This is a genomic window from Paenibacillus sp. VCA1 (assembly GCF_031583795.1).
GTDB classification, from domain to species: domain Bacteria; phylum Bacillota; class Bacilli; order Paenibacillales; family Paenibacillaceae; genus Paenibacillus_AQ; species Paenibacillus_AQ albilobatus.
On the sequence record NZ_JAVLSX010000005.1, the window covers coordinates 459639 to 516484 of the forward strand.

Sequence of the window (56846 nt, forward strand, 5' to 3'; positions counted from 1 at the left end):
GTTTGGTGAATGGAAGGGCGCTGTTCCCGAGGAGCTGTTCAGCATGGCGAGTTCCGGCAGCATCGGGAAAAGCGGATTGAAGGCGTTATCCTCTCTGGATGAGGAAATATTCGTCCATATCTATTCGCCCAAACCGAGATTGATCATTTTCGGGGCGGGGCGGGATGCCAGGCCGCTCGCATCGTTTGCGGCAGCCGCCGGGTTTTCCGTGACCGTTGCCGATTGGAGGCCGGCATTATGCGACCGGAGTTTTTTTCCGGATGCGGAAAAGCTTATGGTTGGATTTCCGGAGGAAACGGCAGACATGCTTCGCATCACATCCAATGATTATGTCGTGGTGATGACCCATCAATTTGGAAGGGACATGGAGCTGATCCGCATCCTTTCCCGGCTTCGGCTTGGGTATCTCGGCATTTTGGGTCCGAAGCGCAGAACGGAACTTTTGTTTGACGGCGTCCCGATCCCTCCGTACGTGCGCTCTCCCGTAGGCATCCCGATCGGGGCGGAAGGCCCGGAGGAAATTGCCGTAAGCGTGCTTGCGGAAGTCATTCAGGTTCATAACGCCAAAAGAAAGCGTCGCAGCGGCTTATGAGGCAAATCCGTATAATCGGTGTATATCTGGCAGCAGGCCGCAGCGAGCGAATGGGTTCCGATAAGCTTCGTTTGCCGCTGGGGCCTGTGTGTCTTGGAAATTACGGGCTGGCTGCGGCACTTGCTTCCGGTTTGAATCATATATGGGTCGTTTCCGGCGATACGCAGGCGGATTGGATCGATCGTTCTTTCTACGAGGACCGGAACCGCCGCCGATGGTCTTTGATCCGCTGCCCGGATGCCCGTCTAGGGCAATCCAACTCTTTGCGATGCGGCATACGTGCCGCCGCGTCGGCGGGAGCGGAAGCGGCGATGGTTCTTCTGGCCGACCAGCCTTTCATCACGGCGGGGATGATCGACGAACTGCTGGATCGTTATCAACGCCAGCGTCACGACGGCATTCTTTACGCAGCCGCAGGGCTGAATGGGCTGGCAAGACCGCCGGTCATTTTTAACCATCGCATGTTTCCGGATCTGCTTGCGCTGCAAGGAGACGTCGGAGCTAGGCGCCTGATCCGCGAGGATCGGCCGGGAATTTGCATCGAATTCGACGACCCCGACTTGTTTTTGGACGTGGATACCGGAACGGATTACGCGTCTTTATTGAAAAAAACGTTTTTCTGGAAATCTTGAACGACTTGTTCCGCGTTCATGTACAAAGCAAGCGGGTACTGATCGTTCGCCAAATGAGAAGGCGCTTTGACGGCCAAAGAGGCCGCAGTCGGTTCGAACGTCGTTTGCTTGGGATCGTTTAGCATAGTATTCCAACTTTTGACGAGCGAGCCTAACGTATTCATGTGATCCGCCCAAATCCGCCGGTCTTCTTCCGTAAAATGGCCGCTTTCGGCCCATTTTTTGAAAATGCGGACCATATCCGACAGATTGGCAAAACTTGATCGGAGCTGGGCCATTTGCCGGGTCAATTCGTCCATGGCGGTGCGTTTTTTGGAGGCAAGCGGGTTGTAACGCAAGCTTTGGTTCGCCTTGTCTGTTTCGACGGTCGCTTGATGCAGTTCCTGAAACATGGTTTGCAGTTCGTCTTCGACTATTTTTACTTGGCTTGCCGGGCAGCCATGTTGTACCCATTCGGCCGTTTGATAAAAATGCCGGGTTAAACGATCCGCAAAACGCGCCATTTTTTGTTTGGCCGTTTGGATGGAATCGGGAGGAAACAACAGCACGTGAATAAGAACCGCAACGACGGCACCCACTACGGTATCGCGCACGCGGTCTAGCGGGTAGCTCGGCATTTTGCTTTGAAAATACAATACCAGCAAAACGCTGAGGGCAACCTGAACCGCCAGGGCATGATCCAAGTTCAGCCTCTTGACGATGACCGCGCCAAGCAGCACTAATAGCCCGATGCTCCATCCGCTTACACCGAGATAAGGCGCTATGCATGCGGTCGCCGCAACCCCGACAATCGTTCCGATGATACGCTGCCAGGCAAAATGCAGGGATTGGCTGACCGTAATTTGAAAACATAAGATGGCCGTCAGCGGGGCCAAGTAAGGATGGTTGGACCCGGCCCATTTGGCGGCTTCCCATGACAGCGCTGCAGCAAACGGCATTTTCCATACCGTGCCATTATTTTTGATGAAATCTGTTAATTTACTATTCACTGGGTCGGACTCCGTTTTATAATTGTTTACGTTATTGTTGCCGCAGATGGAAGCTGTTCATTCGCCGGCATCGTTATTTTGAAGAAATTTTTTCAAGCTGGAGGGTGGAAGGGATGGAAGGTATGCTTGAAACGAGATTGCCAGGGGATCGGATCCTGCTTCGCCCCGTGCGGGAAAACGAATTGGATGCTTATTTCGGGCTTTTGCAGGAGCCGGAGGCGATGAGGCTGACCGGAACACAGGAACGGTTCACCAAAGAAAACGCCGCGGCATGGCTGCAAAAGATCAGCCGCGTTCATGAGGATCGCGTCGATTTGATGATCGCCTTAAACGAAACGGATGAATTGATCGGCGAGGTCGTTCTGAACGAAATCGATCGGGCAAATCGCTGCGCCAACATTCGTATTATGATTTCCGCGCGGCACAGCGATCAAGGGTACGGTTCGGAAGCGATGCGTTTGATGCTAAGGCACGGTTTCGAGGATTTGAAGCTGCACCGGATCGAGCTCGGAGTTTATGCGTTTAACCCCAGAGCCGTTCACGTGTATGAGAAGCTTGGTTTTTGCCGGGAAGGCGTGAAGCGGGACGCGCTTTATCTCGAAGGGCGGTTTCATGACATGATTTTGATGGCGCTTTTGGAAGAAGAGTTTCGGGCGCGTTCCTAAAGATATGTAAGAGGGCTTCTGGAATACCGGAATGCGCGGCTTAAGGCAATGATCGAAGATTCGAATATCGAATGAAGGGCGGTGGCGATATGAAAGGAATCGAGAAAGTGCATCAGTTAATCGAAGGCTGGGTGGCGGAGAAAAAAATACCCGGCGCGGTCATTGACATTCAGGTCAAAGACAAGCTACAATGGCAAGCCGCTTACGGAACTGCCTCGCGGGATACGATTTTTGACGTCGCTTCGCTAACGAAAGTCGTAGCGACGCTGCCGGCGATCATGACGTTGGTTCAGTCGGAGCGGGTTTCGCTTCAGGACCCGATCCAAACATATCTCCCGGAGTTTCGCCATCCGGATGTGACCGTCGAGCACTGTTTAAAACACGTTTCCGGTTTGCCTTCCGGCGTTCCGGATTTCAAAGATCGTTTCAAAACGTTGGACATTCGGCGAATTTTTGAGCTGGGACTTGAATCCCGCCCCGGCGAGCGCGTGAATTACAGCGATATCGGCCTCATTTTGATCGGCTGGATCGTTTCCCGGTTGACGCAGCAGCCGCTGGATGAATGGGCCAGGGAGCATGTTTTTGAGCCGCTTGGCATGAAAGACAGTTATTTTAACCCGCCGCAAACCTTAAAGGGACGAATCGCCCCAACCGAGTGGGACGGTCAAAAATACATCCACGGGGAAGTCCATGACGAAACATGCTATCGCCTCGGAGGCGTCGCAGGCAGCGCGGGTTTGTTTTCGACGGCGGAGGATTTGGCCCGGTATGCGAAAATATGGCTTTACCCCGAACGTTATTCGCTGCTGTCCAGGGAGACGGTGGATGCGTGTTTGAAGTCTGTTTTTCAGGGGCGCGGGCTGGGATGGCAGGTACAGGGAGCCTCGGATGAAGGGCTGTCATGCGGCCCGAATTGGCCGGAAGGCAGCTTTGGGCATACCGGATTTACGGGAACCAGCATGTGGGTGGACCCGGTGGACGAGATGACCGTCGTATTTTTGACGAACGCGGTGCATTTGGGAAGGGAACATAACGAATTGAGGCATTTACGGCCGATTTTGCATGAGGCGGCGTTGTCCATTATAAGATAATGAACGATGATGGGGAACGATCCGGTCCTTGATTTACCGCAATTTTCTGGAGTGAGAAGGGGCGTGCTCCGTCTAATATGAGGCGAGGCTGACCCTGTCCAGGATAAGACAAGCTGACCCATGGCAACCGACAGGAGCTGAAAAGAGTGGAAAAGGAACTAAAGGCGCTGATGAACGATCGACTGCTAACGGACGGTGCATCGTTTTTCGATGCGGCTCTGGGGGAAGTGAAATATATTGGCGGATTCCAAAACTTTATATACGAATATGAGCGAAGCGGAACTTCATATATTCTCAGGTTCACCCACAGCTCCCATCACGAGATTCATCAAGTTCAGGCCGAATTGGACTGGATTGATTATCTTTCCGGCAGTGGCGTCTCTGTAAGCAAACCGGTCGCTTCCGTGCATGGCCGCATGCTTGAAGTGCTCCAACTGAAGGATTCCTGTTTTATTGTTTCTTCTTTCGAAAAAGCGCCGGGAAAAAAGATATTTTATCCCGAGTGCATGAACAACGATCTCCTCACTGAAGCATGCGGCGAATTGACGGGACGGATCCATGCTTTATCCCAAACGTATGAACCGGTGGGCAGGCTTGCGAGACGGCATCATTGGAATGAAAACTACTATATCAAGCATGCGCGAAAATACATACCTGCGGATCAGCACAAAGTTTGGGCAAACATCGAGCGGTTAATGAAGGAAATGCAAGACTTGGAGCAAGGGGAGCATTACGGTCTGATCCACGGCGACATCAACGTCGGAAACTTTTTCGTGGACGGCGGCCGAATCACCCTTTTTGATTTCGACGAATGCCAATACAGCTGGTTTGTGGAGGACATTGCGATCCAGCTGTTTTATATGATTTACGTTGTGCTGGACGATTCCACACCTGAGCGGCATGAGCAGGCACGAAGATTTATGAGGTTCTTTTTACAAGGTTATGAAAAGCATCATTCGCTGGGCCTTGCATCGCTCAAGCAAATGGAACGGTTTCTACGGCTGCGTGAGTTTATCGTTTACGTCGGCATGCATCGCAGCTTCGACATGACGAAATTGGATGACTGGACGGCCGCATATTTGCGTGAAAGCCGCAGACGTCTGGAGGAAGGGATTCCGATCGTTAGCGATCTTTTTTGACGGGTACTGTCGAGGGAGCGGATTTCATCTTAATCGAAAAGAGGCGGTTATCCATGTTCAAAGCGGTCACTCTCATCGTACGGTTTGTGTTAGAGCTTATCCTCCTTTTTTCTTTAGGTTATTGGGGATTCCATTTGAAGGGGAGCTTCTTCCTGCAGTTTGTGGTCGGCCTTGGACTGCCTGTCGGGGCAGCGATCGTATGGGGGCTGTTTATTTCACCAAAAGCCTCGGGCCGTGTTCCGCTGTTTGCGGTGCTTATCATGGAGGCGGTTTTGTTTGCGGCGGCGGTATTTTGTCTCATCCAATCGGGTTTTACTGTATTTGCGGTCATTTTTGCCGCATTTGCGGTCATCAACCGCTTTATTGTTTTGAAATGGAACATGCAGGAGTTTTGAATCCAAAATGCTGAAAGAAAACGCGGCCTTAAAGGCTGCGTTTTCTATTTAGGGGAATGTTCAATGATATAAATAATTGACGAGCATTTTCGCAAGTTCGTTTTTTATAAGATCGTCGTCGACTTTTTGCGGTGAGAACACGAGCATGTCGACAACGCTGTTGATGGCTTCAAACATAACGATGGACGCTGCCTCGACGTGATCTACCTTTAATTCCTCAGAGTTCATCAGAAGATATTCCAGCGTTTTACGGCGGCCCAGGTCGAACTGCTCGTCCATAAGTAACTGAACTTCCGGATCGGAATGATACATCACCTGCAGTTCTTTGTGAAACCCGGTAAAGACTTGATGGGAGTAAATCAGGCTGTCGATGACCTCGCGAATCATCTCGTGCTTGTTCATGGTACTGAAATTGATTCCGGCAAGATATGCTTCGATCCGTTCCAGAAGCGTGTTGAAGTAGATGGAGAGTGAATCCAGGAATACGGCACGTTTATCCTTGTAATACGAATAAAAGCTCCCGGTGGATACGCCTGCCGCGGCGGCAATTTCCTTGGTATTGGTTCCATGGTAGCCTTTTTCGGAAAAGAGCTTCATGGCAGCCTGCAAAATGGCTTCCTTCGTTTTGATGCCCCGCTCCTGCCGCGGTATTCGGATTTTGGTCGTCTCATTTTCGGTCTCTGTCACTTCAATTTGCCCCCTTCATAATAACGATTGTAGAGGAGAACAAATGGGCTGTCAACGAAAGTTGAACTTTATTTCATGTTTTGTGTTGACAAATATGAACTAGAGTTCATATACTCAAAACATGAATTTAGGTTCACATTTTGTTGAGGAGCGTGAAAGATGAACGGACGAGTAAAAGGAATGATGGCCTTTACGGCCATTTTGCTGGGTTATTTTATGGCGCTGCTGGATACGACGATCGTGAATATCGCCCTTCCGGAGATGATGCGGCATTTCGCCGGCACGGTTTCGGAAATCTCTTGGATCATGAACGGGTACAATCTGGCGTTTGCAGCGTTGATTCTTACGGCATCGCGGCTTGCCGATCAATTCGGGCGGAAGAAAGTTTTTTTATTGGGAGTTGCATTGTTTACGTTGTCCTCCCTGTTTGCCGGATTATCAACATCGCTTGGCATGCTGATCCTGTTCAGAACCATTCAAGGACTGGCAGGCGCGATTATTGTACCGGTCACCATTCCGCTAACCACGACGTCCTTCCCCAAGGAAAAACACGGCATCATCATCGGTTTATGGGGAGCGATCGCCGGGCTTGCCGCTGCCAGCGGGCCTTCGCTCGGGGGAGTGATTACGGAGAAATTGAATTGGCAGTGGATTTTTTATGTGAATGTTCCGCTCGGAGTGCTCAGCATGGTGTTGATCCTGCTGTTTATTCAAGAATCCCGGGATGAATCCGCAGGAAAATCGGTGGATTACGGCGGCATGTTGTCGATTACCGCAGGCATGCTATTGATTACCTATGCATTTATTAAGGCCAATGATTTTGGTTGGGATTCGGGTGAATTTTATGCGTTGATCGGTGCTGGATTGTTATGTATCGTATTATTCTTTTTTGTGCAGCAGCGCGTGAAAGAGCCGATGCTCCCTTTGGCGCTCCTGAAGATTAAAGCGTTTAACGGAACTTCGCTGGCGTTGTTTATCGTTGGAGCGGCATTATCCAATCTGGCATTACTGACCTCTTTTTTCCTAACCCGGGTCATGGGAATGACGGAGCTTAAGGCAGGGCTGGTGTTATCCACCGTAGCTGCAGGATCCATTGTCAGTTCGGCGGTTTCGGGAGGATTGTCGAATAAATGCGGCAGCCGCTGGTTTGGAGCGGTCGGGGCCTTGACGATATGCGGTTCCCTCTATTCCATGAGTTTTCTACATGCGGATTCCCCGCTTGCCGATATTATTCTTCGCTTATTCATAGCCGGAATCGGCGTTGGCATGACGATGGCGCCTGTAATGTCGGCCGGTATACGCCACGTGCCTCAAGAGAAGGTTGGCATTGCGTCAGGAATCATCAATATGGCGAAGTCGATCGGCAGCGTATTAGGAGTGGCCATTATCGTCACCTTGCTGCAGCAAAACCTCAGCGGAGAAATGCAGACCGCCCAGACCCGTGTTCTGGAGCGGGTGAAGGGCGATGTGCTGCTGATGCCATTTGTCAAAGAGGTTCTTGTTGGCGTGATCAACGAACAAGGGAGCCAATTGAGGAATGGATCCGGTAGCGGGATTCAAGAGGAAATGCTGGCCGCAAAGATCATAAAGGATTTGGAGACGGCTGCAGCCACACTGGGGCCGGAGCAGCAAAAGGCATTTGTCTCAGCGCGCGAAAGTCAAACGGAGGAAATAAAGGTGCTGCTCTCAGGTGTGGATGCGGAGCTGAAAAATGCTTCCGTCAAAGGGTTCGGCCAAACATTCATTTACGCGAGTTTCATGTCTCTGCCGGGGATTATTTTTGCATGGATGAGCGATAAGCGCAGGAAGAGAAAAATTCAGAACACATCCGCCGGTTATCGGACGGATTTGGCTTAATTTCATCACCGCGTTCCCGTTTGGAGGTTCAGGTAGCATACTTGAACAGTGACCCGCATGGAAGCATCTTGTGAAAGTGTCTTTATCACCCAGTGTAATCCAAGTATAATGTTATGTAAGGAATTTGCGAAAATCCAAGGCACGACTTTCAATCAGCAATATATTGAGCGAAACGGTTTCGTTCGTCTATATTTAGTTCGTCTATATATTGTACCCGGGAACTGCCGGAATCGAATTTTGCAAAATACTGATGTATGAAAGGGGGCGGTCTTCCTGCCGATAAAACATGAACATAAAGGTTCGGATGTTGATCCAAACCGGAAGATGGACGAAAAATCGAAAGCCCAGCTGGAAATTTTGCGCGAAATCGCCGCCATATTTTGTGCTTTGGACCGGCCGTTTTGGCTTCGCGGAGGTTGGGCCATCGATTTTTTGCTCGGCAGCGTTACGCGTCCCCATGAGGATCTTGATCTTGTGGATTTCGTCGAATGCCGGGATCTGCTGGAGCAGAAGCTTGCCGATGCCGGTTATGAAAGGTTTCCGATCAGCGGGAGACAGACGGATTTTCGAAAAAATGAAACCGATATCCAAGTTTGTTACGTGACCTATACGGAGGACGGCCAAATCATCTTGAACGGACTCCCCGAATGGGTATGGAGGACGGATGCTCTGCAGACCGAGACGCTCAGCCTTTACGGCATCTCGGCACGCGTCCTTAACCCCCGTCAGCTTCTCGAAGAAAAAGAAGTGTATCGGGAGATCGGCAGAATGCCGCGCCCGAAAGATGAGGAAAGCAAAAAGGTGTTGCGCGAGTTGATTGGCAGCATGAAGTGACAACGTGACCCGGTCGGAGGGAGATGGATCCAGGCCGGGCCGTTTTATTTCTGACATCGATGACCGATGCAAGCGGAAGCATTCAAGAAAGAGGTGCCGCATGGCAGTTTCTCAAATCCGAATCATCCCGATCGCAAATCTACCTAAAGGCCAGCAATGCCACCCATTTTCTGAAACTATAGCGCGCAAAAAGAGAAGGAGAAACACAGCGATGCCAACCGTAACCGTTCGAACGGAAACGCAAGCGGATGCCAAGCAAGTCGAGAAGGTGTTGTTTCAAGCTTTCGGCAACCGCGAAGACGAATCCGAATTAGTGAAAAGAATCAGGCAGTCCGAAGGGTTTATCCCCGAACTGTCGCTCGTGGCCGAGCAAAACGGTGAGATCGTCGGCCATATTTTGTTAAGCAAGGCGAAGGTTGTTAACGGGGACCAACAGACCGGCGTGATTGCGCTTGCCCCGCTCGCCGTCGACCCGAAACATCAGAAACAAGGAATCGGCGGGCTTTTGATCCAGGAAGGCGTGGACCGCTGCCGGAAGCTGGGGTATGAGCTTGTGCTGTTAATCGGCCATCCGGCGTATTATCCGAAATTCGGGTTTAAGCCGGCTCGCCCCTACGGCCTCGAATTAAAACAGTTCGACGTTCCCGATGACGTCTTTATGGTTTGTGAGCTACAGGAGGGCGCGCTCGGCCGGATCAAGGGAGAACTCGTGTATCCCGAGGTGTTTTTATGATCGCTTACAATATCTGTTTCATTAGGCAGGAAGACCGGGTGCTGCTGCTGAACCGGAACAAGCCGAGCTGGATGGGGGCATGGAACGGCATCGGAGGCAAAGTAGAGCCCGGCGAAACCCCGAGGGAGTCGATGTTGAGGGAAATGCGGGAAGAGACGGGACTTGTGCCCGTACGGCTCGATTTCAAAGGTTTGGTGACATGGGTCGTGGATGACAAAAAGGTAGGCGGCATGTATGTCTATGCTGCAGAATTGTCCGAGGAGACGAGCTACCCGACCCCGATCGGCACGGAAGAAGGGATTTTGGACTGGAAGGAGCTCGCATGGATATTGCATCCGGAAAACCGCGGCGTGGCTTACAATATTCCAAAAAGCATCGAAAAAATTTTGTACGATGACCGCTGCTACGAGCATATCTGCGTGTATCAAAACGGCGAACTGCTGCAACATGAATCCGTTCCGATCGAGCCGGACATTGAATGGGTCACCGACCCGGCAGAGCTTGCGGCGTTTTTAATGAACAGGAAGAAGGAGCTTTCCTGCTCATTTATCAAAGAAAATGCGACCTAGTACCGCTTTGAGAGGCGTTTGACCGGAATTTGCGTGCGGGGTGATTCTATGAAGAAAACGATACATTGTTCCTTGCTGTTCATGCTGCTGCTCGTTGGATGCAACGACAAGGAAGGCCCGCCCCTCAAGGACGAAGCCACCGTTCCCGATATTCCCGCGGTCGATATGAAGGACGGATTTATCATCTATGATCATCGTTATGATAACATGGACCGCGGCGACCATGATTTCGAGGGAAGGACCGTCATCGATCCGAATTATTACGAACGTCACCCACTCCAGAGGGGAGAAATCATATACTTTCAAAATCCGGACTTCGACCATAAAAAATACCCGAGGATTACCCTTGAAAAAATGAGCATTTCAAGGATTGTGGCCTTGCCGGGAGAAACGATAGAAATTAAAAAAGGGCAAATTTACGTCGATCGCCGCAGGCTCGATTCGTTTTACGGGAAGGCCCACCGGACCGGATCCGATATTGAAGGGTTGAAGAAAGGGCTGGAACAGAAGCCGGATGATCGCATGCGGCAAAATCTCGAACATGCGATTAAGGATCTGGAATCGAATCAGCTGGACGCCTTGCGCGTTCCGGATGGGCATGTATTCGTGATTGGCGACGATTGGTTCCGAAGCTTCGACAGCCGGAATTTCGGCCCTTTACCGATCGATTCGATCCAAGGGAAGGTACTGGGATATCCGGCTCCTCCACCGGCAAAATAACGCTCTTGTCCTTCGCATGCCCTTCGATAAGGCGAATAAGCAGTCCTTATAAAACAAGGGCTGCTTATCCACATCGGTTCGAAGCTATGTATGTTCCGGTTTCATCGTTTTTGGCAGCTTGACCGTAAAAGCCGTTCCTTGTCCGGGTTCGCTTTCGATCTGAATGGAGCCGCCGTGGTTATGTATAATGTTCTGCGTGATCATAAAGCCAAGTCCCGTTCCCGTTTCCTTTGTCGTAAAAAAAGGCTGTCCAAGCTTCTGAACCTGCTCCGGCGTCATGCCGCTGCCTTCGTCCTGCACGCGGATGAGCACTTCTTGCTCCGTGGAATCGACGGACACGCGAATGGTTCCGCTGGCGTCCATGGCGTCCATGCCGTTTTTGAGCAGGTTGATGAACACCTGTTTGAGCTGATTGGTTTCCCCGACGACCCACTGCGAAACATCGGGACTTTCAAACGTAATTTCGATATTTTTTAATGCCGCTTGAACATTCATGAGCGTGATGACCTGATCCAAAACAGGCAGGACGTTGATTGCTTTGTTGACATGGTTTCCTTGAGGTTTGGATAAAACGAGCAGTTCATTCACGATCAGCTCGATCCGCTTCAGCTCCGACTCGATGATCTCAAAATAGGTTTCGGAGCTGCGTTTGGAGGATCTCATCAGCTTCATGAAGCCGTTGATCGACGTCAGCGGATTCCGGATTTCATGCGCGATTCCCGCGGCCAGCTGACCGGCCATCGTCAATTTTTCGGACTGCATCATATGCTCTTCACGTTGTTTTTGATCCGTAATATCCTTAAATACGCCGACGGCGGCATGTTCCCCTTCGTAGGTGATAATAAGGGTAAAACCTTCGACATATTTTTGACGTCCATCCATGCAGTTGATCATATAAATAATGGGATTCAGCGCTTTCCTTACATCATATACTCTCCGGCGTTCTTCGAGCGCCATGTGATAAGATGCATCAACGATCGTATTGGTCGATAAGCCGACAGCTTCGCTTCGATCTTTGGCATGGACCAGTTGAAGCGCGGCGGGATTGGCGTATTGGATGACCCCTTTTTTGGTAATCAAAACGGCAAGCGGCATTTTCTCCAGCAGTTCGTGGTAAGAGTTTTGTATATCAATCAGTGCGAGTTCCGTGGAATGTAGTTTTGTTTCGATTTCCAGCAGCGAGGTGCGGTTTTCGAACTGAACCAGGTAGTGGGGCAAAGGTTCGTTACGGATGAGCGATACATGGACGATGACCGCAAGCTCCCGGCCGGAGAGGTGATTGAGCCTGCATTCGAATTTGCCTGAAGTCATTCGTTCGTTTGGAAGCGATTCGCCGAACCGTTGAATATCTGACAAAAGATCCTTGTATATATGGTCCAGGGGAGCGGTGGAATCGATTTCGTGCTGTGGATGTCCCAAAAGGTCGCATAATGCGGGATTAATCATGATGAAAGTTCCATGGAGCGATATGAGAGCCATTCCAAGCGCAGCGTGCTGAAAGATGGGATCATAATTCCAGACATGATCACGTAGCACTACAAAACTCCTCTCTTTTTTTCCAATTTTTTGTCGGATTGTATCCATATTATAAGCATGACCGGGACGGTCTTCAATGGAAGATTCAAAACTTGTTCGGAATTGAAAAAAATGCTGAAAATAACGGGTTAAATTAGTTCCTTTATCGCAGCGAATCATACGCAAAAAGCATGGTGGAGATCCATTTTCACCTGTATATCAAAGGGTTTTCTCGCTAATTGTCGAATTCAACAAGACATCTATCTTTCCTGAAACGGAGTGAAAAGAGATGGCTTTTGAAAGCATGGAGTCGAGGCTTGCTTCGCTTGGCATCGTTCTTCCGGAGGCAGGCCAGCCGGCGGCCAAATACGTCAATTTTATCCTGCTCAACGGGCTTTTGTTCGTTTCGGGAAAAGGCCCGTCCGGGAACCCGAAAGGAAAGCTGGGGAGCGATTTTTCCACCGAGGAAGGTTACCGGTTCGCCCGGAGCACGGGGCTGGAAATTCTGGCCGTCGTCCAGTCGGCGCTTGGAACGCTGGATAAGGTGAAGCGGGTGGTGAAAATACTAGGTTTCGTCAACGCGGAGCCTCATTTCGCGGAGCATCATCTCGTGCTGAACGGCTGTTCGGACCTGATGATGGACGTGTTTGGCGATTTAGGGAAACATGCGCGCTCCGTCTTCGGAGCGGTGTCGGTACGGGATCATTTACCGATCATTATCGACTCGATCTTTGAAGTCGAGGAATAGAGACAAAAAAAGGTTTATCGAAACAAACGGCAGCCGGAAGACCGAAAGTCTTGTTTTAATATGATCGAAAAAAAGGGGGGGGCTAACTTGGTAGACGAGACGGTAGAGCTTCGTGCGCGAGTCGAACGGATCCCGCTGCTTGCAGGCTGCGGCGAACCGAGACTCATTGCCAAAGGTTTTTCCGAAGATCGAAAATATGTCGTAACGAAAGGACATGAGCGTTTCCTGCTACGGGTTTTCGATCTTCATCAATATCCGCGCAAGGAAATGGAATACAAAGCGCTGGAGCGAATGCGGCAGGAGAACGTTCTTTGTTCAAGGGCTTTGGAGCTGGGGCGCTGGGAAGAAGCAAATTTGGGATACATCGTATTTACGTATATTGACGGGGATGAAGGGGCGGACGTCGTTTGCTCCTATCCGGAGGAAACCCAATATGAAATCGGCTTGGAGGCCGGAGCGGAACTGCTCAAAATCCACCGATATGAGGCGCCGGATTCGGTTGGATCGTGGCATGAGCGGCAAAGGAAAAAACACGAACGGAATAAGGAGCAATATTGGGGCTGCGGCATACGGTTTCCGGGAGACGCCCGATTGCTTGCTTTTATCGAAGAACATCTGGACGCGATGACGGACCGGCCGAACCGGTTTCAGCATGACGATTTTCATTTGGCAAACCTGGTCGTCAAGGATGGGCATTTATCGGGCGTCATTGATTTTAACCGCTGCGATTGGGGAGATCCGATCCATGATTTTTTGAAAATCGGTTTTTTCTCCGCGGACATCAGCACTGCGTTTGCCGTCGGCCAAATCCATGGGTACCATCAGGGCCGGGAGCCGGATGCCGAATTTTGGCGGCTTTATTCCCTGTATTTGGCGATGAACCTGGTGGGTTCGGTTGCCTGGACGCTGAAGGCCCACCCGGATGGATTAAATGATATGTTGGCCAGAATCGGCCGCGTCTTGGAGGAACATCGCAATTTTGAAACGTTGATTCCCGCTTGGTACACAAACCACACAAGAAAGAAGGCATCCACGTGATTACGGTTCATGAAGCGGCGTATGCCGACAAATCGACGCTCCGGAACTTGCTGGAGCTGTACAAATACGATTTCAGCGAATTCGACCCGGAGGATGATCTGAACGAAAACGGCTTATATGAGTATAAGTATCTGGACCATTACTGGACCGAAGAAGGGAGGTTTCCTTATTTGTTCCGGGTTGGCGGCAAGCTGGCGGGTTTTGCGCTGGTACGGCGGACCGGCATGCAGGAAGGCGTTCCCGTGTACGAAATGGCCGAATTTTTTGTTTTGAAAAAATACCGTCGTTCAGGCGCAGGGCAACAGGGGGCGTTCGACGTGTTCGACCGTTTGCCCGGGAAATGGAAGGTTGCCGAAATGGAGACAAACGTGCCTGCGCAGCGATTCTGGCGGAAAGTTATCGAAAGGTATACCGGCGGACGGTACGATGAAATCAGGGAAGACGGCTGGGAAGGTCCGATCCAAGTGTTCGATTCGGGCAGGTCATGATATTTTACGGGGGTGAGATCCATTCAAACGGTCGTTTATATGGTCAGGCATGCGGAGTCGCAATACGTGCCGGGCGAGGAAAAAACAAGAGGGATTTCCGAAAAAGGCAGGTCGGATGCGTTAAAAGTAAAAGAGCTGCTGCAGCGGGAAGAGATCGATGCGTTTTTTTCGAGCCCCTACGTGCGCGCGATCCAAACGCTGGAGCCTGCCGCCCGGGCGGCAGGAAAAGAAATCGCCGTCATCGATGGGCTAAGGGAACGCGCGCTTGCGTCGGATGATATCCACATTCCCGGCGAGCGGTTCGTCGATTTCAAAAAGCGGCTGTACGACGATTTCCGGCATGCCTACCCCGGAGGGGAATCCAACGAAGAAGCGCAGCGCAGAGGCGCGGAAGCTTTCATACAGCTTCTTCGGCTGTATCCGGGCAAGAAACTCGCAATCGGTACGCATGGGGATATCATGACGCTGATTTTGAACTTTTTTGATTCCAAATACGGCTTTGCCTTTTGGAGATCGACATCGATGCCGGATGTGTATAAACTGGTGTTTGAAGATCTTAAACTGACGGAAGTGACAAGATGCTGGGCGGATTGACCGCACGCGTCCGGCATAAGGAGGACTTCCAATGAGCATCTTGATCGTTTTGCTGCTGATCTGCAATCTGGCGGTTTTGCTGAATATCAATCATAAGCTCCCCAAGCGGGATTACGCCCGGGAAGCGCTGGATCGGGATCGGCAGCGGAAGGCGGAAAAGGAGGATCAACATCGATACCCGGAGTAGTCAATCTTTTACGGACGTTTCATACCTGAAAACAGGGAATGCCAAGCAGCGGGAAGCCTTCGAGGCGCTCGGCCGGCTCGGCATTTTCGAAAAGCTGGCCGCCTACGGCCCGGTACTCGCCGGAACGTTTCCGATCGATATCGATGTCGAAGGCAGCGATTTGGATATTATCTGCGAGATGCGGGAACCGGAACCGCTGGAGCGGACGTTGATCACGGCATACGGCACGCTGGAACGGTTTGCGTTAGAACGGGAGCGGCTGCATGGGAGCATCGTCGTCGTGTGCAATTTTAGGTTCGAATCTTGGCCCGTCGAGATATTTGCCCAAAACCGCCCGGTAACGCAGCAAAACGCCTACAAGCACATGGTCGTTGAACAGCGGATTCTGGAGCGGCTTGGTCCGGACTTCCGTGAACACGTCAGGTCATTAAAACGGAGCGGCGTCAAAACGGAGCCGGCATTTGCCAAGCTGCTTGGTCTTAGGGGGGATCCGTATGCGGCGCTGCTTGACATGCATGATTGGAGCGAAGCAGAGTTAGAGCGGTTTCTTGTACATAAAGGATTTGAGAACGCATAGGGGAAGCTGTGCCGGGAAACTTTCAGCCCGGTCGGCTTCTTTTTTTTTCGTTCAGGATTATGCAAAATTGGATTCCGGCCGCTCCCGGGTACAATATATAGACGAACTAAATATAGACGAACGAAACCGTTTCGCTCTTAATATTGCTGTTTGAATGTCGCTCCTTGGATTTTTTTCAAATCCTCCATTGTATACGTTTTCAAATAGCCTGCGGCATCTTATAATCGTTAAGTACAATGGCCCCGCTTGCGGCCGGAACGACATGATAAACAGAGACAAAGGTGGGATGATGTGTGAATGCTTCAAGTGAACGCGCGACGTTGGTGCTTCGGTTTTTCGTGCCGTATGTGCTCATATTGCTCGGGGCTTTGCTATCCGGGTGGTTTGCCTATCATAAAACGTCGTCGCTCTTGGAAACGGAAACGATGAAAAGCAATACGGCGGCGCTCGGACAAATCCGCGAAGCGCTGGACGGGCGTTTTGCCGAAGTGGAGACGATCGCGCAGCAGATGGCCAGCGAATCCAAAATCCAGTCCTTTCAATTCGTCAAAGCCCCGTTCGAGCAAACGAATCCGTTTCGATTATGGGACCTTGAAAAAAGCTTGTTCGATTACCGGATGACCAACCATTTTATCGTCGATTATTTTATCGCTTATAAAAACAGCGGCATGTTCATTTCGCCCCGCAAAGTGTATAACGGCAGTCAGTTTTACGGCCTGCAGCTTCGGTACGAGGGCAAGTCCTATGAGCAGTGGTACAAAGAGCTGTTCAGCCGCTATTATTATAAAACCTATCAGCCCGGCATGCCGGTTCTATATGAAGGAAAACCGTATTCGGTCGTCAGTTACATGCAGTCCTTCGGGGCCAAAGACGGCGGAGGCGTCATTTCGGTGTTGATCGACAACAAGCAAATCCAAGAGATGCTGCGCCATATCGATTCCGAGCAGGGAGGTTTTGCTTATGTCGCGGACCAAAACGGAAACCTGATCAGTTACGTGGGCATGGACCCGACAACCGCAAACATGAAAGCGCTTCCTGTCAAGGAGGGTTTTTCGCAATTTCGCTGGAACGGGAAAAAGATGCTGATTACCCAAACCACTTCCCGGTATAACGGCTGGACCTATGTATCCGCGCAGCCGGAGGCGGTCGTGCTGGCAAAGGCCAATTATATCAAAGAGCTGACGTTGACCGTGTTCATGCTGGCGATGGGCGCAGGGCTCGTATTTGCCGCATTGCTGGCATACCGGAGCAGCAGGCCCGTGTTTAAAATGCTCCAGCTGCTGCCGCTGAAGCCCGCGGGCAGCAAAAAACGCCCGCTTGGCAACGTGATGGACGACATCCGCAGCTCCGTTTCCGCACTGGTGGAAAGCCATGGCGAACTGAGCAGCAGGCTGGAGGCGCAGGTGCCGATGCTGCGCAACGTGTTTTTCGAGCGGCTGCTGCAAGGCGGCTTTACATCAATGGATGAGGTTGAAGCGGCTATGGAGCATGCCCGGATAGAGCTAAAGGGGCATTATTTTGCTGCGGCGGCCATTCAAATCCGGGGTTACCATGCCCCGTACAACGAGGAAATGCTGACGGAGCTGGACATCGTGAAGCTGAACGTCCGCGATAGGATCGGAACGATCGGAGCGGATCAGCAGGCGCTCGCACAGGTTCATGATTTGGGGGAAAACAAGCTGGCTTTGCTTTTTCACGGGGAAGGGGCTGCGCCGGATGCTTTTATGAATGGCCTTCAACGGCAGATCTCGCAATTAGGCGATCATTGGAAGCAGGCCAGCCATTCGGGGCTTTGGATCGCCGTCGGCACCTGCCAAACGAGATTGACGGAGGTGTACCGTTCCTACGGCGAAGCGGAATTTCTTCTCGTGCATGCGGCTTGGAGCGAACGCCAGCCGGTGCTGTTTTACGACGAAGCCGAGGTGCCGCCGCCCGTCTATTTTTACCCGTCCGACGTGGAACAGCGGCTGATCCAGCTCGTGAGGTCAGGCAACAAGCCGGAAACGGCCCGGCTGATCGCGCAAATCCGGGAGGAAAACGACGGCGGACGTCCGCTTCCGGTCGTCGCCCAAAAGCTGCTGGCCCAGGAGCTGTGCGGAACGCTGATGAAATGCTGCGAGCTTTCACCGGCAAGCGAGGACATGCTGTCCGAAGAGATGAAGGTGGTGCTGGAGGTATCCGATTCCGAATTGCCGCCGGACGAAGCGGTGCACAAGCTTTTTCAAGCATTGATGCAGCTGTGCCGCAAGCATGAGGAACGGAAACGCAGCCATAACGATTCGCTGACAAGCAAGCTGATGTCGTATATCGACAACCATTTTTCGGACCCGGACATAAGCCTGGCTATGCTCGCCAAGGAAGCCCGGAATTCGGAAGCGTACGTTTCTTATTTTTTCAAGGAGCAGACCGGAATGAACTTTTCCGATTATTTGGAGCATGTCCGCATGGAAGAGGCCAAACGGCTGCTCATCGGCAGCGCCCTTCCCGTCAGCGACATCGCGGTCCGGACCGGTTATTTGTCGCTCAATTCGTTCAGCCGGGCCTTTAAACGGGCGAACGGCGTCAGCGCGACCGAATACCGGAAGGTACATCAGCCGCGCGAGGCATAATGGAAGAAACGGCGGCCGGCAGCGGACTTTTCTTAATAAAAGAATACTTCCGAAAAACGGAATAATGCCTTTTCTAAAGCACGGAATAACCGCCAAAACATGCAGATTTACGGACTTAAGCGCTTTCAATTAAGCTGTGGTCACCGGCCGGATTTTCCATCCAAAACGAAGGGGGTGACCAAGCTGAATCTTTGGAAAGACATCGCACGCAAATGGCAGCTGTACGCTTTGTTTGCGTTGCCGCTGATTTACATCATCGTATTTAAATACGTGCCGATGTACGGAGCGCAAATTGCATTTAAGGATTTTAACGTGACCAAAGGCATCGCCGGCAGCCCGTGGGTCGGATTCGCGCAGTTTGAGCGTTTTTTCCACTCGCATGAATTTTGGAGGCTGCTGCGGAACACGCTCGTGGTCAGCTTTTATGCGCTGCTCGCAAGTTTTCCGTTCCCGATCATACTGGCGCTCGGTCTCAATTACGTCAAAAACGAACGCTTCAAAAAGTCGGTCCAAATGATCACGTACGCGCCGTATTTTATATCGTTGGTCGTTCTGGTGGGCCTTCTGCTGCAGTTCCTCGATCCGCGGACGGGGCTCATCAATACGCTGCTCGGTTGGTTCGGGCTCGGTCCGTACCATTTTATGGCGCAGGCGTCGTGGTTCAAATCGATTTACGTTTGGTCGCATGTATGGCAAAACACGGGGTTTGCCTGCATCATTTATTTGGCGGCGCTGTCCGGCATCGACCCGGCGCTGCATGAAGCGGCCGTCATGGACGGCGCGACCAAGGTTCAGCGGATGCGTCATATCGATTTGCCCGGCATTCTCCCGATCGCGGTCATTTTGCTCATTTTGAACACGGGACAAATGCTGGAGACGGGCTTCGAGAAAATTTTGCTCATGCAAAACCCGCTCAATCTGCGCACCTCGGAAGTGATCGACACATACGTCTATAAGGTGGGGCTTGTCTCGCAGGCGATGAATTTCTCTTATGCGACGGCCATCGGCCTGTTTAAAGCGGTGATCGGATTCATCCTGCTGATCATCGTCAATCAGACGGCGAAGCAATTGAAGCAGGAAAGCTTATGGTAGAAAGGCGGCGGAACTATGCATGCAATGAAAATAAAAGAAGCCGGCGCTGACCGTCTGTTTACGATCGTGAATTATTGCGTGTTGACGCTTGTCATGCTAATCGTGCTGTACCCGCTTGTGTATGTTGTAAGCGCTTCATTCAGCTCGAGCAGCGCCGTTTTGTCGGGACGCGTGTGGTTGTGGCCGGTCGAACCGACGCTGGACGGGTACCGGGCCGTGTTCAAAAACACGATGGTCGTGCGCAGTTTCATGAACACCATTTTTTATACGGTGGCCGGAACGGGCATCAATTTGTTATTCACGGTTTTGGCGGCCTATCCGCTGTCCAGGGGCGATTTTCGCGGACGGAATCTGTTCATGCTGCTGTTCGTGTTTACGATGATGTTCAGCGGGGGGCTGATCCCGACATACCTGCTTGTCAAAGATTTGGGCATGATCGACACCGTCTGGTCCATGTTGATTCCGGGGGCGCTTTCCGTATGGAACGTCATCATCATGCGCACCTATTTCCAGACGACGATACCCGGCGAATTGCTGGAGGCCTCCCAGCTGGACGGCTGTTCGGACTTTCGTTTTTTGCTCCGGATCGTGCTGCCGCTATCGGGGCCGATTCTGGCGGTGATCGCTTTGTTTTATGCCGTGGGGCATTGGAACCAGTATTTTAACGCGATGATTTTCCTCAAAAGGGCGGAATTGTATCCGCTGCAGTTGATCCTTCGCGACATTCTCGTCCAAAACGAGATCAATATCGACATGCTCGGGGACGCCAAAACGGCCGCTGCGCGCCAGGGACTCCGGGAGCTGCTCAAATATTCGCTGATCGTCGTCACATCCGTGCCGCTTCTGGTGGTGTACCCGTTCGTGCAGAAGTTTTTCGTCAAAGGCGTCATGATCGGTTCATTAAAAGGATAGACGCAAAGCCAACTTTGAAATCGATGGAGGGGTGTTATGTATAAAAAGCTGAACAAAATCATGGGGCTTCTCATCGCTGCCGGTATGCTGCTCGCAGGCTGCTCCGGAGGCGCGAAAGAGGGGAGCGCGGATACGAAGGGAAGCAACCAGCCCGCTGCAGATACTGTGGAGCTGACGCCGCCGGGGACCTACCCGCTCGTCAAAGAAAAAACGACGCTCAAAATCATGGTGCGCGGCAACCCGCTGGTGGAAAATTTCGAGACCAACGAGTTTACCAAATGGTATGAGGAAAAGACGAACGTCCATATCGAATGGGAGGTCGTTCCGGAGCAAAGCATGCAGGAGAAGCTTAACCTGGTGCTGGCAAGCGAGGATTACCCCGACGTGATCATGGGCCTGAACGTCTCGCCGACCCAGCAGATGATCTACGGCTCCCAAGGCGCTTTTGTTCCATTAAACGATTTGATCGAGAAGCAGGGCGTCCAAACGAAAAAAATGTTCGCGGATAACCCGGAAATCAAAGAGACGATTACGGCGACCGACGGCAACATATACGCGCTGCCTGAAGTCAATGACTGCTACCACTGCTCCATGAGCCAAAAAATGTGGATTTACGAGCCGTGGCTGAAAAAACTGGGGCTTGAAATGCCAAAAACGACCGACGACCTCTATAACGTGCTGAAGGCGTTCAAGGAAAAAGACCCGAACGGCAACGGGAAAAAGGACGAAATCCCGCTGTCCATTACGCAAAAATCATGGCGTTCGACCATCGACGCGTTCCTGATGAACTCTTTTATTTATAATCCGGTGTATGGATCAAGCAGCAAGCATATGTTCATAAAGGACGGCAAACTGGACGTGGCCTTCAACAAGCCGGAATGGCGCGAGGGTTTGCGGTACCTGAACAAGCTGTACAAGGAAGGGCTCATTGCTCCGGAATCCTTCACCCAGGACGAAAACCAGCTGATTCAACAGGGGGAGAATCCGGGTACGGTCATCTTGGGGGCATCCACGGGCGGACATGAAGGCGTATTCACGCAGCTTATGGGAGACAGCGGACGCTGGAAGGAATACAAAGCGGTTCCGCCGTTAAAAGGACCGGGAGGCGTGCAGTATGCCGCCGTCGACACGACGGCTTTGACGCCGGGCGCATTCATCATCACCAAAAAAGCCAAAAATCCGGAGCTGGCGCTTCGCTGGGCCGACGGGCTGTACGAGAAAGAGATGACGCTGCGCAGCGTGTACGGACGTCCGGATCAGGAATGGCGCGACGCCAAGGAAGGCGAGATCGGCATCAACGGCAAGCCGGCGGTATGGTCGGAGCTCAAGTCCTACGGTACGGTGCAAAACGTAAACTGGGCGCAAACGGGCCCGGCGCTGCGTACGAACGATTTTCGTTTGTCGGCCGTCGCAAAAGGTGACGACGATTTAGAGGTAATTCTATACAACGAGACGAAGAATAAATATGAGCCGTATCAGCCGAAGGATGTCAGCACGGTGCCGCCGCTGTTCCTGACGAACGAACAGGCGTCCGAGATCGCCGATTTGGCGAAAACGATCAATGACTACGTGGATGAAATGATCGCCCGCTTCGTCATCGGCGATGCCAGCCTGGATTCGGATTGGGACAGCTATGTCAGCCAGCTTGACGCGATGAACCTGAAGCGCTACCTGGAAATTTACCAGACGGCTTACGACGAAAAGAACAAAAAATAAACCTATATAAGTTGAACTAAAGAAACGTGACAAGGAATAGGCAAAAGGGGGAAATGATTCTGAAGAAGCGAAGCGTTCGCCTTTGTGAGCGGATTTCGACCATGAATGAGTTAAATCAAAGAAATCTGGGAGCAACAGCGATCGAAAGAACATTTCACCCGGCTGCCTTCATCCGCACAAAATATTGGTTCAACTTATATAACAAACGGAGGTAATACGACATGAATCCGCGTTTCGAACGAACGCTTCCGCTGATGAACGACCGTTTCGGCCTTTTCATCCACTGGGGGTTGTATGCGATTCCAGCCAGAGGGGAATGGGTGCGAAGCCAGGAGCGGATCACCAACGAGCAATACCAGCCGTATTTCGAAGAGTTTAACCCGGTGCTTTACGATCCGAAGAGCTGGGCCAAAGCGGCCAAAGCCGCCGGACAGCGATATGCGGTGCTGACCACGAAACATCATGACGGTTTTTGCCTGTTCGACAGCCAGCTGACCGAATACAAAGCGACGAATACGCCGGCGGGGCGGGACCTCGTACGCGAATATGTGGACGCATTCCGTGAAGAGGGGCTGAAGGTCGGTTTCTATTATTCCTTGATCGATTGGTATCATGACGATTATCCGGCTTATGGCGACCGTCAGCATCCGATGCGCGACAACGAAGCTTACAAGGACAAAAAGATCGATTTCGACCGTTACCTCGACTATATGCACGGCCAGGTGCGGGAGCTGCTGACCAACTACGGCAAAATCGATATCATGTGGTTCGATTTTTCTTACGACGACATGACGGGAGAGAAATGGCGCGCGACCGAGCTTATCCAGATGATCCGTTCCTTGCAGCCGGATATCGTGATCGATAACCGGCTCGGCGGCAACATCATGGCGTCGGAGCCTGAAGTGTACGCCGGGGATTTCTTCTCGCCGGAGCAGATCATTCCGCCGCAGGGCATCGTCAATTCGGCCGGCGAGCCGATTCCGTGGGAAGCGTGCATTACGCTGAACGACCATTGGGGATACCATGCGACCGACCGGAATTACAAATCCCCGCGCCAGGTTATCCGTGCGCTCGTCGAATGCGTCAGCAAAAACGGCAACCTGCTTCTGAACGTCGGCCCGGATGCCAAAGGCGAAATCCCGAAGGAATCGCTTGAAATTTTGGATACGGTCGGCGAGTGGCTGCGCCGCAACGGCGACAGCATCTACGGCTGCGGCATCGCCAAGCTGCCGAAACCGGAGTGGGGCCGCTACACCCAACGCGGCAACAAGCTGTATGCGCATGTGTTCGACCGGGGCATCGGGCCGATCTATTTCCAGGGCTTAAAAGGAAAGATCAAAAAAGCCCGCCTGCTTGCGGACGGCAGCGAGCTGCATGTGCATACGCCATGGATGGCGGACCAATATTCGGATACGGAAAGCGGCGCGTTCATCCACATTACCGGAGGAGATTTGCCGGATGAGCTCGATACGGTCATTGAGCTTGAACTGACGGAGGAAATATAAACCGTTGAACCGTCTTCTGAGCTATTGATATCTTTACCGAAAGGGTGGATGAACGGAATGAAACCTGGAGTAAGCACCTATAGCCTGCTTCATGCGATCAAAGCGGGAGAGATGACCGTGCTGGACGTGATCGACTGGATCGCGGAACACGGCGGGGAACATATGGAAATCGTTCCTTACGGATTCACCCTCGAGGACCAGCCGGATCTTGCGGATGCCGTCCGCGAGCGGGCGGCCGAAAAAGGCATCGCCTTGTCCAATTATTCGATGCCCGCGAATTTCGTGCAGGAAACCCCGGAAGAGTTCGAAGGCGAGATTGATAGAATAAAGCGGCATGTCGATACGGTGCATCGCCTTGGCATGAAACATATGCGCCATGACGTGACCGCCTTCACGCTCCCGCCTGAAAAATGGGGCATCGACTACCTGGAGGACAACCTGGCGCAGATCGTGGAGGGCTGCCGGCGCATCGCGGATTATGCGGCGCAATACGGCATCACGACGACGATCGAAAACCATGGCGTCAGCGTGCAGGCCAGCGACCGGGTGCAGCGGGTGCTTCGGGCCGTGGATCGTCCGAACTTCAAAACGACGCTCGATATCGGCAATTTCCTCTGCGTCGACGAGCAGCCGCTGGTTGGCGTGAAACGCAACCTGCCGTTTGCTTCGCTGATTCACGTCAAGGATTTCTACATCCGTCCGGCCGATCAAAACCCGGGAGGCGGCGCCTGGTTCCGGACGTCCCATGGGAATTACCTGCGGGGATCGATCTTCGGGCAAGGAGACGTCGACGTGCGGCGGGTGCTGCGGATGATCAAGGAGTCCGGTTACGACGGATACGTCACGCTGGAATTTGAAGGCATGGAGGAGTGTCGCGAAGGCACGAAGCTGGGCCTTGAAAATTTAAGACGCATTTGGGATGAGGTATAATCCGTAACTCAGATGAAAGCGCTGCCGGCGGTTGTTTCCGCCGGCAGCGTTTTTTTAGATATAAGAAATACGCGCGTTTCTTCAATTCACGCTAATTTATTCCTCGACGGCAATGCCGGCGGCTTTCGAATGCCCGTGCGTAACGATGCTGCTAAACTGCGAGGAAACTTCGCCCGCCGGAAGCGGCCGATCGTTTTTGACCCACCAAATGACAATCCCCATAAAAGACGATACGAGGTATTCGAGCAGCAACTCCTTCGATATCGCTAAAGGGGAATTTCCCCGATTGGGATTCCACCCCTCATTAAGTTTATCTCTAATAATATGCTCCATTTTCGCCCGAAACGGGTAGATTCGGTTCTCATCGATCAGCATGGCGTAATAAAAAGAGATATTGCCTGAAATATGATCCAATATCGCTTGCATCACGGTTTCGAGCCTGGAAATGCTGAAAGGGTTCATGTGGATCGGACATAAAACAACGGCCTTCTTTAATTCGCTCAACAACTCATCCATACAAGTATCCAATAAATCGGGTTTATTTTGGTGGTGAAGATAAAACGTGTTTCGATTGATCATGGCCCGATCGGCAATATCCTGGATCGTAATCGCTTCATATCCTTTTTCCTGAATAAGCTCAAAAAACGCTTTTCGAATCGATTGTCTCGTGCGCAATACTCTTAAATCGGTTTTTTTGTTCATTGTTTTCGCTCTCCTAAAAAAATTTCATGCGTTAAGCGACAAAGCGATATGAATTTGTATTTTATCCTTCATAAACAAAAATATTGAATATTGAGCGTCATATTCACCTTCATTATAATGAGCAGAAGATAAATAAACAACATAACGTTCATTATTTATCTTGATGTCTATAAAATCGAATGGAAAGGGGGGATTAAAATTGCAATCCGTAGGGTTGTTCAAAGATTAGACCTGTTTATCGCCAACGGAAATTTTAACTTTAATTCATATCAGGAGGATATTCAAATGACATTAAACAATCAAAATGAGCTTGTCCATAAGGCCATCGCCGTGCTGGAAAGTTTGGAGAGCGGCAACCCCGAAGCGATTACGGCTTACGTTCATCCGGAAAAATACATCCAGCACAACCAGGCCTTGTCCGATGGTCGTGAAGCCATGCTTGGCGCACTGGGTCATTTAAAGGAAGCCGGTACAAAGGTAAGCGTAAAGCGCGCTTTTGTCGACGGTGATTATGTGGTGCTTCATTCCGTATATGATTTTTTCGGCCCCAAGATCGCCATTGATATTTTCCGTTTTGAAAATGGACTGATCGTCGAACATTGGGACAATTTGCAAGAGATGGTGGAGAAGACCCCAAGCAATCATACGATGATTGACGGACCGGTCACGATTCAGGATATCGACAAGACGGACGCGAACAAAACGCTTGTCAAAAGCTATGTCGAGAACATTTTATTTGGGAAAAACCCGGACCTGCTGAACACTTATTTTGATGGGGACCGCTACATTCAGCATAGTCCGCATATTGCGGACGGCCTTTCAGGTCTTCATGCCGCATTAAAGTCACTGGCGGAGAGAAATATTGAATTTCAATATACTCGCCTCCATCGGGTCATTGGACAAGGCAATTTTGTTCTTGCGGTGAGCGAAGGTTTATTAGATGGTCAACCTACCGCTTTCTACGATTTGTTCCGCGTCGAGGCTGGAAAGATCGCCGAGCATTGGGACGTCATCGAGGCCATACTGCCCCCGGAAAAACGAAAAAATTCGAACAGCAGATTTTGAAGTTTGTACAGCTAAAACAAGAAAGGCCATCGCAGAATATCATTGCGGTGAGGAGTAGAGGATCATGAACATGCTGAAACAAAAAATGACGTGGCTGGGAGTGGCGATCGTCCTGGTCGCGTTGGTCGTATTCGGGGCGGCGATGATGGGATCGGTGCTTGGATCAAAGCCCAAGGAGCTCCCGGTGGCCCTTGTTGTCCTTGACCGGCCTGCGGGGCTGCCGAATGGAGAAACGTTGGCGGTCGGGGAGAAGATCCGGGATCAAATGTTGTCGAACCGGGCGCTGCCTTTCGCCTGGCATGTCGTGGATTCCGAGGAAAAAGCCCGGGAAGGACTGGATAAACGCGAATATTACGGAGCATTAGTGCTTCCGTCGGATCTGAGCAGCGGAATGCTCTCGTTAGCCACTTCCTCGCCGATTCACCCTAAGGTGAAGATCATCGTCAACGAGGGGATGAACACTCAAGCCTCGACGGTCGTAAGACAGGTTTTGGGGCAAGCGATGAACATGATCAGCGGGGAGCTGGCGCAGCAGTTGCTTGGGCCGATCGGGCAGCAAACGGTACAAATTCCGGTGGAGACGGCTAAAGCTTTTATAGCACCGGTGAGCGTTCAGGAGGAAGTCGTGCATCCGCCGGGGGCGAACCAAGCGTCGGGGAACGCGCCGGGGTTATTGATTCAGATCATGTGGATCGGCAGCCTGGTGACCGGAGTCGTCATGTTCCTGGCCAGCCGGAAAGCGGTCGCGGCGGGTTCCGGAAAATGGACGGTCAGCGCGCTGCAAGCGATCGCTGGACTTGTGATCGCCGGCGTAGCGTCGGGTTTCACCCTATGGATGGCTTCGTCGTGGTACGGCATGGAGCTGGCGAACGCGGGAGAAATTTGGTTGTTCCTGTGGTTGGCCGGATCGGCGTTTTTCTTTCTGCAATCTTCCTTGCTGAATTGGATCGGGTTCCCGGCGATGCCGCTGCTCGTACTGCTGATGTTTTTCTCCTTACCGCTGCTGAACATGGTTCCCGAGTTTTTGTCGCAGGCGACGCGGGATTGGATCTATTCGTGGACGCCGCTGCGGTTCGCGGCAGGAGGGTTGCGGGAAGCGATGTATTTCGGCGGGCTGGATGCGGCCTCTTCGAACGCTTCCGTCTTGTGGGGCATCGCCGGGGGATTTCTAGTGCTGCTGCTCGCTTCCGGATTTAAAGCCGGTCGAGCGGCAGATGCGGTGCCGACTTCTGCGACAGACGGTTAAAAATGAAGGAAGGCTTATCGGCGTTTCGTTCCCGGCATACTGGTGGAGAAGAACTCTCCGACTTGGAAAAAGTAAGGTTAGCCGGCCTTTTAGTCGTCAAGCGGCACGCCCTTGGGATCAAACGGGGTCGAAAGCACGGTCATCGTCTGCGTAAATCCGTATTCGCTGCATTCCTGCCGGAATCGTTCCAGCGACTGCATCGATTCGGTGACAACCTTGATCAGGAAATTGAATTGGCCGCTAATCTGGTGGATCTCCGTGACATCCGGCGACCGTCTGCAAAAATCCGTGAACAGGTCGCAGCGGTTCGCCTGAATGATCACAAACGCCGTAATGGCTTTGCCCAGCTTTTCGGGAGACAGGACGGCTCGATAGGAACGAATCACTTCTTTTTCTTCCAGCTTCCGTATCCGTTCCGTCACGGCCGGACCGGTCATATTGATCATCCGGCCCAGTTCGCTAATGGAGATTCGGGCGTTGTCCTGCAGTATATTTAAAATTTTTAAATCGGTTTGATCCATAGAAGCATACTCCTTTTATGGCAAATGATATTTCGGGATATAATTCCATCCTATCGCTTTAAACTTGTGCGATTTTCCGAATCGCACCGCGACATACGGCTGCTTTCATTTTTTAAGTATAACGGGAGATTCCCCTTTAAATCCATAGTAAAACGGTACGGGAAACTTGCTTTTTGTATGGTTCGCCGGCCCTCCGTTCGATAAACTGTAATTACAAAAACAGCAGTACAAACAGTTTATCGATCAGGAGGGTTTATTTTATGAAAAAGGCCATATTAAGCGAAAAAAATATAGGAGGACTGACGTTGAAAAACCGGTTGATCGTATCCCCGATGCAGCAGTGGCAGGGAACGCCGGAAGCTTTTGCAACCGACTACCATGTACGGCATTACGGTAAATTGGCAAGCGGGGCGGGGCTGCTGATCATCGAATCAACTGGCGTTTCACCGAATGGGCGGCTCTTTCACAATGACATCGGGATTTTTACCGACGACCATACCGCCTATTTGAAAATGATCGTCGACGCCGTTCACGCCAAGGATACGCCGGTGTTCATTCAGCTGACGCATGGCGGGAGAAAATCGTGGAAAAGCGGCTCATCGCGGCTGCTTGCCCCAAGTGCCATCGCCTACGATGATGAATACGGCGTTCCGGAGCAAATGAGCGTCTCGGACATCCGCGCCGAAGTCGAAAATTTCCGCCTGGCGGCCCGAAGAAGCCTGCAAGCCGGGTTCGACGGCATCGAGGTGCATGCGGCGCACGGGCATCTGGTGCATCAGTTCCTGTCCCCGCTGTCCAACCGGCGTACCGACGAATACGGCGGATCGCCCGAAAACCGCAGTCGCTTTTTGAAAGAAATCCTTGAAGCCGTCCGTTCCGAGGTAGGGGAAGGTTATCCTGTCATCGTCCGGGTATCCGCATCCGATTTTGCCGAAGGAGGACTGACTCCCGTCGAGGTCGGAAAGATGCTTCGTCAGCTGGAAGCCTACGTCGATGCAGTGGATGTGTCTTCCGGCGGTCTGCTGCCGGTCAATCCGCTTGCAACACCCGAAGGATACCAGGTACCGTATGCCTCTATTATAAAACAATTTGTGGGCATGCCGGTGATCGCCGTCGGAAAAATCTATGACCCGTCGCTTGCGGAATTCATCCTGTCGGAAAACCTGGCCGATTTTATCGCGGTCGGCAGACCGCTGCTTCAGGATCCGGATTATATCCGGAATGCCTTTTTGGCGCCGGAGATGGCTTCGCAGCATTAAGCGTCTAAACGTTGATTTGCGGGAGCGCCGCGAACCCTTTTTACGATAATCCTTTCAGCAGTCCTTGACCGCGCCGCATTCGGATGACTTGAGATCAAAATGTAAGCCGAATAAAAGCTTCTCTATCCAATTTTGCAAAATCTTTATATAGTTGGAGTTAGAGAAGTTGGTCCCTAATCGGCAGGATAGGTGCTGTGGGATATTTAAAGGAGGGGGAAGCCATGCAATATATGAATGTTCTGTTTGACCTGGACGGCACGCTGACGGATCCGAAGGTCGGAATCACGAAATCGGTGCAATACGCGCTATCCCATTGGGGAATTCAGGTGAATGATCCGGATACGCTGATTCCGTATATCGGACCGCCGCTTGCAAACTCATTTCGGGAAATCCACTCTTTTTCGGAGCGGGATTCGGTGCTGGCGGTCGGGAAATACCGCGAATATTTCCAGGATCGGGGTATCTACGAAAACGAGTTGTATGGCGGCATCAAAGAACTGCTTGAAGCTTTAAAGGAACAGGGCCGGAGGTTAATCGTCGCCACCTCGAAACCTACCGTGTTTGCGGTGGAGGTGCTGAAGCATTTTGGCATCGATTCTTATTTCGAATACGTGTGCGGCAGCCATTTGGATGGAACGTTATCCGACAAAGCGGAAATTATCGCTGAAGTCATGAAGAAATGTGAATTAAGCAAGGACGAGTCGATCATGATCGGGGACCGCAAGCATGACATCATCGGCGCGCAAAAAAACGGCATCGATTCGATTGCGGCCGTTTACGGATACGGAAGCGAGGAGGAACTGACCGCGATTCGGCCGACGTATCATGTGCAAACCGTGCAGGAGTTGAGGGCGTTTTTTGAAGGAGATCTGGAGTTTTTTTAAAACATTCCCCATATTTACCTCGTCAATTACTTGAGGTGAGAAATGGTTATGAATAAACTGACAATATTGATCTTCGTTGTAATATTGATAACGTTCTGTAACTCCTGTGATACCTTGAAAACAAGGGACCTTCCAAGTGGGAATTATGTCAAAAATGAAGGAGATTTAGAAACTCAAACCAAGAAAAGAATGGAGCCTATAAGTAAGGTAATGAAAACTTCCATAGAGACCATCAAAGAGGAAGACCGCATAACCATTCTTTTTAATCTTCGAAACATTTCAGGGAAAGATCAACTAATTCACTACGGATCTCAAAATTATGAGATGCTTATAAATAATGAGGATAATGAAGAAGTTTACAGGTGGTCTACAAATAGAGTATTTCCCATGAAATCAATACAACGGGAATTTAAGAACGAGGAGGTGCTAAGTTACAAAGAAACATGGGATTTTAAAGATGTAAAGGGCCGTCATGTTTCCAAAGGCCGTTATAAAATAAAGGTTGTTATGTTGATTAGCATCGATTCCGAAAATAGAAGCTTATCTACGGAAGATCTGACCGCTACTACAGTGGTTGAAGTTTTATAAAGGGTCGATGCTCCTAGCAGAGTTTGATCTTCTAAACTATATGATGAGATAACGACAATATATTGTTACAACTATCAAATTTTAATTAAAACAGCCAACGGTCAGAAAATTTGCCATTAGCTCTTCTTTTCTTCTATAGTAATGGCGGAAGGCATCGCCTTCCGCCTGACAGAAACAACTTTGTAAATAAGAAGATAGGAATAGAAGTTACATCGTGGCCGCAGCTTTGGAAGCTGCGGTTTTACGTTCCTTGAACATAAAATAATACATCGCCGATGCGCTGATGTACAAAACGCCGGTCATGCTGAAGGTAATCGCATATCCCCAATAAGTTCCGTAAGCGGTCAGCAGGAACGACTGCACCGGCCCCATCGTCGCCCAGCCGAGCATAAATGCGGTTTGCGTCATGGAATTGGCGATGCCCCGGCGCGCGTCGGATACCCGGTCCACCATAATCGAGGACTGAATCGGATTGGCTGCATTCATGAGCGCCTGCCGGAACAGAAACGTGATCGAAGCGATAACGAACAAGTTCGTGAACCCCGTCAGCAGCAGGAAAGGCAGGGACATCATTTGAAACAGCACGACCGCTTTTACGGGGCCAACCCGGTTCGCCAGCGTCGGCCCGATCAGCATCGACACGATCGTCATTACCTGGCCGAGCGAAATCAAGATCCCGACGGCCGACAACGACACGGCAAAACGGTTGGTAAAATAAAGATTCAAATAAGGTACGACAAGCCCCGAACCGGTTCCGACGATCAGTTGGGCGAGCGTGAATTTGCAGATGGCTTTCCAGTCGTTCTTGGCAGGTACGGCAGGTTTGGCTGCCGCCTCGGACACGACGGTTTCGACCAGCACTTTTTCCTTCGCCGTTTTTTTGACGAACAATAAAGGAACAAACGCCAGCAAGCTTGCCGCGCCCCCGGCGAACAGCACCGTTTGCAAGCTATGTATTTTCTCCATCCCTGCCTGCTGCAGCACATCCGCCAAAACGCCGCCCCCGCTGCTGCCCAGCACCTGCGCCGCAAGCACGAGGGAGAAGTGGTAGCTGAATATTTTCAGCCGCTGCTGTTTATCCGTATTTTCCGCGAGGAAAGGGACGGCGATGACCTGGAAAAAGGCGGCAAACAAGCCGGCAGCCACCGCCAGCAGCACCAGTCCCGATTCCCCGCTTGCAAAAGCCCTCCCCATAAAGCTTAGTCCCGTAAGCATGGCGCCAAGCGAAAGCAGCAGCTTGTGGCTGGCTCTGTCTGCGATAAGCCCGATCGGTATAAATACGAGCGCGGTCGCCAAAGACTGCACGCTGACGATCGTCCCGGTCATCGTATCCTCATATCCCAACGCTTGAACGTACAAATTGTAAAGCACCGAAAACATGCCCGTCCCGATTTGGTACAGCACATTGGCCAGAAAAAAGAGCCGGATATTGCGGCCAAGCTGTTTCCATCTTGATGTAACCGCATGCAATACATGCATTTTGCTGATCCCCCGTCACTGTCATCGTTGTATGGTCATCCCTATTGTAGCAGGAGGCTCTCCCCGTGGGAAGCAGAAAATGGAAGATGTCCGTGGGGAAGAGACAGGGAGTTGTAAGGGGGAAGATCAGGTATTTGGTTCCAATGAAAAAAATTCGAAAGTAGGACGTACATTAATTGCTGGTTCGTTCCTATTGGTAGCCCTACCAGTTGCTGCGTTTGCTGATTCATCATCGGCAGAAAATTCTATCCCCCAAGTTCCAACTGCTGAAAAGCTCTTATTTGAGCAAATTCTTGAGAAAGTGAACTCGAAAGAATTAATTTATTCGATATAATAAAAGAAAAATATCCAATTGAACTTAAAGAATCAATTAGTTCATTTAGAAGAGATGATGGGGGATATAGCTTTTTTGCGGCCGATTCCCACACGTTCAACCTTGATTCAACTTTTATGGGATATTATTCTGAATATTATCTAAAAGGGAAAACTATATAGTAATCAGATGTAAAGCAACAAAAAAAGTGTATTTCTGCTGCCAATTCAAGACTTTTGAAGAAGGAGTGATAACAATTCAAGTATATTTTTATTCTTGGTTTACGTTAGCTCTCATTAATGCAGGTCTAGCTCAAACGAAAAATAGAAGTGGTTTGAATTGGTTCTTTATTTCGATGATCTTAGGACCTGTTGCTACTTTTTTAATAGTTATTATTAGTAATAGAAGCTAACTTAGTTCAGTAGTGCCATTAAGAGCTTCCCCATAAGAGTCTCTCTGAATTGAATTTGACCCATAACATGGACAGGATAAAAAAGCACTACTCAGTCAGAAGATGATTCCTATATTCGTTAGGGGTCATCTTCTTTAGTATCCATTGAATACGAGATCCCCGCGGGAACGGTAGAAACGCCTGTTTCACAAGGGTCGGTCTCCATGTAAACCATCAAGATCATAAGGAGAACGCAACATGGAAAAAACGATCATTTGGAAGCGCTTGGACGATACGGGCATGGAATTTTGCACCACTACGTTGGGAGAACGGACGGAGATCGACGGGAAGGTGATTCGCTCGGAGCCCGGAGAACGTTCTTTCGTGGACTATCATGTCGCGTGCGATGCCTTGGGAAACACCCGGGAAGCCGTCATCCGGTACGTCCGCCAAGACAACGTTCAAACGATGCGGCTGCAAAAAGACGATGCCCATCGCTGGACACTTGACGGCTTCCATCTGCCCGAATTCGACGGATTCACGGATATCGATATCGGCGCAACGCCTGCCACCAATCTGCTTCCCATTCGCAGGCTTCGGCTTCAAAACGGGGAGTCGCGCGAGCTGACGGCGGTCTGGGTCCGGTTTCCGGAGTTTGACGTGATGCCGCTAAGGCAAATGTATACGCGCTTGGGAGAATGCGAATACGAATACCGCTCCATGAGCGGCTACACCGCACGGCTGCGGACCGATCGTGAAGGCATCATCCGCGAATATGAAGGGGAATGGGTCGAGAAAAGCGGGTAGATCCGTACGGGAAACCCGATTTTTATCGGCTTCACGTCTCAGTGGGTGTACCTGAAACGGGAAGGGATTCGCGTAATGAGATTGAATTTTCCGCATTACGAATGCTAATCTCAATAAAAGGCTATTTTATGCATGCCAGCGCAGCACCGTTGGCAAAAAAAGAGAGGGGAAACAAAACATGATGATTCCATTGGGACAGTTTGAGTTGACATCCGGCAGCATGGTCGTGTCCGATCCGTGTTACGACCTGAACCCGGACACGATTATTATGGGGGTGTTGGACCGTGCATTAAACGGCACCTGGGACGCCTATGTCCATAAAGCAGAGGTGAGGGATTGGGGAGAGGCCTGCACCAAGCTGGTCGCTTGCCACAGTGCGTTTAGGGATAAGCAGGATCTGCTCGAATGGGTGAAATGTAATTTCATCGTCGGCGTCGACAGCGGGCAGGCGGGCATATTTGATGCAAGCCAATACCGCATTCCCGATCCGGAAGCGCCGGAGCCGGATACGACCGACAGCGAATGGTATCTTGCCTGCTGCGATATAACGGGAAGCGAAACAGAGGCTGGCGTGCTGGACGGAGGCGTAGTCTCGCATTCCGGCTTGGGAGACGGGGGATACGCGGCGTACGCAGCCGCCGATGGCGAAGGGCGTATTATAGGAGTGAAAATCGTATTTATTAAAGAAGCGGACCTGTAGGGGGATCCGGCCATTTCGCCGGTGTGCCTTCAGCTCAGGCCTGCGAAAGGAGACCCGGTTCCCATGAATGAAAAAAGTGCCTATGGGTCCATCGACGAGATTTCGACATTTACGCCCGAAATTCAGGAAAAGCTGCAAACGATCAGACGGGTCATCAGAGAGGCTGCGCCGGCAGCGAAGGAAAAGATCAGCTACCAAATGCCGACGTTCGAACTTCATGGCAATCTGGTGCATTTCGCCGCCTTCAAGCATCATATCGGCTTTTATCCGGCGCCGAAAGGCATCGAAGCGTTCGAGGAGGAACTGGCGCCATACCGCACATCAAAAGGAACGCTGCAGTTTCCTTCTATAAAATTTTTCCTTGAATGTAACTTTTTACGCTTATAGGTGTTATTAATACCAGACAACTGAACTAGATGTCCACAGCAAAAAAATGGAGGAATAGTCGTATGAAGAAAAAACCGGCTTTTTCTGCGATTTTGTCTGTAGCTTTAACAGCAACAATGGTAATTTCTTTACCTGTTTTAGCATCTGCCTCAGAATCTTCTTCAGTTTCAGGTGGTCCCAAAAGTTCAAGCCTTATAGTTGCAAGTGATACTACAAGCATCGAAACAGAACATCCGCAAATTTCAACAGGTACTTCAATAGAACCTTTTTCCAATTACGTTGTATTAGATCAAGCAGTAAGCACTTATGGACATAGCTGGAACCAACCTGTAGGCTATCCTGCTTATCGTATTTATGCAACAAATACAAGAAGTGAAACAATGGTAATTACGGTTAAATATGGTAGTCAGTCTTACTCATATGATATTTCGGGTAATTCATCTACAACAATCGTAGTCAACAATGCGACAAGTGGAACTCACAGCATAGATTTCACCACAAAAAGTGGAGCTGTTTCAGGCAATGTACAAGTAAGGGTCTAATAAATTTTAATGTGTCACGTTGCTTCTAAAATCATCATAACTGTTGGATAGATCACAGCATGTACGACGATGTTCAGAATTTAAAAGTGAAATAAGCTGCAGAACGGGTCCGAAAAGGCCCCGTTTCCTTAGTTCCCGGATCAGCTCCGGATTAGTTCCTAATTAGTTCTCGATCAGTTCCCGGGGTTAATCGGGGTATATAAAAATCTATAATCCCTTGTGTATCAAGGCTTTTCAGGTTTCTCGGATAAACAGAGAAGATCTGGGGAGCTGATCCCGGAACTGATAATTCTGACTGCCGGCGTATTTGGCCGTCTGGATCGGGCTGGATCATTAACTTTTGGCCAATTTTTTTGATGCTTTTTTAGCCAGTTTAGCGATTATTATTTTTTGAGTAGGCATATTTGTTCCTCCATTTCTTATTTCTTTTCACTTCCTGCCTAACCCAACCAAACAGCCCACGTCGTTTTCCGTTTGTTTCGATTCGGGAAAGTCTCTCACTGATTTGTCTGAGCTGGACACTTGTTTCCTGCTGGCCCTTTCGGATCTCATCTTGGAGATTACTAGACAGGTTCTCTATCCTTCCAGACAATTGCTCTGTCGTGCTTGCGACTTCTCGGCGTACCTCAGTAAGCTCCCGTCGTGTTCCGTCATTATCCGTCATTAGAGTTTGGATCTGATCCGCCAGCATAATGATTGCCTGTTTGATTTGATCGACTTCGCCGGCAAGTTGCATAAGATACGGTTTCCCGTCGTCATCCATCGTCATTGGAACGATGATCTCATGTACAACGCCGCGTAGCTGCTCTTTTATGTATTCTGGAGGCTCATTGGCGTCCTTCATTTTGGATATCAGGCCAAATATTTCGATGGCCTCTTCCGTATATCGCATTGTTCATCCGGATCCCACCGTGGGCAAAAACTCTTTGAACTGCCGCGACCAGTCTGCAAGCGTAGTCCGGGGTTTTCCCAATCGATCCGATACATCTACGAGTGAATAGATTCTAACGCCCGATCCAGATGATCCGGATTGTTGATCATAAATACTATTGATTAAAGAGATCCGAATGGAGAACTCTCGATCGGCCGATCCCCTATGATCTAATCTGCAAGATCGCAATGTTCAGGGCGGCCGGAAATGTGGAGAAGGCTGCGGGAAAATCAAAAAGGAGAAACAAAACCTAGCACTGGTGGAGAACGGTTTGCAGGCAGAAACCCTGTTTTGGCAAAGGATGTCTTACCAAAGCGAAGCAGTATTGTATCTTGAAAAGAAAAGCAATATCAACGCGAAAATCATGAAATCAATCAGGGGGACAAACGGTTTTATTTTTCAAAAAAAGCAAAAAAAAGCTGGAAACGTCCGCTTCTTAAAGGTATGATATAGGAAATTCTTATATATCCTATGAATATACTATGAATTATGTTGATGGAGACTCTTGCGATGAACAAGAAGAACATAAAGAAGCTGGTCATTCCGCTTTTGCTGCTAATTATATTGCTGGTACCTTTCGGGTTCAGTTACATTTCGTTTCAGTCGAAGCATGTCGACAATCAGGGGGCGAAGGAGTTTGTCCGCAAGCTGCAGGCAGCCATGGACGGCCGCACGGCTTTTAAACTATCGGATTTGACCCCGGTGGCGTGGGATCACGTATACATTTTTCATCCCTATACGACGAAAAGCGAAATGGAACGGATCATTGGAACTTCATGGACCACAAGCCGCTCTTACGTCGGGTATTTGCTCGACAACACGTTCCTTGGGGCTTATCCGCTGGATGACGATTCGCTGAACAAGCTCGTGTTCATGGACAACGGAAAGGTCGTCCTGGACGTCACGCTAAACCGTTCCACGGCTGATTTCACCGGCTTCAAAGAGATTCGGGCAGACAAGGAGCTTCTACTCGGATCCGGCGAAGACGGCGCGAACGTCGTCGTATCGAAGCCGTGATCGAATGCCGTTTTCTCCGCTGGCCAGATGAAGAATGTGCTAGAATAGGAGATATACATTCGATCATGCAAACGAACCGGAGGAAACAAAGATGACACAGACGACATCCGCGCCCGCGGTCGAGGTGGCTTTATACACCATGTGCCTCGTCCAGGACGGAGACAAAGTATTGCTGCTGAACCGCCCCAGCAAACGCGGCTTTCCGGGCTATATCGGCCCCGGAGGCAAAGTGGAATTTCCCGAAAGCCTGACGGAAGGCGCCATCCGCGAAGTGAGGGAGGAGACGGGACTGATCGTCAAGGACCTGGTCTATAAAGGGCTGGACGAATTCGTCGATCCTTCCACGAACTACCGATATATGGTTTTCAACTATTTAGCGACTTCGTTCGAAGGGGAACTGCTGGAAAATCCGCCGGAAGGCGAATTGCTGTGGGTTCCGATTCAAGAGGCGACCTCCCTGCCGATGCAGGACTGGTTTAAGCGGCGTTTTCCGCTTTTTTTCGAGGAAGGCACCTTCGAAATTTATGAAGTCTATGACATGGATAACAAAAAAACCTTGAAGGAAAGCGTGAAAAAGCTCTAAGAAAAGTAACAACTTTGTTTTTGTTTTCATATACTTTTTACACGATTTTACGGCTGCTCTCACATGATTGGTAAGTAGTATAAAGACATACCCAATCGAGAGGAGTTAAACGACATGAACAACACATGGTCCAAAAAATTGCTGATTTCCGGGATGACTTCCGTCCTGCTGCTTGCCGGCGCGGGTACCGCGGCGTTTGCCGATGACGCCAAGCCTGCCGCCGCGAGCGCGAAAACGACTGCTGCAGCGGAGAAGAAAGCAGAGACTAAAACGGTAAAGCCTGCGTCCAAAATTTCTGAAAAAGCGCCTGCCAAAACCGGCAAACAAACGTCCGCTTCGGCCACTGCAGCAAAAACGGCGCCAAAAACCAAAAAAGCTCCCGCCGCAAGCAAATCCGTAAAAAAGGCCAAACCGGCAAAACACGCGAAAGCAACGAAAAAAGCCGTTAAAGCCGGCCATACCAAACATAAAGCGAAAAAACATCATGCCAAAACGCATCTTGTAAAAGCGCATCATGCCAAAACACATACGACGGCCGCAAAGAAGGTCGTTAAAAAACCGGCAGCCAAAAAGAGCAAATAAACGGCACTGGGAAAGGCGGGAGACGACAGTCTACCCGTCTTTTTTTTCTGAAAATCTGTTGATGCGGGTTGCCTTTTTCGGAAAAACCGGGCAGATAGACGATTTCCGATCAAGGAGAGTACAATAGTAGCATCAGACGGGAGGGAAACGGGATGGCGCATATATTTGTCGTCGATGACGATGCCAATATCCTGCAGTTGATTACGGAATATTTGCGGAAGGACGGGTTTACCGTTTCGGCTTTTCCCGACGGGAGCAATCTGGTGGAAAACGTACGGTCTGAAAAACCGGATTGCCTCATCTTGGATATTATGATGCCCGGCGTCAACGGGCTTGCCTTACTGACATCGATCCGCACCTTTACGGAAATGCCCATCATCATGATTTCGGCCCGCGGCGAGGAAATGGACCGGATCATCGGTTTAGAGCTCGGCTGCAACGATTTTTTGCGTAAGCCGTTCCATCCGAGGGAACTGATCGCCCGCGTGAAAGGTATGCTGCGTCTTGTTCAGACTTACCGCTTGACGGGGGAAACCGAGTCGGGAAAAGGGATTGTGATCGGCAACATGACGCTGAACGAGGAATTCAGGCTGGTTACCGTCGGAGATCAGGAGGTGTCTTTCACTTCCCGGGAGTATGAGCTGCTTGTTTTTTTAGCCAAACATGTGGAGCGGCCCTTCAGTAGAGAGCAGCTGATCCAGCAGGTATGGAAATACGATTTTATGGGCGAGCCCCGGGTCGTAGACGATCTGGTGAAAAGACTCCGCAAAAAGCTGAACGAAGCCGGCGCCTCACTGCAGATCGAAACGTTGTGGGGATTTGGATACAAAGCGGCGGTCCGGGGATGATGCGGACGATTCGGGGCAGAATTTTCACTTCCCTCATCATTGTCATGGTGTTTTCGGTTCTGACGACCGTTTTTTTGTTCAACCAACTGATCGACGGTATGCTGATGGACCAAGCGCGGAACCAACTGCGGCTGCAGATGACCAAAGCGATCGACATCATTGAAGGCGGCGACGTGGGGGACCTGAGCACGGAGGATTTGGAGCTTCGATTCCGGGACCGGATGTTTTACGCCGATTTTTTCGTCTTGAATCCTTCGGACCAAATCATCGCGGCCGGGGACGGAGACATGGAAGGTCAGTCCATTCATATTTCGATGAGTCCGCGTGATCATTTTTTCACGCTTCATGGACAAAAAATGATGTATACCCACCAAAAGCTGGAGAACGGCCTCCGCATCGTCGTGTATACCCCCATGGACATTCTTAAGCAGATTTCGGGGCGGGTGCTGCGCGTTTCGCTATTGGCGATCGGCATCAGCTTCGGCGTCATTTTCATCGTCGGCCTGTGGTTTGTCTGGAAAACGACGCGGCCCTTGCAGCAGCTAAAGGAAGCGGTCAGCAAATATCATCCGAGCTACCGGGGCTTAGGCATTCCTCAAGGGGATACGTCGGAGATCGGGCAGTTGATGGATACGTTTTCCAATATGTCCGGGCGCATTCAACGGCATCATCAGCAGCAAATCGAGTTTTTGCAAAACGTATCCCATGAACTTCGGACACCGTTAATGTCCATCCAGGGATACGCGTCCGCCGTGAAGGATCAAGTCGTGTCCGTTGAGCACGGCTTAAGCGTAGTGATGGCCGAGTCGGAGCGCCTCATTCGGATGGTGGACCGGCTGTTGCAGCTGACGAGAATGGAAACGGTGCAGGAGGAATGGAAACTGACGGAGGTCGACTTGCAGGAGATGATGGAGCAAGTTCATCAGCTGATCGCTCCCGCAGCGGCGGACCGGGGCGTAGCTGTTCTCGTCAAGACGGTCCCGCTTGAAATGGCTATTCCTGCGGAGCAAATTTTTCAGGTCGCCATGAATTTCACGCAAAATGCGGTGCGGTATGCTTCAAACGAAGTGAGATTGGAGCTTTCGCCGATTGCGGGAGGATTCAGGATCCATGTGGAAGATGACGGCCCCGGCGTCCCCGAACATGAACGCTTGTCGGTATTTGACAGGTTTTATACGGGGAAGGCAGGTATTACAGGCATCGGGCTGGCTATTTGCAAGCAGACGGCGGACAGGCTCGGGGCGGCGATCGGCTGCGAGGGATCGGATTTGGGCGGGGCCCGATTTTGGTTTGAATACAGGCAGGACCGGCCATAATCTATTAGACGAGTCTGCAGATGCTTCTTCATCTATGATTCTAGGGTAGCATGGCCCTGCCTTGAATTACGGTGAATCCTGAACAGCGGCGGTTTCCTCAAATCTGCCTTTCTAGCATGAAATGCGCAGATGGCTATAACAAATGCTAGATTCACTTCATAACATATATCAATTCTACGTGGAGGAGTTGAAAATATGTTTGAAGATCTTTTAGGAGATTTAACCCGAGAAAACTGTACCCCAGGAGAAGGCTCAAGAGGAGACCTCACTCGCGGCGACCGTACAGGCGGCTCTCGTGGCGACCGTACGCATGGCACTCGCGGCGACCGTACAGGCGGCTCTCGTGGCGACCGTACGCATGGCACTCGCGGCGACCGTACTGGCGGCTCTCGTGGCGACCGTACGCATGGCACTCGCGGCGACCGTACAGGCGGCTCTCGTGGCGACCGTACGCCCGGCGCTCGCGGCGACCGTACGCATGGCACTCGCGGCGATCGTACAGGCGGTTCTCGTGGCGGCCGCACAGGTGGATCTCGTGGCCGTACAGGCGGTTCTCGCGGAGGCCGTACCGGTGGATCGCGTGGCCGTACAGGCGGCTCCCGTGGTCGTTAAGATGCAAGCATCACCGCAGTTTCCATAGACTCGGGGTTCAAGTAGATCCCGGATTTTTGTAACGAAAGCGATGCATCAACTGCCGATTCATTCCGAATCGGCAGTTTTCTTTTCTCAGGATTTTGCAAAATTCGATTCCTGCCGCTCCAGGGTACAAGATATAGACGAGTCAAAACTTTTCGCGCTATATCTTGCTGATTGGAAGTCGCTTTTTGGATTTTTGCAAAATCCTCTTTTAACAAAGCGAGCGAAAACCCTTGATTTTCCGGCCCCCGCAAACTATATTCGAACATAATATCTTTCAAATCCCCATGGAGAGGAAGGCGGAAACATGAAATCATGGATCATCCGGGAGGCAGAGCCCAAGGACATTCCCGGGCTGGCAAAGGTTCACTTGAACAGCTGGCTCACGACTTACCGCGGGATCGTGTCCGATGACTATCTGGACAGCCTGAAGCTCGAAACGCGAATGGAATTGTGGACGCGGGTGTTAGCCCCAGCCAATGAGTCGGTCACGTTCGTGCTGGAAGCCCCGTCCGGCGAAGTCGCCGGATTCATTAACGGGGGAAAAAGCCGGGAAAAGGAACTGAACATCGAAGCAGAGGTTTATTCACTGTATCTGCTGCAAGAAGCGCAAGGACGCGGATGCGGCCGCGAGCTGATGAAACGTTTGATCGGTTATTTTCGTGAACAAGGGTATCGTTCCATGCTGGTTTGGGTGCTGGAAGAAAATCCGGCCGTCGGGTTTTACAAAAAAATGGGCGGCGAGTATCTGATGAGGGATCGTTTGCAAATCGGCGGTGAAGAGGTGCAGAATCTATGCTTTCAATGGAAAGATCTCAATTCTGCCGAATAATAAAAATCGCGCTATGATTCGGTACATAAACAAGAAGGCGCAAGGCCATAAACTACTGAAAAACAAATAGCGGTCGAGCACGGCCAACAAAGATTTACCACGTGAAATATGGAATTTTATAAAAAAATTTACTTTAAATACTAAAATAATGGTTGAAGATGGCACAAAATGGGATTAGAATAAAAGCACATCGGTAATCGATCTGGTTACAGGAGAAAAGGACAACTTTACGGCTGTCCTTTTTGCAGGCATAAAAATGAAAGCGCATTAACTTTCGTTTCTCCATCATAAAGCAGTGCCAAAAGCTCATCCGTGAAAGGAGGTGAACCAGCGTTTCGGCTTCAGGCGAGCGCGTCAATTCCGGCCGCATGTCCAAATCTTCATGGCTTGGGGAGCGGAAATTGAACCGAAAGAAGGATGAGTGATGGCAAAAAGACCATGGGTAAAAGGCATGCTTGCCGTTTTGTTCAGCCTGCTGCTTGCGATTGGCTGGCGGGGACCGGGTGCGGGACAAGCGGATGCCGCCGCCCCCTCTTACAAGGTTGTCGGGTATTTCACGAACTGGGGCATTTACGACGCCAACTATCAGGTAGAACAGATCGACGCGACGAAACTCACCCACCTGAATTACGCATTTGCGGACCTTTGCTGGAACGGCAAACACGGCAACCCGTCAAATGATCCCGGAAATCCGAACAAAGCGACCTGGAACTGCAAGGATGCCGGCGTTCCGACCCAAACGGGAAACGTCCCGAACGGGGCCATCGTGCTTGGCGATCCGTGGGCGGACGTCAACAACAACGACGGCGTGCCTTTGGAATGGGAAGACTGCGAAAAAGGGAAATGCGGCAACTTTTACAAGCTCAACAAGCTGAAACAGTCGAATCCGAACTTGAAAACGCTGTTATCCGTCGGCGGATGGACCTGGTCCAATCATTTTTCGGATGTGGCGGCCGATCCTGCTGCCCGCACCAATTTCGCGAATTCGGCGGTCAATGTGATCCGGACATACGGTTTCGACGGGATCGACATTGACTGGGAATATCCTGTAGAGGGCGGATTGCCGGATAACAGCCAGCGACCGGAGGACAAGCATAACTTCACGCTGCTGCTGCAGGAAACACGCAATAAACTGAATGCCGCGGGAGCGCAGGACGGGCGCAGCTATCTGCTGACGATCGCAGGACGGGCCAATCCTTCTTACGCGACGACGACCGAGCTTGGCGCCATCGCAGGCATTCTGGATTGGATCAACATCATGACCTACGACTTCCACGGCGACTGGGAACAAACCACGAACCACAACGCAAACCTCTATTCCGACCCGAACGATCCGGATACCGTCAATAAATTCAGCGCAGATTCGGCCATAAACGCTTATTTGAATGCGGGAGTGCCTGCTTCCAAGATCGTGATGGGCATTCCGTTTTACGGCCGGGGATGGAAAAACTGCGCGCCCGGACCCCGCGGCGACGGACTTTATCAAGCCTGCACTCCGGATTTTAACGGCAGCGTCGTTCCAAACGGAACTTGGGACAACTACGAGTCCGGGCCTACGGGAATGTTTGATTACGGCGATCTGGCAGCGAATTACGTGAACAAAAACGGCTTTGCCCGTTATTGGAGCCAGACCGGCCAAGTACCTTATCTGTACAACCCTTCCTCCAAGATTTTTATCAGCTACGAAGACCCGCAGTCAATCACCGCAAAAGCGACCTATATCAAAAACCGTTCTCTGGGCGGCGCGATGATTTGGGATCTCAGCGAAGACTGCCGGACCAGCCCCAAATTCGCCTGCACAGGCACGAAACTTCTGAATCAACTCGCCTCGGACCTGCAATCGGATCCGGCTCCGCCGGATACAACCGCACCAACCGCTCCAACGCATTTGACTTCTCCTTCGCAAACGGCCAACACCATCACGCTGACATGGGACCCGTCCTACGATCAGGTCGGCGTTGCCGGTTATGACGTATACCGGGACCAAACCCTGTTAACCCGCGTACCCGGCACGACCTATACCGTTGCGGGCCTCAAGCCGCAAACCTCCTATACATTTACGGTAAAAGCCGTCGATGCCGCAGGGAACGTGTCGGATCCCAGCGCTCCGCTTACCGTATCCACGCTTGCCTTGGGAACGGATACCGAAGCCCCTACAGCCCCCGCCAATCTATCGGTAACGGCACATACGGACACGACCGTGTCGCTGAAGTGGAATCCGTCGACGGATAACGTTGCCGTCACCGGATATGACATTTTCCAAGGGGATACGCTTGCCGGTACAGCGGACGGGACAAAGACCGGCTACACGGTTACCGGGCTTAAGCCGCAAACGGCTTATACTTTTTCAGTGAAGGCAAAAGATGCCGCCGGGAACGTTTCTCCCGCGAGCAATGCGGTCACCGTAACGACCGATGCTTCCGGCCCGGCAACAACTCCGGCGTGGGCCCCAAATACGGCTTATGCCGTCGGCGCCGAGGTCAGTTACGGCGGAGCGGTCTATCAATGCCGGCTTGCGCATACCTCGCTTCCGGGATGGGAGCCGCCGAACGTGCCTGCTTTATGGTTGAAAAAATAACGCCAAACCATTTTGATGTGATGAAAGAGAGGCGTCGCCATGAACAAGAAAAAGGAATTCCGCGGGGTGCTGCTCGTGCTGCTGAGCCTGCTTATGTTGCTGCTGCCTTTGGCTCCGCGCTCCGCTGGCGCTGCGGCGGCAGGCAGTGATGCCAGCGCCGCGGCGGCGGGCAGCGGATACAAAATCGTAGGGTATTTTCCTTCATGGGGAATTTACGGAAGAAGCTACAACGTCACCGACATCGACGCATCCAAGGTTACGCATATCAATTACGCGTTCGCGGACATTTGCTGGGATGGAAAACACGGCAATCCTTCCACCGACCCCGGCAATCCGAATAAGCAAACCTGGCCTTGCCAGGTCACCGGAGTTCCCCTCCAGCAGGGCAATGTGCCTAACGGCAGCATCGTGCTTGGAGACCCGGATGCGGACGCCCTCCGGCCGACGCCGGGCGGACCGACGACCGGATGCTGGGCCGACGCCGCTTGCGGCAATTTTGGAGCCCTTCGTAATTTGAAAGCGGCCAATCCGCACCTGAAAACGATATTATCCGTCGGCGGCTGGACCTGGTCGAATCGGTTTTCGGATACGGCGGCGTCGGATGCGACGCGCAAAAACTTCGCCAAATCCGCGGTCGATGCGCTCCGGGCCTACGGCTTTGACGGCGTCGATCTCGACTGGGAATATCCGAACGTGGAAGCGATTCCCGGGAACAGCCATCGTCCCGAAGACAAACAAAATTACACCCTGCTGCTGCAGGAGGTCCGCAATCAGCTGGACGCGGCAGGAGCGCAGGACGGGAAGCGTTATCTGCTGACCATCGCCTCCGGCGCTAGCCAGACGTTCGTCGACAATACGGAGCTGGCCAAAATCGCGCAAATCGTCGATTGGATCAACATCATGACGTATGATTTCCACGGCGGTTCATGGGAAGGGACGACAAGCCACAACACCGGATTGTACGGCGATCCGAACGACCCCTATCTGGCCAACAACTTTTTTGTCGATGGGGCCATCCAAGCGTATCAAAAAGCCGGAGTCCCCATGAACAAGCTGGTGCTCGGCCTCGAATTTATGGCGCGCAGCTGGAAAAACTGCCCCCCGGGACCCAATAACGACGGCCAGTTCCAAACCTGCACGCCGGACCAAGGCGCAGTTTACAAATGGTCTCCGGTCGGAACATGGGACGATTCCACTTCAGGGAACACAGGCGTTTTCGATTACGGCGACATCGCAGCCAACTATGTGAACAAAAACGGATACACCCGCTATTGGAACAGCGCGGCCAAAGTGCCTTATCTGTACAATCCGAGCACCAAAATTTTCATCTCTTACGATGACACCGAATCGTTGGGATACAAAACCGACTATATCAAAAGCAAATATTTGGGCGGGGCGATGTTTTGGGAGTTCAGCTCCGACTGCCGGACCAGCCCAAAGTACCGGTGCACCGGTCCAAAGCTGCTGGATAAAGTGTATAACGACCTGAACACGGGAACGTCTCCGGTAGACAACATCGCACCGACGGCTCCATCCAATCTGGCATCCTCGGCTGTCGGCGACAAAAAGGTTACGCTTAGCTGGACGGCCTCCACGGATAACGTGGGCGTCATGTTTTACGATATTTATCAAGACGGCAGGCTGGTGCAAACCGTCAACGGCGCAACGACGTCGGCCGTGATCAAAGGGCTGGCCGGAAGCACGGCCTATACCTTTACGGTCAAAGCCAGGGATGCCGCGGGCAACGCTTCTCCCGCGAGCAGTCAGCTAACCGTGACGACCGCGCCGCCGGTTATCGACCATGAGCCGCCAACGGCTCCGGCCAATCTGGTTGCCGCGGCCAAGACCAAAACAAGCGTCACGCTGAAGTGGGACGCTGCAACGGACAATGACGATATTGCGGGGTACGACATCTACCAAAACGGCACGCTTGCCAAACAGACCGCCAACCTGACGGAAACGGTGTCAGGCTTGACGGCAGGCACAACCTACAGCTTCTTCGTCAAAGCGAAGGATCTTTCGGGGAATGAATCCGCGGCGAGCAACACCATCAGCGTCACAACGCCAACGGACCCGAACTACCCGGCCTGGCAGGCGAATACGGCCTATACTGTGGGCAGCTTCGTAACGTATAGCGGCAACCTGTATAAATGCACGTATGCCCATACCTCGATCGTAGGCTGGGAACCGCCTTCCGCTCCGACATTATGGCAGCTGCAATCCGCTCCTCCCCAGGACAGCCAGGCACCGACGGCTCCATCCAATCTGAAAATAACGGGTCAAACATCCACTTCGGTCACCTTGACCTGGACGGCCTCCACGGATAACATCGGAGTAACCGGATACGATGTATACCAAGGAAATTCGCTTGCGGGAAGCGCAACGTCTACGACGTATACGGTATCGGGATTGACTCCTTCGACGTCTTATACGTTTACCGTCAAAGCGAAGGATGCGGCAGGCAACGTTTCGGACGCAAGCAATGCCGTTACGGTCAAGCTTGGCGCTGCCGATACGGTGCCGCCCACCGCTCCGGGAAACCTGTCCGTAACGGCGAAAACATCCATCTCGGTCACGCTGTCCTGGACGGCTTCGACGGATAATGTAGGCGTTGCGGGCTATGATGTTTACCAGGGGAATGCGCCGGCGGCGTCGGTTGACGGCTCCACGCTGACAGCCGTCATAAACGGTCTAACGCCGAATTCCGCTTATACCTTTACGGTGAAGGCCAAAGATGCCGCAGGCAATGTCTCGCCGGCCAGCAACGCGGTCACCGTAACAACGGACGCGCCTTCCGCCGACACGGTACCGCCGACCGCTCCCGGCAACTTGAGCGCATCGGCGAAAACGTCCACGTCGGTCACGTTGTCCTGGACGGCTTCCACGGATAACGTGGGCGTTGCGGGCTATGATGTTTACCAGGGGAATGCGCCGGCAGCGTCGGTTGACGGCTCTACGCTAACGGCCGTCATAAACGGTCTAACGCCGAATACAGCTTATACCTTTACGGTGAAAGCCAAAGATGCCGCAGGCAACGTGTCGGCAGCCAGCAATGCATTGACGGTCACGACGGACCCCGATGCTTCGGCTCCGGCAGCCTGGGCTGCCGGCAAAGCATACGTCAAGGACGATCTGGCGACTTACAATGGAAAAACATATAAATGCCTGCAGCCCCACACCTCTTTGGCAGGCTGGGAGCCGCCGAACGTGCCGGCTTTATGGGCTTTGCAAGGTTAAAGCAAGGCCGACTGCCGACGTTTTTTCCGTTAGAAAGGTTTGACTGGGCGAAAAAAAGCGAACAGCCGGTCCGATCGGGATCTTTTCCGTCGGACCGGCTTTCCGGCATTCCATGGATCGGGGCAAAAAAGATGCAAGCCAAAAACGCCGGAACACCAATGCTTTTATTCGAAAAAGGCATTATACTGTATGTAAATTCCGTATTTTGATTGAAAGTCGCGAAAGGAGCAAGCTTTGGCTTTGGAGGAATCATTGCGCGAAGAACGCGAAATTATGAAGGTTTGCCTGCTGGCCGGGCAGATTATGCTGCAAAGCGGGGCGGAAACGTACCGGGTGGAGGACACGATGATGCGGATCGCCTCGTCTTACGGGATCGACCATACGCACAGCTATATGACGCCGACCGGCATCATTTTCTCGCTGGAGGATCCGCAGCCGATGACCCGGCTGAACCGGATCACGGAGCGGACGACCAACTTGTATAAAATCGACCGGGTGAACACCCTCTCCCGCAAAATCAGCCAAGGGGGCATGTCCATCGCCGATGCCTACCGTGAATTGCAGGAAATCGACCGGACGCGCGCCATATACCCGTTATGGCTGAACGTGCTTATGGCGGCGGTGGCCAGCGGATGTTTCCTGATCATGTTCCGCGGCACCTGGCCGGACTTCATTCCGGCGATGCTTGCGGGCGGGATCGGCTACTACTGCTCGGTTCTGCTTCACCGGTTTATCCCGGTCAAGTTTTTTGCGGAGTTTTCGGGGGCGCTCATGATCGGGTTATGCGCGATTCTGTTCGTGAAATACGGGTTCGGGCAAGCCCGCGACACGATCATCATCAGCTCCGTTATGCCGCTCGTTCCCGGCCTTTTAATCACGAACGCGATTCGGGATTTGATGGCGGGCCACCTCGTGTCAGGCTTGTCCAAAGGAGCGGAAGCCTTCATTACATCCTTCGCCATCGGCGCGGGAATCGCGTTTATGCTGTCTTTGCAGTAGGAGGTCAAGATGTATTATATCGAACAAATCGTTACGAGCTTCATCGCATCCGCCGCATTCGGCATGATCTTCAACGCCCCGAAAAAAACGCTCTGGCAGTGCGGGCTCGCGGGCATGGTGGGCTGGGTGCTATACATATGGCTGCAGGATATCGGCGTCCAAAAGCTTGCGGCTACGGTCGTTGCCGCATACTGCGTTACGATGATCAGCTATTTTTTCGCCAAAATGTACCGCAAACCGATCATCGTGTTCAGCGTGTCCGGGATCATTCCGCTCGTTCCGGGCGGTTTGGCTTATGACGCGATGCGCAACGCGGTGGAAAACCATTACGACCAGGCGGTGCAATCCGGCGCGGTGGCGTTTATGATGTCCGGAGCAATCGCGCTGGGACTGCTGCTGTCCGAAGTAACCAACCAATTGATCCGGAAAATTCGCGCTGCCAAGACGCCTTGAGCCGGGATGCCGGGTTCATGGCTGCATTGAAGCCGGACCATCGTAGCGAAAAATCTGGAGGGGAGGACTTGCAAATGATCGATGTAAAGACGATTGTGCTGGCCCCGGACTCGTTCAAGGAAAGCATGACGGCCAAACAGGTGTGCGAAGCGATGGAGCGGGGCATCCGGCGCGCCAACCCGGAAATTCGCTGCCTGCATGCGCCCATGGCCGACGGCGGGGAAGGAACGGCGCAATCGATCGTCGACGCGACCGGCGGCAGGTTGTACCCGCTTCGGGTGAGGGGACCGCTAGGAAGCGAGGTGCAGGCTTATTACGGGATTACCGGGGACGGAAAGACGGCCGTGCTGGAAATGGCGAGCGCCAGCGGCATCGGCCTCGTTCCCGAAACGGAGCGGAATCCGCTGCTGACGACGACCTACGGCACGGGACAGCTCATTAAAGCCGCCTTGGATCATGGGATACATCGCCTGCTGATCGGAATCGGCGGCAGCGCTACGAATGACGGCGGCGCAGGGATGCTTCAGGCGCTGGGCGGCAAGCTGCTGGACGAAAGCGGGCAGGAGCTGGGGCCCGGCGGAGGGGCGCTGCGCAAATTGAGCCGAATCGACCTTGGCGGACTTGATCCGAGAATCCGGCAGGTCAAGGTCGAAGCGGCTTGCGATGTGACAAATCCGCTATGCGGGCCGGAAGGGGCATCGCATGTCTTTGGGCCGCAAAAAGGAGCCACCCCGGATATGGCGGCCGTTCTGGATGCGAATTTGCGGCATTTTGCCGATGTCATCCGCCGCCAGCTTGGCATCGACATCGCCGACGTTCCCGGAGCGGGAGCTGCCGGCGGTTTGGGCGCCGGGATCATGGTGTTTTTGAACGGGACGTTACACAAGGGGATGGAGCTTGTCGCACGAATGACGGGACTGGAGGAAAAAATAAAACGGGCGGACATGGTCTGGACGGGCGAGGGGAGCATCGACGCCCAAACCCGGTTCGGCAAAACGCCCTACGGCGTAGCCCGGGCGGCCAAGAAACATCGAAAGCCCGTCATTGCGTTTGCCGGAAGGATCGGCGACGGCATTGACGAGCTTTACGAACAAGGAATCGCCGCGGTATTCGGCATTCTTCCCGGCGCCTGCGACCTGCAGGATGCGCTTCGGCAGGGGGAGGCCAACATGGAGCGTGCCGCGGAAAATGCGATGCGGCTGTTGATGCTCCGGAGATGACGGTTGCTTGGACGGATTGACCATGGCGCGCGTTTTGGTGCGGGTACATAAAAAGGCGGAGGCAAGATGTAACGAACTTGCTTCCGCCTTTTGCAGTTACCGGATGAACGAAACGAGAGCGTATTCGAACCGTTATTTGACACCGATTCTCATTCTGTAGCTGAACAGCACCTCGAGCGTGCGGTCCAGAAAATAATCCTTCACCAACGCCTTGAAACGCTCTATTTCCCCGTCCAGATCGGTGAATCCAAGCTTGAGACAGGTTTGAAGGCCCCCCTGGGAAAGCGCGAGACCGATGTACCGTTCGCTGTCGCAGGTTTCTTCGTTGTGGAATACGATTTCCCGCGCGTATCGGAAGTGGCCGCTTTCCTTGATGCGGGCCAGATGCGATTCCTTGTCCCGTTTGACGGCTTGATCCTTTTCGCTTTGGCGTTCCTTCAGCAGCTGGTCGGCATGATCCAGAAGATCGACGTACGCTTTTTCCGCCTCCCAGGAAGCGGTCGGCGGCCAATCGCAGTCGTATGCCGCAAAGATGCCGCCCGGCTTCAAAACCCTTGCAGCTTCGGCAAGCGTGCTGGCAGGCTCCATCCAATGAAAGGATTGGGAGCAGGTGATCAGATCCGCTGCGCCGTCCGGAAACTCCAGTTTGTTCGAATAGCCGCTCATAAACCGGATGCTGCCTGCGGCAGGGTCTTCGGCCTGCAGCAAGCGCAGCTTTTCTTCCGCTTTGCTGCGCATATCGTCGTTCGGTTCGATCCCGACGATCGTTTCCGCGTCGCTTTTCCAAACAAAGGTGGACAGTCCGGTGCCGCAGCCAACGTCCAGAACGAGCTGGGGCTTGCGCTGCAAATATCCCGTTAATATCCGGATGACTTCGCTCGGGGCGCCGGGCCGATATCGGTCATATAAATCCTTGTAACCGGAGAAACGGTCGACGTTGCTTCGGCGGTTGCCTTCGGGAAGGTGGCTCATGCGCCGCGCCGCTCAAATCGTTGAACGATTTCCACGATCACTTGAACCGCCTTCAGCATGTTGTCCACCGAAATGTATTCGAATTTGCCGTGGTAGTTTTCGCCGCCCGTAAAGATGTTTGGCGTCGGCAGTCCCATGTAGGAGAGCTGGGAACCGTCGGTGCCGCCGCGGATCGGTTTGACGATCGGTTTGATGCCCAGGCTTTCCATCGCATCATACGCGATGTCCACGATTTCTTTGACGGGTTCGATTTTTTCCTTCATGTTATAGTACTGGTCGCGCATGTCGAGCACGATCCGTTCTTCCCCGTATTTGGCCTGCAGTTCTTTGACGATCCGCTTCAGGTTTTCCTTTTTGTTTTCGAATTCCTTCCGGTCGAAGTCGCGGATGATGTACTCCATTTTCGTGCGTTCGGTATCGCCGTTTTGGCTCAGCAGATGGTAGAAGCCCTCATACCCCTCCGTATGTTCCGGGGCTTGTTCGGCCGGAAGTTTGCCGTTCAGCTCCATGGCGATTTTGATCGAGTTGACCATTTTGTTTTTGGCCGTGCCGGGATGCACGTTGGTGCCGTTGATCGTGATGCTCGCTTTGGCCGCGTTGAAGCTTTCGTATTCGAGCTCCCCGAGCGGTCCGCCGTCAATCGTATACGCAAAGTCCGCGTTAAACGCTTTGACGTCGAATTTTTGCGGGCCTCTGCCGATTTCCTCGTCAGGCGTAAACGCCACCCGGATTTTTCCGTGTTTGATTTCGGGATGCCGGATCAGATAGGCCATGGCGGTCATAATTTCGGCGATGCCTGCTTTGTCGTCCGCCCCGAGCAAGGTGGTTCCGTCCGTCGTGATCAACGTATGGCCTTTATAGCCGGACAGCTCCGGAAACTGTTTGGGTGAAAGCACGACATTCAGCCCGGAATTCAGGACGATGTCGCCGCCGTCGTAGTTTTCGATCGTTTGCGGGTTTACGCTGGCTCCCGTGAAATCGGTAGCGGTATCCACATGGGCCAAAAATCCGATCGTCGGCACGTCGCGATCGCTGTTGGAAGGCAGCGTAGCCATGACATAGCCGTTGTCGTCCATGGTCACCTCCTGCATGCCGATGTTATTCAGTTCGTCGACGAGCATGCGGGCAAGGTTCAGCTGACCCGGCGTGGAAGGGCAGGTCGGGCTGTCCTCGTTCGATTGCGTTTCAACTTTGGCATAGGAAATAAAGCGTTCCATGATTTCCTGTTTCACAATTGTCAGCTCCTTTTCTATTGTAGAGGACGCCCGGAGGCTCCCCTGTCGATAAAAACACAGTATGTATTTGCAGTTTCCTTTCTATGATATCACGGACGGGCTATAAAATCACAGGGAGCGGAGATGCTCGGAAAGATCCGGATTTAAAAGTTAAAGGTAACTACGGCAGTGCGGAACGCGTTAAGGATATAGGTGCTTTTTAAGAACGCGACAGGAGGGAGTTCGGATGAACAGGCGAGGAGCAGGCGTCGCATTCCTTGCGATCGGGGCATTTTTGTTTGCGGTAAGATATGTGACGGATGCGATGTTGTTGACGCAAAACGGAGGTATGGGATCATACGATTTTCGCATGGCGCTTTATGAGTCGGGTGTTTTTTTGCTGCTGTTAAGCATCCTCTTTTTTATATTGGGGGTGGTTTATTTCATTCTCGGGGATTTCCCGGCCGCGGTTCAGCGTTATAAGGAAAAAGCAAAAGAGAACTGGGCGGAGCGCCAAGAAGCGAACAGGGCATGGGAGGAGAGCCTGAATTCCGATTCGGATCAGGACGAAAAACCTTCGACATAGCCCGAAGTCGGCGTTCGCCCGTAGATCCGCGCTTCTCAATGGATCGGGTTTGAATTACAATGCATGTATCGTTTCAAAAAAGGTTTGGCGTAAACGGGAGAGGAAGAGTCGGATGAAAGAAAATGAGCGGATGGTGGCCGCCGGGCGAACTGCCGAGCTTTATGCTTTGGAATCGGGCAGGGTGCTGAAGCTTTTTCGCAAAGGTTTGCCGAGAACGATGGCGGAAGAAGAGTTTCGAATCGCGCAGAATGTGTTCCGGTCAGGGCTGCATGTTCCGGAGCCGTTCGAGTATGTGGAGAGCGAAGGACGAGTGGGCGTCGTCTACGAAAAGGCGGAAGGACACACAATGCTTGCGATGATTTTTCAAAATCCGGGAATCGTCGAAACGGAAGCCCGGCGGATGGCTCGTATCCACGCGGAAATACATGAGCGGAAGGCGGAGGGGCTGCCGCGATTGAAAGCGGCTTTGGAACGCCGGATTTCGGATGCCCCGCTCCTGTCGGCCGAGGAGAAGGCCGAGATCGTCCTAAAGCTGGAAGATCTGGAAGACGATGGCTCGTTATGCCATGGAGATTTTCATCCGGACAATATCATCCTCGGGCAAAAGGAATGGGTCATCGACTGGATGACGGCTACGGCCGGCAATCCTGCCGCGGATGTGGCAAGAACGCTGCTCATGCTGGAGCACGGCGCGCTGCCGGATGAACTGCCTCTTTCGGCCGTCGAGTTCTTTACCGGCATCCGGCAGGCGTTAGCCGCGGCGTATATGAACGAATATACCAGGCTGACCCGGATCCCCCGCGAAGAGATCGTAAAGTGGTTGGTTCCGGTCGCTTCGGCGCGCCTAACCGAATGGATTCCGGATTCTGAAAAAGAGAAGCTGCTGGAGCTGATCCGAAAGCAGTAAAATCCTTTGAGTCCGAAAAAAATGAAAATGCCTGTTGACTCTCACGTTACGTGATTCTTTATAGTGAAAAAGGAAAGGAGAGAACATCCATGATGGTGAAAGAAGTCGCCGAGCTGGCGGGAATCAGCGTGCGCACCCTTCATCACTATGACGAAATCGGCCTGCTGCATCCGAGCCGCACGACGGAAGCCGGTTACCGGGTATATACCGATGAAGATTTGGCGAAGCTTCAGCAAATTTTGTTTTTCCGGGAGCTCGGGTTCCCGTTGAAGCAAATCCGCGAGATCGTAAGCCGCCCGGATTTCGACCGGATGGAGGCGATGGAGCTTCACCACAAGCTTCTGCTGGAAAAGCGAATCCGGCTGGAGCGGATGATCGAAACCTTGGAGAAGACGATGAAACACGAAAAAGGAGAGATCAACATGTCGAATCAGGAAAAATTTGCGGGCTTTGATTTCAGCAGCAATCCGTATGAACAGGAAGCGCGAGAGCGCTGGGGCGATCAAGCGGTGGACGAATCCAACGCCAAACTCGGCAGCTTGTCCAATAGCGAGCAAACGAAGCTGGAAGAAGAAATGAACGCCATCTACCGGAAGCTGGCGGATTTGCGGCAATTGTCCCCGGAATCGGATGAGGCGCAGGAGGCGATCGGCGAATGGTACCGGTTCCTGAACCGGTTGGGCAGCTATTCGCTGGAGGCGTTCAAAGGACTCGGCCAAATGTACGTGGACGATGAACGATTTACCCGGAACATCGACAAGTTTGGCGAGGGGCTTGCCGTTTTTATGAGGGATGCCATGGCCGAATATGCGGATCGCCGAAACTAGCGTTACAAAAAAGCACAAAAAAACCGGAGCTCGCTCTCCGGTTTTTTTGCTTGCCAAACCCTTGGTGCTTCAGGTAAAAGTTTCGCTGCCTCTTCCTTCTTTTGACATCAAACGGTCGCGCTGCTTTATAATAAATCCGGAGGTGTTTATAATGAAGAAATTTCAGCAAATCATTCGCTCCGAAGAGGAGCTTGAGCAGCTTGCGGGCAAACCCCGGGAACTCGTCAACCAGAAAGTCATCACCTCGCTCGATCATCACTGCCGGCATTTCATATCGTTGTCTCCGCTCGTTTTTGTCGCCACCAGCGGCGCGGACGGCACATGCGACTGTTCTCCGCGCGGCGATGCCCCAGGTTTTGCATACATACTCGACGATCATCATTTGATCCTGCCGGAGCGTCCCGGCAACCGGAGATACGACTCGCTCCGCAACCTTTTGGAAAATCCGCGCGTCGGCCTTATTTTCGTCATACCGGGATTGGAGGAAACGCTGCGCATCAACGGCAAAGCCTGCATCATCCGCGACCCGGATTTGATGGAGCGCATGGCCGCGCAAGGAAAAATCCCCGCCGTTGGCATCGCGGTCGAGGTGGAGGAGTGCTACATCCACTGCGCGAAAGCGTTCAAAAGATCCCGGCTGTGGCAGCCTGAACATTGGCCCGAGGCAGCGTCCCTTCCCGATCCGGCGGCGATCATCGCCACGCATGCGGGGAAATTGCGCCTGACGGTGGACGAAGTGCGGGCGTCGCTCGCCGAAAGCTACGAAAAACGGCTTTATTAATCGATGTTAACGCTATTTAATGAGCTTAACTATCGCTTTACCCTGCAATAATATCCAGCTAACACAACCTTCATACAATGGATTTGCATGGTCAAATACCTTTGTGAAGGAGATGTAAGCTGCATTGAACAGGACTAGGAAACTTAGACGGAGCGTTTCGATCGCCATGCTGAGCGGCGTGATGCTGACGACCGGAACGCCCGCCGCTTTGATGAACGCGGCCCATGCCGAGCCGTTATCGGTGATGGACAGCGCACAGCAAACACAGCTTAACCAGCCTAGCGGCATCCGATTGGATCATACGCCGCCGGCATGGATTCCGGAAAAGCAAAATTATACGGTTACGGCTGTCGTATACGGCGTGGATCAACCATGGAGCGGGCAAATCCGTTTTTCGGTAGACGGGAAAGATTTCGGCCCGGTCGAGTTGAAACCATCGGGGCAACAGCCGGATACATACACGGGAGACATTCCGGGCGAAACGCTGATCGGGCGGGAGTTGAAGTATTCGATCGATGTGTTGGACTCCGGAGGGAACGTCATTCGCACTGGCGCTTACTCCACTGCCATCCGGTCTTCGCAGGCGGAAGCACTTGCGGCACAGGTTGACGCACCGGCGCTGCTTATTA

Annotated in this window: 60 protein-coding genes (2 of these 60 cut by a window edge); 51 read left to right on the forward strand and 9 right to left on the reverse strand. The window is 52.0% G+C overall.

The genetic code is table 11. The annotated features are described in order from the left end of the window. Together RJP21_RS14045 and RJP21_RS14050 are read left to right on the forward strand one after the other, a co-directional pair. Positions 1-592: the 3' portion of an XdhC family protein gene (locus RJP21_RS14045; protein ID WP_310859791.1), read on the forward strand. Its footprint begins 446 nt before the window's first position; 592 of the gene's 1038 nt are visible here — the last part of the coding sequence; its start codon lies beyond the left edge, outside the window; it ends in the stop codon at positions 590-592. Further along, the gene (locus tag RJP21_RS14050; RefSeq protein ID WP_310859792.1) at positions 589-1224 is read left to right on the forward strand and encodes a nucleotidyltransferase family protein; all 636 of its coding nucleotides are present in this window, start codon (positions 589-591) and stop codon (positions 1222-1224) included. The genes RJP21_RS14045 and RJP21_RS14050 overlap by 4 nt, the downstream gene beginning before the upstream one ends. On the opposite strand, the gene RJP21_RS14055 is transcribed toward RJP21_RS14050, so the two are convergent. After that, complete coding sequence (locus RJP21_RS14055) at positions 1182-2213, reverse strand: FUSC family protein (RefSeq protein WP_310859793.1); 1032 nt, start codon at positions 2211-2213, stop codon at positions 1182-1184. The two genes, RJP21_RS14050 and RJP21_RS14055, sit on opposite strands and share 43 nt — an antisense overlap. Before the next feature lie 113 nt (positions 2214-2326). Here RJP21_RS14055 and RJP21_RS14060 point away from each other — a divergent pair, with 113 nt between their 5' ends. The 4 genes from RJP21_RS14060 to RJP21_RS14075 all read left to right on the forward strand — a co-directional run bounded on the left by RJP21_RS14060 (position 2327) and on the right by RJP21_RS14075 (position 5503). After that, positions 2327-2878 carry a GNAT family N-acetyltransferase gene (locus RJP21_RS14060; protein ID WP_310859794.1) on the forward strand — a complete coding sequence of 184 codons (552 nt, stop codon included), beginning with the start codon at positions 2327-2329 and terminating at the stop codon, positions 2876-2878. Positions 2879-2967: 89 nt separating this feature from the next. Next, positions 2968-3969 carry a serine hydrolase domain-containing protein gene (locus RJP21_RS14065; RefSeq protein WP_310859795.1) on the forward strand — a complete coding sequence of 334 codons (1002 nt, stop codon included), beginning with the start codon at positions 2968-2970 and terminating at the stop codon, positions 3967-3969. A gap of 146 nt (positions 3970-4115) precedes the next feature. Continuing rightward, positions 4116-5108 carry a phosphotransferase enzyme family protein gene (locus RJP21_RS14070; RefSeq protein WP_310859796.1) on the forward strand — a complete coding sequence of 331 codons (993 nt, stop codon included), beginning with the start codon at positions 4116-4118 and terminating at the stop codon, positions 5106-5108. A 53-nt stretch (positions 5109-5161) separates the two neighbouring features. Beyond that, positions 5162-5503, forward strand: coding sequence for a YrdB family protein (locus tag RJP21_RS14075; protein WP_310859797.1), 342 nt, complete (start codon positions 5162-5164; stop codon positions 5501-5503). 60 nt (positions 5504-5563) lie between these two features. Here RJP21_RS14075 and RJP21_RS14080 read toward each other — a convergent pair whose 3' ends face one another. Further along, entirely contained in the window at positions 5564-6190 is a 627-nt protein-coding gene (locus RJP21_RS14080) for a TetR/AcrR family transcriptional regulator (RefSeq protein WP_310859798.1), read from the reverse strand. A gap of 159 nt (positions 6191-6349) precedes the next feature. Between RJP21_RS14080 and RJP21_RS14085 the strand changes: the two genes are divergently transcribed. The 5 genes from RJP21_RS14085 to lepB all read left to right on the forward strand — a co-directional run bounded on the left by RJP21_RS14085 (position 6350) and on the right by lepB (position 10903). After that, positions 6350-8047 (forward strand): MFS transporter, encoded by a 1698-nt coding sequence (locus RJP21_RS14085; protein WP_310859799.1) that lies wholly within the window; start codon positions 6350-6352, stop codon positions 8045-8047. Positions 8048-8371: 324 nt separating this feature from the next. Continuing rightward, a complete protein-coding gene (locus tag RJP21_RS14090) occupies positions 8372-8881 on the forward strand; it encodes a nucleotidyltransferase domain-containing protein (protein ID WP_310859800.1) in 510 nt (169 codons plus the stop codon). Between the two features lie 211 nt (positions 8882-9092). Next, positions 9093-9614: a GNAT family N-acetyltransferase gene (locus RJP21_RS14095; RefSeq protein WP_310859801.1), complete on the forward strand. Its 522-nt coding sequence runs from the start codon at positions 9093-9095 to the stop codon at positions 9612-9614. After that, a complete protein-coding gene (locus RJP21_RS14100) occupies positions 9611-10183 on the forward strand; it encodes an NUDIX hydrolase (RefSeq protein WP_310859802.1) in 573 nt (190 codons plus the stop codon). Before RJP21_RS14095 ends, RJP21_RS14100 begins: the two co-directional genes overlap by 4 nt. A 48-nt stretch (positions 10184-10231) precedes the next feature. Continuing rightward, the gene (gene lepB / locus RJP21_RS14105) at positions 10232-10903 is read left to right on the forward strand and encodes a signal peptidase I (protein ID WP_310859803.1); all 672 of its coding nucleotides are present in this window, start codon (positions 10232-10234) and stop codon (positions 10901-10903) included. Between the two features lie 84 nt (positions 10904-10987). On the opposite strand, the gene RJP21_RS14110 is transcribed toward lepB, so the two are convergent. Further along, complete coding sequence (locus RJP21_RS14110; protein ID WP_397386215.1) at positions 10988-12487, reverse strand: ATP-binding protein; 1500 nt, start codon at positions 12485-12487, stop codon at positions 10988-10990. A 220-nt stretch (positions 12488-12707) separates the two neighbouring features. Here RJP21_RS14110 and RJP21_RS14115 point away from each other — a divergent pair, with 220 nt between their 5' ends. The 12 genes from RJP21_RS14115 to RJP21_RS14170 all read left to right on the forward strand — a co-directional run bounded on the left by RJP21_RS14115 (position 12708) and on the right by RJP21_RS14170 (position 24814). Next, the gene (locus RJP21_RS14115) at positions 12708-13166 is read left to right on the forward strand and encodes a RidA family protein (RefSeq protein WP_310859805.1); all 459 of its coding nucleotides are present in this window, start codon (positions 12708-12710) and stop codon (positions 13164-13166) included. Positions 13167-13253: 87 nt separating this feature from the next. Beyond that, positions 13254-14204, forward strand: coding sequence for an aminoglycoside phosphotransferase family protein (locus RJP21_RS14120; RefSeq protein WP_310859806.1), 951 nt, complete (start codon positions 13254-13256; stop codon positions 14202-14204). Next, complete coding sequence (locus RJP21_RS14125; RefSeq protein ID WP_310859807.1) at positions 14201-14692, forward strand: GNAT family N-acetyltransferase; 492 nt, start codon at positions 14201-14203, stop codon at positions 14690-14692. Before RJP21_RS14120 ends, RJP21_RS14125 begins: the two co-directional genes overlap by 4 nt. Positions 14693-14704: 12 nt before the next feature. Then, positions 14705-15286: a histidine phosphatase family protein gene (locus tag RJP21_RS14130; RefSeq protein WP_310859808.1), complete on the forward strand. Its 582-nt coding sequence runs from the start codon at positions 14705-14707 to the stop codon at positions 15284-15286. Positions 15287-15317: 31 nt separating this feature from the next. Beyond that, positions 15318-15473, forward strand: coding sequence for a hypothetical protein (locus RJP21_RS14135; RefSeq protein WP_201452066.1), 156 nt, complete (start codon positions 15318-15320; stop codon positions 15471-15473). Between the two features lie 25 nt (positions 15474-15498). Further along, a complete protein-coding gene (locus tag RJP21_RS14140) occupies positions 15499-16050 on the forward strand; it encodes a DUF4269 domain-containing protein (RefSeq protein WP_310859901.1) in 552 nt (183 codons plus the stop codon). Between the two features lie 293 nt (positions 16051-16343). After that, complete coding sequence (locus RJP21_RS14145; RefSeq protein WP_310859809.1) at positions 16344-18659, forward strand: helix-turn-helix domain-containing protein; 2316 nt, start codon at positions 16344-16346, stop codon at positions 18657-18659. A 219-nt stretch (positions 18660-18878) separates the two neighbouring features. Beyond that, on the forward strand, positions 18879-19751 hold the full coding sequence (locus RJP21_RS14150; protein ID WP_310859902.1) for an ABC transporter permease: 873 nt from the start codon (positions 18879-18881) through the stop codon (positions 19749-19751). A gap of 15 nt (positions 19752-19766) precedes the next feature. Next, positions 19767-20663, forward strand: coding sequence for a carbohydrate ABC transporter permease (locus RJP21_RS14155; protein WP_310859810.1), 897 nt, complete (start codon positions 19767-19769; stop codon positions 20661-20663). 36 nt (positions 20664-20699) lie between these two features. Beyond that, positions 20700-22379, forward strand: a complete 1680-nt coding sequence (locus tag RJP21_RS14160) for an ABC transporter substrate-binding protein (RefSeq protein ID WP_310859811.1) — start codon at positions 20700-20702, stop codon at positions 22377-22379. Between the two features lie 221 nt (positions 22380-22600). After that, a complete protein-coding gene (locus RJP21_RS14165) occupies positions 22601-23884 on the forward strand; it encodes an alpha-L-fucosidase (protein ID WP_310859812.1) in 1284 nt (427 codons plus the stop codon). Positions 23885-23941: 57 nt separating this feature from the next. Continuing rightward, positions 23942-24814 carry a sugar phosphate isomerase/epimerase family protein gene (locus RJP21_RS14170; RefSeq protein ID WP_310859813.1) on the forward strand — a complete coding sequence of 291 codons (873 nt, stop codon included), beginning with the start codon at positions 23942-23944 and terminating at the stop codon, positions 24812-24814. Positions 24815-24910: 96 nt separating this feature from the next. On the opposite strand, the gene RJP21_RS14175 is transcribed toward RJP21_RS14170, so the two are convergent. Continuing rightward, positions 24911-25516, reverse strand: a complete 606-nt coding sequence (locus RJP21_RS14175) for a TetR/AcrR family transcriptional regulator (RefSeq protein WP_310859814.1) — start codon at positions 25514-25516, stop codon at positions 24911-24913. Positions 25517-25801: 285 nt separating this feature from the next. Here RJP21_RS14175 and RJP21_RS14180 point away from each other — a divergent pair, with 285 nt between their 5' ends. Both RJP21_RS14180 and RJP21_RS14185 read left to right on the forward strand, forming a co-directional pair. Then, entirely contained in the window at positions 25802-26581 is a 780-nt protein-coding gene (locus RJP21_RS14180; RefSeq protein ID WP_310859815.1) for a nuclear transport factor 2 family protein, read from the forward strand. Positions 26582-26645: 64 nt separating this feature from the next. Next, positions 26646-27827, forward strand: a complete 1182-nt coding sequence (locus RJP21_RS14185; RefSeq protein ID WP_310859816.1) for a YhgE/Pip domain-containing protein — start codon at positions 26646-26648, stop codon at positions 27825-27827. Positions 27828-27916: 89 nt separating this feature from the next. Here RJP21_RS14185 and RJP21_RS14190 read toward each other — a convergent pair whose 3' ends face one another. Next, a complete protein-coding gene (locus RJP21_RS14190) occupies positions 27917-28348 on the reverse strand; it encodes an Lrp/AsnC family transcriptional regulator (protein ID WP_310859817.1) in 432 nt (143 codons plus the stop codon). A 260-nt stretch (positions 28349-28608) separates the two neighbouring features. Between RJP21_RS14190 and RJP21_RS14195 the strand changes: the two genes are divergently transcribed. The 3 genes from RJP21_RS14195 to RJP21_RS14205 all read left to right on the forward strand — a co-directional run bounded on the left by RJP21_RS14195 (position 28609) and on the right by RJP21_RS14205 (position 31079). Next, complete coding sequence (locus tag RJP21_RS14195; RefSeq protein ID WP_310859818.1) at positions 28609-29607, forward strand: oxidoreductase; 999 nt, start codon at positions 28609-28611, stop codon at positions 29605-29607. A 221-nt stretch (positions 29608-29828) separates the two neighbouring features. Beyond that, on the forward strand, positions 29829-30491 hold the full coding sequence (locus tag RJP21_RS14200) for an HAD family hydrolase (protein WP_310859819.1): 663 nt from the start codon (positions 29829-29831) through the stop codon (positions 30489-30491). Between the two features lie 48 nt (positions 30492-30539). Then, positions 30540-31079 (forward strand): BsuPI-related putative proteinase inhibitor, encoded by a 540-nt coding sequence (locus RJP21_RS14205; protein WP_310859820.1) that lies wholly within the window; start codon positions 30540-30542, stop codon positions 31077-31079. A 207-nt stretch (positions 31080-31286) separates the two neighbouring features. Here RJP21_RS14205 and RJP21_RS14210 read toward each other — a convergent pair whose 3' ends face one another. After that, positions 31287-32558, reverse strand: a complete 1272-nt coding sequence (locus tag RJP21_RS14210; protein WP_310859821.1) for an MFS transporter — start codon at positions 32556-32558, stop codon at positions 31287-31289. Positions 32559-32637: 79 nt separating this feature from the next. On the opposite strand from RJP21_RS14210, the gene RJP21_RS14215 reads away from it, so the two are divergent. The 5 genes from RJP21_RS14215 to RJP21_RS14235 all read left to right on the forward strand — a co-directional run bounded on the left by RJP21_RS14215 (position 32638) and on the right by RJP21_RS14235 (position 35698). Next, positions 32638-32892, forward strand: a complete 255-nt coding sequence (locus RJP21_RS14215; protein ID WP_310859822.1) for a hypothetical protein — start codon at positions 32638-32640, stop codon at positions 32890-32892. Between the two features lie 628 nt (positions 32893-33520). Continuing rightward, positions 33521-34069, forward strand: a complete 549-nt coding sequence (locus RJP21_RS14220; protein ID WP_310859823.1) for a putative glycolipid-binding domain-containing protein — start codon at positions 33521-33523, stop codon at positions 34067-34069. Between the two features lie 178 nt (positions 34070-34247). Beyond that, positions 34248-34769 (forward strand): DUF4241 domain-containing protein, encoded by a 522-nt coding sequence (locus RJP21_RS14225; protein ID WP_310859824.1) that lies wholly within the window; start codon positions 34248-34250, stop codon positions 34767-34769. Positions 34770-34832: 63 nt separating this feature from the next. Continuing rightward, the gene (locus tag RJP21_RS14230) at positions 34833-35156 is read left to right on the forward strand and encodes an iron chaperone (RefSeq protein ID WP_310859825.1); all 324 of its coding nucleotides are present in this window, start codon (positions 34833-34835) and stop codon (positions 35154-35156) included. 62 nt (positions 35157-35218) lie between these two features. Next, positions 35219-35698 (forward strand): hypothetical protein, encoded by a 480-nt coding sequence (locus tag RJP21_RS14235; RefSeq protein ID WP_310859826.1) that lies wholly within the window; start codon positions 35219-35221, stop codon positions 35696-35698. A gap of 373 nt (positions 35699-36071) precedes the next feature. On the opposite strand, the gene RJP21_RS14240 is transcribed toward RJP21_RS14235, so the two are convergent. After that, positions 36072-36590: a hypothetical protein gene (locus tag RJP21_RS14240; RefSeq protein ID WP_310859827.1), complete on the reverse strand. Its 519-nt coding sequence runs from the start codon at positions 36588-36590 to the stop codon at positions 36072-36074. 310 nt (positions 36591-36900) lie between these two features. On the opposite strand from RJP21_RS14240, the gene RJP21_RS14245 reads away from it, so the two are divergent. The 13 genes from RJP21_RS14245 to RJP21_RS14305 all read left to right on the forward strand — a co-directional run bounded on the left by RJP21_RS14245 (position 36901) and on the right by RJP21_RS14305 (position 50930). After that, positions 36901-37077 (forward strand): hypothetical protein, encoded by a 177-nt coding sequence (locus RJP21_RS14245; RefSeq protein ID WP_310859828.1) that lies wholly within the window; start codon positions 36901-36903, stop codon positions 37075-37077. A gap of 62 nt (positions 37078-37139) precedes the next feature. Further along, a complete protein-coding gene (locus tag RJP21_RS14250) occupies positions 37140-37646 on the forward strand; it encodes a hypothetical protein (protein ID WP_310859829.1) in 507 nt (168 codons plus the stop codon). Between the two features lie 91 nt (positions 37647-37737). Next, positions 37738-38229 (forward strand): 8-oxo-dGTP diphosphatase, encoded by a 492-nt coding sequence (locus RJP21_RS14255; protein WP_160037582.1) that lies wholly within the window; start codon positions 37738-37740, stop codon positions 38227-38229. 114 nt (positions 38230-38343) lie between these two features. Beyond that, positions 38344-38811: a hypothetical protein gene (locus RJP21_RS14260; protein ID WP_310859830.1), complete on the forward strand. Its 468-nt coding sequence runs from the start codon at positions 38344-38346 to the stop codon at positions 38809-38811. Positions 38812-38963: 152 nt separating this feature from the next. Continuing rightward, entirely contained in the window at positions 38964-39659 is a 696-nt protein-coding gene (locus tag RJP21_RS14265) for a response regulator transcription factor (protein WP_310859831.1), read from the forward strand. Next, a complete protein-coding gene (locus RJP21_RS14270) occupies positions 39656-40975 on the forward strand; it encodes a HAMP domain-containing sensor histidine kinase (RefSeq protein WP_310859832.1) in 1320 nt (439 codons plus the stop codon). Before RJP21_RS14265 ends, RJP21_RS14270 begins: the two co-directional genes overlap by 4 nt. Positions 40976-41453: 478 nt before the next feature. Beyond that, positions 41454-41615, forward strand: a complete 162-nt coding sequence (locus RJP21_RS14275; protein WP_310859833.1) for a hypothetical protein — start codon at positions 41454-41456, stop codon at positions 41613-41615. A gap of 303 nt (positions 41616-41918) precedes the next feature. Beyond that, positions 41919-42443, forward strand: a complete 525-nt coding sequence (locus RJP21_RS14280; RefSeq protein ID WP_310859834.1) for a GNAT family N-acetyltransferase — start codon at positions 41919-41921, stop codon at positions 42441-42443. A gap of 424 nt (positions 42444-42867) precedes the next feature. Further along, complete coding sequence (locus RJP21_RS14285; RefSeq protein WP_310859835.1) at positions 42868-45021, forward strand: glycosyl hydrolase family 18 protein; 2154 nt, start codon at positions 42868-42870, stop codon at positions 45019-45021. Positions 45022-45060: 39 nt separating this feature from the next. Continuing rightward, the gene (locus RJP21_RS14290; RefSeq protein ID WP_310859836.1) at positions 45061-48258 is read left to right on the forward strand and encodes a glycosyl hydrolase family 18 protein; all 3198 of its coding nucleotides are present in this window, start codon (positions 45061-45063) and stop codon (positions 48256-48258) included. A gap of 240 nt (positions 48259-48498) precedes the next feature. Beyond that, positions 48499-49257 (forward strand): threonine/serine exporter family protein, encoded by a 759-nt coding sequence (locus RJP21_RS14295; protein ID WP_397386217.1) that lies wholly within the window; start codon positions 48499-48501, stop codon positions 49255-49257. A gap of 9 nt (positions 49258-49266) precedes the next feature. Continuing rightward, complete coding sequence (locus tag RJP21_RS14300) at positions 49267-49710, forward strand: threonine/serine exporter family protein (protein ID WP_160037589.1); 444 nt, start codon at positions 49267-49269, stop codon at positions 49708-49710. Positions 49711-49784: 74 nt separating this feature from the next. Then, positions 49785-50930: a glycerate kinase gene (locus tag RJP21_RS14305; protein ID WP_310859837.1), complete on the forward strand. Its 1146-nt coding sequence runs from the start codon at positions 49785-49787 to the stop codon at positions 50928-50930. 132 nt (positions 50931-51062) lie between these two features. On the opposite strand, the gene RJP21_RS14310 is transcribed toward RJP21_RS14305, so the two are convergent. Both RJP21_RS14310 and pepT read right to left on the reverse strand, forming a co-directional pair. Beyond that, positions 51063-51902 carry a class I SAM-dependent methyltransferase gene (locus RJP21_RS14310; RefSeq protein ID WP_310859838.1) on the reverse strand — a complete coding sequence of 280 codons (840 nt, stop codon included), beginning with the start codon at positions 51900-51902 and terminating at the stop codon, positions 51063-51065. Continuing rightward, entirely contained in the window at positions 51899-53134 is a 1236-nt protein-coding gene (pepT, locus tag RJP21_RS14315) for a peptidase T (RefSeq protein WP_310859839.1), read from the reverse strand. The genes RJP21_RS14310 and pepT overlap by 4 nt, the downstream gene beginning before the upstream one ends. A 229-nt stretch (positions 53135-53363) precedes the next feature. On the opposite strand from pepT, the gene RJP21_RS14320 reads away from it, so the two are divergent. From RJP21_RS14320 to RJP21_RS14340, 5 genes are all read left to right on the forward strand, one after another. Next, complete coding sequence (locus tag RJP21_RS14320; protein ID WP_310859840.1) at positions 53364-53702, forward strand: hypothetical protein; 339 nt, start codon at positions 53364-53366, stop codon at positions 53700-53702. 112 nt (positions 53703-53814) lie between these two features. Next, entirely contained in the window at positions 53815-54609 is a 795-nt protein-coding gene (locus tag RJP21_RS14325) for a phosphotransferase family protein (RefSeq protein WP_310859841.1), read from the forward strand. An 89-nt stretch (positions 54610-54698) separates the two neighbouring features. Beyond that, positions 54699-55436 (forward strand): MerR family transcriptional regulator, encoded by a 738-nt coding sequence (locus RJP21_RS14330; RefSeq protein ID WP_310859842.1) that lies wholly within the window; start codon positions 54699-54701, stop codon positions 55434-55436. Positions 55437-55587: 151 nt separating this feature from the next. Continuing rightward, the gene (locus tag RJP21_RS14335; protein ID WP_310859843.1) at positions 55588-56217 is read left to right on the forward strand and encodes a pyridoxamine 5'-phosphate oxidase family protein; all 630 of its coding nucleotides are present in this window, start codon (positions 55588-55590) and stop codon (positions 56215-56217) included. Positions 56218-56341: 124 nt separating this feature from the next. Further along, positions 56342-56846, forward strand: the beginning of a protein-coding gene (locus RJP21_RS14340) for an S-layer homology domain-containing protein (RefSeq protein ID WP_310859844.1). It continues 5594 nt past the right edge of the window; only the first 505 of its 6099 coding nucleotides appear in the window; the start codon lies at positions 56342-56344; its stop codon lies beyond the right edge, outside the window.

Excerpts from the sequence above, each read along its gene's own strand:
- RJP21_RS14050 (WP_310859792.1), top strand. The coding sequence starts at position 589 with ATGAGGCAAATCCGTATAATCGGTGTATATCTGGCAGCAGGCCGCAGC.
- RJP21_RS14060 (WP_310859794.1), top strand. The coding sequence starts at position 2,327 with ATGGAAGGTATGCTTGAAACGAGATTGCCAGGGGATCGGATCCTGCTT.
- RJP21_RS14065 (WP_310859795.1), top strand. The coding sequence starts at position 2,968 with ATGAAAGGAATCGAGAAAGTGCATCAGTTAATCGAAGGCTGGGTGGCG.
- RJP21_RS14075 (WP_310859797.1), top strand. The coding sequence starts at position 5,162 with ATGTTCAAAGCGGTCACTCTCATCGTACGGTTTGTGTTAGAGCTTATC.
- RJP21_RS14085 (WP_310859799.1), top strand. The coding sequence starts at position 6,350 with ATGAACGGACGAGTAAAAGGAATGATGGCCTTTACGGCCATTTTGCTG.
- RJP21_RS14090 (WP_310859800.1), top strand. The coding sequence starts at position 8,372 with ATGGACGAAAAATCGAAAGCCCAGCTGGAAATTTTGCGCGAAATCGCC.
- RJP21_RS14095 (WP_310859801.1), top strand. The coding sequence starts at position 9,093 with ATGCCAACCGTAACCGTTCGAACGGAAACGCAAGCGGATGCCAAGCAA.
- RJP21_RS14100 (WP_310859802.1), top strand. The coding sequence starts at position 9,611 with ATGATCGCTTACAATATCTGTTTCATTAGGCAGGAAGACCGGGTGCTG.
- lepB (WP_310859803.1), top strand. The coding sequence starts at position 10,232 with ATGAAGAAAACGATACATTGTTCCTTGCTGTTCATGCTGCTGCTCGTT.
- RJP21_RS14110 (WP_397386215.1), bottom strand. The coding sequence starts at position 12,487 with ATGGATACAATCCGACAAAAAATTGGAAAAAAAGAGAGGAGTTTTGTA.
- RJP21_RS14115 (WP_310859805.1), top strand. The coding sequence starts at position 12,708 with ATGGCTTTTGAAAGCATGGAGTCGAGGCTTGCTTCGCTTGGCATCGTT.
- RJP21_RS14135 (WP_201452066.1), top strand. The coding sequence starts at position 15,318 with ATGAGCATCTTGATCGTTTTGCTGCTGATCTGCAATCTGGCGGTTTTG.
- RJP21_RS14155 (WP_310859810.1), top strand. The coding sequence starts at position 19,767 with ATGCATGCAATGAAAATAAAAGAAGCCGGCGCTGACCGTCTGTTTACG.
- RJP21_RS14160 (WP_310859811.1), top strand. The coding sequence starts at position 20,700 with ATGTATAAAAAGCTGAACAAAATCATGGGGCTTCTCATCGCTGCCGGT.
- RJP21_RS14165 (WP_310859812.1), top strand. The coding sequence starts at position 22,601 with ATGAATCCGCGTTTCGAACGAACGCTTCCGCTGATGAACGACCGTTTC.
- RJP21_RS14170 (WP_310859813.1), top strand. The coding sequence starts at position 23,942 with ATGAAACCTGGAGTAAGCACCTATAGCCTGCTTCATGCGATCAAAGCG.
- RJP21_RS14175 (WP_310859814.1), bottom strand. The coding sequence starts at position 25,516 with ATGAACAAAAAAACCGATTTAAGAGTATTGCGCACGAGACAATCGATT.
- RJP21_RS14180 (WP_310859815.1), top strand. The coding sequence starts at position 25,802 with ATGACATTAAACAATCAAAATGAGCTTGTCCATAAGGCCATCGCCGTG.
- RJP21_RS14185 (WP_310859816.1), top strand. The coding sequence starts at position 26,646 with ATGAACATGCTGAAACAAAAAATGACGTGGCTGGGAGTGGCGATCGTC.
- RJP21_RS14190 (WP_310859817.1), bottom strand. The coding sequence starts at position 28,348 with ATGGATCAAACCGATTTAAAAATTTTAAATATACTGCAGGACAACGCC.
- RJP21_RS14195 (WP_310859818.1), top strand. The coding sequence starts at position 28,609 with ATGAAAAAGGCCATATTAAGCGAAAAAAATATAGGAGGACTGACGTTG.
- RJP21_RS14200 (WP_310859819.1), top strand. The coding sequence starts at position 29,829 with ATGCAATATATGAATGTTCTGTTTGACCTGGACGGCACGCTGACGGAT.
- RJP21_RS14205 (WP_310859820.1), top strand. The coding sequence starts at position 30,540 with ATGAATAAACTGACAATATTGATCTTCGTTGTAATATTGATAACGTTC.
- RJP21_RS14210 (WP_310859821.1), bottom strand. The coding sequence starts at position 32,558 with ATGCATGTATTGCATGCGGTTACATCAAGATGGAAACAGCTTGGCCGC.
- RJP21_RS14215 (WP_310859822.1), top strand. The coding sequence starts at position 32,638 with ATGGAAGATGTCCGTGGGGAAGAGACAGGGAGTTGTAAGGGGGAAGAT.
- RJP21_RS14220 (WP_310859823.1), top strand. The coding sequence starts at position 33,521 with ATGGAAAAAACGATCATTTGGAAGCGCTTGGACGATACGGGCATGGAA.
- RJP21_RS14225 (WP_310859824.1), top strand. The coding sequence starts at position 34,248 with ATGATGATTCCATTGGGACAGTTTGAGTTGACATCCGGCAGCATGGTC.
- RJP21_RS14230 (WP_310859825.1), top strand. The coding sequence starts at position 34,833 with ATGAATGAAAAAAGTGCCTATGGGTCCATCGACGAGATTTCGACATTT.
- RJP21_RS14235 (WP_310859826.1), top strand. The coding sequence starts at position 35,219 with ATGAAGAAAAAACCGGCTTTTTCTGCGATTTTGTCTGTAGCTTTAACA.
- RJP21_RS14240 (WP_310859827.1), bottom strand. The coding sequence starts at position 36,590 with ATGCGATATACGGAAGAGGCCATCGAAATATTTGGCCTGATATCCAAA.
- RJP21_RS14250 (WP_310859829.1), top strand. The coding sequence starts at position 37,140 with ATGAACAAGAAGAACATAAAGAAGCTGGTCATTCCGCTTTTGCTGCTA.
- RJP21_RS14255 (WP_160037582.1), top strand. The coding sequence starts at position 37,738 with ATGACACAGACGACATCCGCGCCCGCGGTCGAGGTGGCTTTATACACC.
- RJP21_RS14260 (WP_310859830.1), top strand. The coding sequence starts at position 38,344 with ATGAACAACACATGGTCCAAAAAATTGCTGATTTCCGGGATGACTTCC.
- RJP21_RS14265 (WP_310859831.1), top strand. The coding sequence starts at position 38,964 with ATGGCGCATATATTTGTCGTCGATGACGATGCCAATATCCTGCAGTTG.
- RJP21_RS14270 (WP_310859832.1), top strand. The coding sequence starts at position 39,656 with ATGATGCGGACGATTCGGGGCAGAATTTTCACTTCCCTCATCATTGTC.
- RJP21_RS14275 (WP_310859833.1), top strand. The coding sequence starts at position 41,454 with ATGGCACTCGCGGCGATCGTACAGGCGGTTCTCGTGGCGGCCGCACAG.
- RJP21_RS14280 (WP_310859834.1), top strand. The coding sequence starts at position 41,919 with ATGAAATCATGGATCATCCGGGAGGCAGAGCCCAAGGACATTCCCGGG.
- RJP21_RS14285 (WP_310859835.1), top strand. The coding sequence starts at position 42,868 with ATGGCAAAAAGACCATGGGTAAAAGGCATGCTTGCCGTTTTGTTCAGC.
- RJP21_RS14290 (WP_310859836.1), top strand. The coding sequence starts at position 45,061 with ATGAACAAGAAAAAGGAATTCCGCGGGGTGCTGCTCGTGCTGCTGAGC.
- RJP21_RS14300 (WP_160037589.1), top strand. The coding sequence starts at position 49,267 with ATGTATTATATCGAACAAATCGTTACGAGCTTCATCGCATCCGCCGCA.
- RJP21_RS14305 (WP_310859837.1), top strand. The coding sequence starts at position 49,785 with ATGATCGATGTAAAGACGATTGTGCTGGCCCCGGACTCGTTCAAGGAA.
- RJP21_RS14310 (WP_310859838.1), bottom strand. The coding sequence starts at position 51,902 with ATGAGCCACCTTCCCGAAGGCAACCGCCGAAGCAACGTCGACCGTTTC.
- RJP21_RS14320 (WP_310859840.1), top strand. The coding sequence starts at position 53,364 with ATGAACAGGCGAGGAGCAGGCGTCGCATTCCTTGCGATCGGGGCATTT.
- RJP21_RS14325 (WP_310859841.1), top strand. The coding sequence starts at position 53,815 with ATGAAAGAAAATGAGCGGATGGTGGCCGCCGGGCGAACTGCCGAGCTT.
- RJP21_RS14330 (WP_310859842.1), top strand. The coding sequence starts at position 54,699 with ATGATGGTGAAAGAAGTCGCCGAGCTGGCGGGAATCAGCGTGCGCACC.
- RJP21_RS14335 (WP_310859843.1), top strand. The coding sequence starts at position 55,588 with ATGAAGAAATTTCAGCAAATCATTCGCTCCGAAGAGGAGCTTGAGCAG.